The sequence below is a fragment of the Lutibacter oricola genome (genome assembly GCF_900106565.1).
GTDB classification, from domain to species: domain Bacteria; phylum Bacteroidota; class Bacteroidia; order Flavobacteriales; family Flavobacteriaceae; genus Lutibacter; species Lutibacter oricola.
Genome location: NZ_FNNJ01000002.1, coordinates 519045 through 576715, shown reverse-complemented (window position 1 = coordinate 576715; position 57671 = coordinate 519045). Strand labels below are relative to the sequence as shown.

Sequence of the window (57671 nt, the reverse complement as noted above, 5' to 3'; positions counted from 1 at the left end):
TGGCCAAATTTCTTTTTTCAAGTTTAAAACAGCATTCCAATTGGGTTCGTGCATAAAATTCCCTATTGAAATAAAATCTTTTCGCTCTTCAAAACTAGGATAGTTATTAATTTTCTCTTCCTTTATTCTATTCAATAGAAAAGGTGTATAAATAAGTATAGATTTATTAATATTGAATTTTTTAGTAAGTAGTTTTATTTCATATTTAGAAATTATTAAGGTTAAATCACATCTATAAATACTCGCAATTTCTCTTATAGCTTGTTCACTTTTTAATAAATTATCTGTAACTTTTTGCTGTTTTTTATAAGCTATGTGCCTAGCTTTTCGTAAAAAATGTAAATCTTCAGTATCTAATACTTTTACTGCTTTGGGACAAGTATTTGTAACTCGCCAGCCAAATTGTTCTTCAGTTAAAAACCTATCAAATAGAACAATATCTGGATTTATTTTTTTGAGCAATATATCAAAACTCGAGTTATTTAACTCAATATCATAAGTTTCAATGCCTTTTTCTTTAAAGGCAATTGATTTTTGTTTATTCGAAGCTGCGCTAACAAATGTAATTTGATAGTTGTTTTGTAAAAAAACATCAATTAATTGCAACATTCTTGAACCAGCGGCTGTAGCAGTAGGTTCTGGCCAAACAAAACCGATTATAAGTATTTTTTTCATTTAATTCAAAAGTACACAACATTTAAGTACTTCAGAAAAAAGCTTACTGAAAATTTATTTTAAACTAGATATTTTTGTTTTGTAGATTTTATAGAAAAGAATACTAAATAAAGAGCTATAATTAATATTACAATTGGCATTGCCATTCTAGCGCCTTCTAAATCTATATATTTTTGAATAAATAAGTTGTATACAACTTGTGCTATTACACAAATTAAGGATATAAATAGTAGTGGTGTAGCCCATTTTTTACGTAATACAAGAGCTAAACAGCCTATAGTTCCAGAAAATACAGCAATTGCAAAAGCTGCAGTTACCCAAACAGGTAAATTGTTAAAATAAGCTTGATCTCCTTCTGGTAAAAGTGCTTTAGCTTCTGGAGTCATATAAGCTTGAGCTAAATATTGCATAACACCTAAAATGTTCCAAATAAGTGCTACTATTGAAATTATCCAAAATAAAATAGTTGGTTTGTTTCGTAATGTAGTCATAAAATAAGAGTTTGGTTAATAGTTTGTTTAAATTATAGAATAATTCAGTTAAAAACAAATTGTTAATTAACTGAGAGGTAATTTTATTTTTTAAAACGATATTCTATTGTTTCATTTTAAGAATTGCCGTAATATGCAAACTAATTGATTTTTATGAACACTAAACAAAACTCTACACTAATAATTCTTGCTTTTTTTGCTATTTATGTAATTTGGGGATCTACTTATTTGTTAAATAAAATAGCAGTTTTAGAGTTGCCGCCATTTATGATTGCTTCTATACGCTTTATTGTTGCTGGAATATTAATTTTTATTATTGCTAAGTTTCTTAAGCTAGATGTTTCTATTTCAAAAAAACAATTATTGAATACAACTTTTGCAGGCTTTTTATTTTTAACTTTTGGAAATGGTGTTGTAGTTTGGGCGTTAAAATATGTAGATAGTGGTTTTGCTGCTTTAGAAATTTCTGCACAGCCTTTAGTTGTTTTGTTGTTAATGCGAATAATTCAAGGAAAAAAAATACAGCCAATGTCCATTATTGGAGTTGTTTTGGGTATGATAGGTATTTATTTGTTAGTTAGTCAAAAAGAATTTATAAGTAAAGAAGGAAGCATAACCGGAATGGTAATGATATTTTTATGTATGTTAAGCTGGGGATATGGTAGTTTGTTTGTGGCAAAAGCAGATTTACCAAAAAACTTTTTTATAAATACGGGTTATCAAATGCTTACTGGAGGTGTAATGTTGTTTATAACAAGTATGTTGCTAGGTGAAGTTTGGATTTCTCCTATAAAATGGAGTGGACAAGTACAGTTTTCTATGATTGCATTAATAATTTTTGGAAGTATAGTTGCTTTTACTTCTTTTAATTTTTTATTAAGAGTAGTTTCGCCAGAGAAAGTGGCTACAGGAACCTACATAAATCCAATAATAGCAATGTTGTTAGGCTGGTATTTTTTAAATGAACAAATTACTACGCAATCTATAATTGCAGCTGTTATTTTACTTACTGGAGTATATTTTATAAATACAAAAAGAAAACTTTCGTTTTATTCAAGGTTTAGAAAGTAAGAACACTTATTTTTACTTAAAAATTGTATATGATTGTTGCTTATACCTTTATTGCCTTATTTATTGCTTGGATTTGGGTTGATTATTTTCGACTTATAGATATTTATGAAAAAGAACGTTTAGGCGATTTTATAATAACATTTTTATTAGGTTGTGCGTCTGTATTAGTTGTATTTGGCATTGATGATTATGTATTTGATAAAATTGGTTTTGATTTAAACGGAAACTTTTTAAACGATTTATTATACAGTATTTTTGGTGTTGGTGCGGTTGAAGAATTTGCAAAACTAATACCGTTTGTTATTGTTTATTTTGTTTTTAAAAATAGAATAAATGAACCGATAGATTATTTAGCATACATTTCCATTTCTGCCTTAGGTTTTTCAGCTGTTGAAAATGTGCTGTACTTTAATTATAATGGACCTGGATTAATTAATGGTAGATCTATTTTAGCAACGGTTTCTCATATGTTTGATAGTTCGTTAATAGCCTACGGTTTTATTAGATATAAATACCAAAACAAAAAAGGAGGTATGCTATCCTTATTTTTATTTTTTCTTCTAGCTGCAGTATCTCACGGGTTTTACGATTTTTGGATGTTGTACGAAAAAACAGCATCTTTTGGCTGGATTATTTCGGTAATTTATTTTTTTATAACCTTATCTTGGTTTGCAATAATATTAAATAACGCCTTAAATAACTCTACTTTTTTTACTTATAAAAGAGTTATTAATTCTAAAAAAGTAGTGAATAGAATGTTGTTGTATTATGGGTTAATATTTATTAGTCAGTTTGTTTTAATATGGTATACCGAAAATATAAATATTGCAGTTAGTAATATTTTTAATTCAATTTTGTTTGCAGGTATAATAATTATAATAACAGTTATAAGGTTAAGTAGGTTTAAGTTAATTGAGAATAGATGGGACAACTTAAAAATAGAATTACCTTTTTCTGTAACTATTTTTGGAGGTTTTGCTGTAGGAGGTTTTAGTCCAATGTCAATAAAAGTTAAAGGAAATTCGTTTGATGAAACGCATATTAATGCTTTTTACAATGAATATTTTATTATGAATCCTTTAAACTCGAGATCTAGTTTTCTTAAATATGATAGAATTTCATTTATAGAACATAAATTATATTTAAAACACGATGAACTTTTTTACAAAGCAAAAGTATATTCATCAGCAAATGAACTTGATTTTAAATATTATTTTTTGAAGCCAAAAACAAATGGCACAATACTAATAAATAACGAGTTTCCTATAGCAGCATTATTACATGTAGAAGATTACCATGACAATTTAGAGTATAAAGATTTTAACTTTTTAGAATGGATTGTTCTTAAGCCAAAAATTTAATTTGTAACTTGTTGTAATTATTTTTCATTCAAAAAAAACTTTTTTTGTTTCTGAAGGTCTAATAAGTATTCAATTAAAATTAATTTTGACAAGCGAAACCAATTTTATAAAAGAATTAATAAGCGATAAGCATAGAGAAAAGGCTTTTAATAAGCTTTTAGATATGTATCAAGAACGTTTGTATTGGCATATACGTAAGTTGGTAATAACGCACGAAAATGCCAATGATGTGTTGCAAAATACTTTTATAAGAGTTTTTAAAAGTTTGCCTAAGTTTCAACAAAAAAGCTCTTTGCATACTTGGATGTATCGTATAGCATATAACGAGTCTATTAGGTTTATTGAAAGTAATAAAAAGAAACAACACAACTCGTTAGATACATTAAATGAAGGTTATGTAAATACGCTTATAAGCGATGAACATTTTGATGGGGATGAAGCTCAATTAAAGCTTCAAAAAACATTATCTAAACTACCTGAAAAACAACGGTATATATTTCAAATGAAATATTATGACGATTTGAAATTTAGGGAAATGGTAGATATATTAGGTATGAAAGAAGGAACCATTAAAACGGCGTATTATAATGCCGTAAAGTATATAGAAAAAGATATTTTAAATATAGAATTATTAGAAATAAGTGAGGGTTAACATTATGAAAAAAACAGCAAAAACTGAGGGGAATGTTTTTTCTATTGTGAATAAAATTGAAGAAACACACAAAAAAGATTTAGGGCTAAAAGTACCAAGTGACTATTTTTCTAAATCTAAAGCAGATATATTAAGTAAACTTCCTTCCGAAGAAAAAAAGAAAGGCATTAAAAGAATGTATTTTATAGTACCAATTGCAGCGGCAATAACAATACTTTTTACGTTAACATTTTTAAAACCGAATTTATTACCATCATTTAATAATGAAATTGTTTTGGATACTATAGAAAAAATTAAAAACAATAATTTAGTTGAAGCGGATATGTTAACTTTAACCGATGATATATCCATTGCTTCATTATTTGTAGAAGACGATAAAATAGATGCTTTTGTGGATAAACATATAGTTGAAGACATAATTTATGATGAGTTAAATTCAAATTAAATTAAGGTTGAACAACTTTTTTATAATCTAAAGGTCTAAACTATAGAGCGCTTAAAACTAAAGATAAAAATAGAATGAAAAAAATAAAGCTAATAACCGTACTTTTTGTTGGTTTAATTGTTGGTATAGCAACAGTTAAAGCACAAAAAAAGGACAATATAGAGCCTGTTGCTATAGAAAATTTATCTACAGAGCAGCAAAAATTAATGCTTAAGCAAAAGCAATTAATTAAACAAAATAGAGAAACTTTTAAAGCTAGTTTAACTAGTAAGCAATTATCTATTTTAGAAAACACAACGTTATCTAAAAAAGAAAAACAAAATGCCTTAATGGTTTCCTTAAGTAAACAGCAACAGTTAATGTTAAAAACACAACGAGAGAATATAAAAGTAGTTAAAGATAAGTTGAGAAACTCTATAACAACAGAGCAGCGACAACAAATAAGAGCTAGGCTTAGAGTAGACAATAATTTTCAGAATAATAAAGAGCTTAGAGAAAGAATGAAAGAACGTAGAAAAGAAAGAATTAAAGATATAAAAAAAGGAAATGGAACTGGATCAGGTGGAGGCAAAGGTACAGGGAGTAACTAGTTAAAAAATTAAAATAATATAAATAAGTGGTTGAAGAAAATCTACCACTTATTTTGCGTTAAAAAATATTTATGAATTTTAAGTTTTTTATTTTTTTGTTGTTTTTTAGTAGTATATCATTACTTGCGCAAGAAAAGCAAAAACCAAGTAACGATTCTGAAGATATTTTAAATGATTTATTTAATGAGAATGAGGTCTTAGATGATTTAATTGAATCTCTTTCAAATTTTAATTTTCTATACGTATCAGTTAATTTTAATAGCGATACGTATTTTTCGGGAAGAGATATTGGTATTAATCAATATAATTTAACACCACAAATATCTTACATACATTCAAATGGTTTTTTTGCAAGTTTATCGGGTATTTACTACAGTCAATTTGCACCTAATTGGGATGTAACTAGGACATCCATAGGATATTCTAAAAACATTGAAAAAAAGAAATTAGTTAAAATTACTACAGCATATTCAAAATATTTTTATGCTCTTAAGGAAGACGATATTTATAGTAATACGCTTAGTTTAGGAGTTGGAGTAAAAAGCAAATGTAAAAAGTTTGGAACGGATATTACAGGTTCATATTTATTCGGAAAAGAGAATTCAATTCAGGTAAGTTCAAATTCTTTTATTTCATTAAACTTATTAGACAAAGATAAAACGAGCCTAGTTTTAAAGCCGCAATTAAACATTGTTGCAGGTAAGCAAACTATAGAGTTAGCTCAATTAACATTTCAAAATGGAGAATTTCAAAATATTTATTCTGAAATTAATGAGTTTAACTTAATAAACACTCAACTAAATTTACCATTACAATTTAATATAAACTCTTTCGATTTTGAATTAGGTTACACCATAAATTTTCCTACTAAAATTGGAACAGAAAGAAATTTAGAAAAAACAGATTTCTTTAATGTTTCAATGGCATACTTAATAGATTTATAAAATCTATTTTTTTGCGTTTTAAACCGTACATTTGCAACTTAAAATTAGAACATGTCAGCATTTTTAGATTTAGGTTTGCGTAAAGAGTACGTTAAATCATTAAACGAATTAGGAATAAAATCACCTACAGAAATTCAACAAGCAGCAATTCCAATACTTTTAAATTCAAAAGTAGATTTTATTGGTCTAGCACAAACAGGTACAGGAAAAACAGCAGCATTTGGATTGCCTATTTTAGATAAAATTGATACAAATTCAGGCAATGTTCAAGCTTTGATTTTGGCACCAACGCGTGAGTTGGTTCAACAAATAAAAAAACAGTTGTTTAAATTTACTAAATATGCAGAATCTAAAATTTTTGCTGAATGTGTTTTTGGAGGAGAAAAAATAGATCGTCAAATTAAAGCATTAAAGCGCACAACTCATATTATTGTGGCTACACCAGGTAGATTAATAGATTTAATTGAACGTGGTGATGTAGATTTAAAACACATAAATACAGTTGTGTTAGACGAAGCAGATGAAATGCTTAGTATGGGTTTTAAACAAGACTTAAATAGAATTTTAAAATATACTGGCGGAAAAAGAAACACTTGGTTATTTTCTGCTACTATGCCTGAAGAAATTAAGAAAATTATTAAAACTTACATGTCTAAAGATGCTGTAAGAATTGAGGTAAACAAAAACTCTTTAGTAAATGCTAATATTACGCATCAGTTTGTGAAAACTACCATTAGCGATAAAGTAAATTTGATTATTAAAATTTTAGAACGTAAGCAAAACGATAGAGGTATTATTTTTTGTAGAACAAAAGCTGGAACTCAAAATTTAGCAAAAATTTTAAAAGAAGAAGGCTTTTCTGTAGATGCTTTAGAAGGAGATATGCAACAAAAAGAACGTGACAAAGTAATGCGTGCTTTTAAAAATGAAAGTATTCAGGTATTAATTTCTACAGATGTTTCTGCAAGAGGAATTGATGTAAATAACTTAGGTTTTATTCTTCACCATCAATTACCAGAACAGTTAGAGTATTATACGCATAGAAGTGGTAGAACAGCAAGAGCTGGAAAAAAAGGAGATTCAATTGCTTTAATTTTACCAAACGAATTACAAAGAATACATGAAATTCAAAAAGAATTAGGTATTTCATTTAAAGAAATTGTAATTCAATAATTTATTAAGCGTTTATTCAAAAAACATGACTAATAAGTTTGAAATTGTTAAGCCTAAAAAGGTTCCTTTTTTTTATGGTTATGTAGTGCTGTTTTTTGGAACTATAGGTATTTGGGCTAGTATTCCTGGGCAAACTGTTGGTGTTTCTGTTTTTACAGATTATGTTAAAGATGCATTGGGTTTAACTAGAAACGAGTTTAGTAATGCCTATATGATAGGTACTTTTTTAAGTTCTTTTATTGTAGCAAAGGCAGGCTTTTGGTTCGATAAATTTGGAGCTCGTTACGTAGCATTTTTTGCTACTATAGTTCTGGGATTTTCACTTTTATTGTGTTCAATTTCTGTTGAAATTAGTGAGTTTGTTAAATCTTTTTTAAATAACACTAGTTGGCTTATACCATTTTGTGTAATAACCATATTGTTTTTTTTTATTAGACTTAGTGGTCAAGGTATTTTAACTATGGCTTCTAGAAATATGGTTATGATGTGGTTTGATAAGCATAGAGGTAAAGTAAACTCATTAAGCAGTATTGCAATTTCTTTAGGTTTTTCAAGTTCTCCTATATTTATAAGTAAACTTATAGATAATAACGGTTGGGAGTTAAGTTGGCAATTAATGGCAATTTCTCTGTTTATTTTTAGTTTGTTTATTCTTATTTTTTACAAAAATAAACCTGAAGATTATAATTTAAATCCAGATGGAGAAGAAGTTAAGTCTGTTAAAGAAAATAAACCAACAGTTACAACTAATTTTACGCTAAAGGAAGCTAAAAAAACAAGAGCATTTTGGGTTTATGGATTGATATTATCATTTAATAGTTTTTTTATTACAGGTTTTACATTTCATGTAATATCCATATTTAAAAGTTTCTCTTATACTAAAACACAAGCTATTTCTATATTTTTACCAATATCAATTATAGCAGTTTCGGTTGCTACATTATGTAATGTGTTAAGCGATTATATTCAGCATAAAATATATTTATACATTATGCTATTTTGTGGTTGTATTGCCTCTTTAGGTTTATTGTTTTTAAATTATGAAATAGGAGTATACTTACTTATTATAGGCTTAGGAGTTTTAGGAGGTTTGTTTTCTGTAGTAAATGCAGTTACTTGGCCAAAATATTATGGCCGTAAATACTTAGGGTCAATAACTGGTAAAATAATGAGTTTTTTAGTGTTGGCAAGTGCTATTGCTCCAACTTTATTTAGTTATAGTTTCACCTATTTTGGTTCATATTCATATGTAAGTATATTGCTTCTTACTTTTGTGGTAGGTTTAATTATTGCCTCTTTAAAGGTTGAAAATCCTCAAAATAACGCAGTTAAATAAACTTATAAGGTTATTATTATAATAATTAAAAATCAAATCCTATATTTGCAAAAGTAAAAAAGAGCTTGAAACACTTGTTACAACTATAAATAGTTACTTGTTTTCTTGAAACATTGTTTAGAAAAAGCATTTTACACATTTTATTAACTCATAAATTTTTAAATTTTTAATGGCTAAATCACAACAAACCTTTAACAAAATCGAAAAAGAAAAAAAACGTTTAAAAAAACGTGAAGAAAAACAAAAGAAAAAATTAGCGCGTAGAGCTGAGGCTGCTGAGGCTAAAGAAAAAGGTGAAGTAAGTGAATTTGCATATGTTGATCATTTAGGTAATTTAACAGATACTCCACCTGATCCATCATTAAAAGTTGAAATTGATGCAGAAAGCATCGAAATTGGTATTCCAAAGAAAGAGGATATGGAGCCTGAAGATCCAGTTAAAAAAGGAAAAGTTTCATTTTTTGATACTTCGAAAGGTTTTGGATTTATTATTGACACGGATTCTAACGAAAAATATTTTACACACGTAAGTGGTTTAATTGATCAAATTGCTGAGAATGACAAGGTTTCTTTTGAACTTGAAAGAGGGTTAAAAGGAATGAATGCTGTAAAAGTAAAGAAAATCTAAAAAAAATATTTTTATATATGAAAGCCTATCAATTATTTTGATAGGCTTTTTTTATTTTAGTTAAAGATAAACCTGACTTATTACAAGGTAATTATATTGAATACAGCTATAAGTAATTAGCATAGTTTTGTTTTAAAGTAAGTTAAACCAAAATTATATTAATGTATAAAAAACTACTTCAACGTTATTTAATACTGTTAATTTGTTTATTATCAGTTATTAATTTAAAAGCTCAAATACAGGGTAGTAGACCTAATATTGTTGTAATTTTAGCCGATGATTTGGGCTATGGAGATGTTGGATTTAATAGAGATGCGAGTTTTCCTGCAGAATTAGGAGCAATACCTACACCTCATTTAGATAATTTAGCAACAGATGGTATAATAATAAAAAATGCACATGTTGCGCATCCTTTTTGTGGGCCAAGTAGGGTTTCTATTATGTCTGGTATTTATTCACATAGAATAGGTGCACAATATAACTTGCCTAATGATATTACTACAACATTGGGACCTGACACTAATGAAACTTATTTCCCGAAAATTCTTCAAAATTCAAATTACAACACAGCTGCATTTGGGAAATGGCATTTAGGTTTTGTTGATGGTTCATATCAGCCTTTAGATAGGGGGTTTGATTATTTCTTTGGGTTTTTAGGTGGCGGAAAAGAGTATTTTGAAAACTCATACGAAACTAATTTTTACAATACCAATACAACCCCTTGGACACCAAAAGGAACAGTTACTAATGAATATAAAGATCCTTTATGGAGAAATAGAGGTTATGTGGATTATACAGAGTTTAGTAATTTACCAAATGAAGATTATTTAACAGATTTATTAACTGACGAGGCAATTGCATATGCAACAGCAAATGCACCATCATCAGATCCATATTTTATGTATCTTTCATATAATGCGCCGCATACTCCATTGCAAGCTCCTGATGCTGAAAGAGCACAATTTCTTGTCGATAATCCAAACTTTTATAATTTGGTTAGAAATAGTGCATACATGTACAATGCTAATCAGGTAAATGATGATAAAATGGAGAAGGCAGTAAGAGATGAAATAGGTGATACTGCTTATGATGCATTAAGTCCTGAAGATCAAGCAGCAGCAATATTAGCAAAAAGAGAAGAAACTATTGAAGATTTTACACAAAAGCGAATTACTTATGCCACTATGGTTTCTAATTTAGATACAAACATAGGTAGACTTATTGATGCTTTGGATAATGATATTACGGAATTTAACAATACATTAATTATATTTTTAAGTGATAATGGTGGTTACACTTACAGTAAAGGAGCTGTAAATTACCCTTTAGATGCTTTAAAAGGAAGTGTTAAAGAAGGAGGGCACAAAGTTCCTATGTTTATACATTGGCCAAACCAAATTAGTGCTCCATCAACCTCAAACCATCAAGTAAGTGCACTAGATTTATACCCTACATTAGTTAATTTAGCAGGAGGTACAATACCAGCTACTAAAACTTTAGATGGCGTTAATTTTATGGATGCAATTTTAGCAGGAAATGATCCTAGACCCGATAAATCTTTAGCTATAATAAGACCTTATTTTGGCTTTCATAACGGAGGTATGTCAATGGGACAATGGAAAATTGTGAAAACTGGGGGAAATGGAGCTTGGAGATTGTATAATATTTTAACAGATCCAGGAGAAACAACCGATTTAAGAGCTACAGAACCTAATGCTGAAGCTATTATTCAAGAGTTTATGAATCAAGGTGTTGATTTAGTAAAGCCATTTAAAGATGTAAAACCAGCTTGGTACGACAATGATGGAGATGGATCTGGCCATCCGCATTTAGCATTATGGAACAATGGTACTTTACCTGCATATAATAAATTTTTTGAAAGTTCTTTATTGCTGTTAGATGAAGAAATTAATAAAATCTCAATTACAGCAGTTACAAATGCAATTGAGGGTGAAACAGATGGAGTTTTTAATGTTAGTTTACCTGAAGGAGTTTTAGCTGAAGAAGATATTGTTATTAATTACTCAATAACCGGAGATGCTTTAAATAATGGAGATGATTATACAATGTTAGCGGAAACTGTAACTATTTTAAATGGAACCAATAATTCAGATATAATTATTTCAGCAATACAAGATGGAATTGATGAAATTAGCGAAACAGTTACTATACAGTTAGATGCAACAACAGTAGGAAGTGTTGATACTAATTCTGCTAGTATTTCTATTTTTGATGTAATTGTACCAACTAATTTAACAGCAGGAGATGTTGCTATTGTTGGTTGGAAAGCAGAGGGAACAAATAATGGAGCTGTATCTTTTATGCTGTTAAAGGATATTACTGCAACAACAAAACTATCTATTTCAAATAGAGTTTGGACTAATGCAAGTGGTTTTATTGGCAATTATAGTGTAGATGATGTTTGGACTTGGACAGCAGGAAAAAGTTTTTATGTAGGAGATGTATTTAAATTAGATTCTGATGGTTTAATTAAACAAGTTAGTGGTGATTTGGAAACTATAGTAGGTACAACCTCACACGATGTTACAGGTAAAACAACTGAATCTAGTGATGGAGATTTTGATTTATCTACCGGTGGAGATTCAGTTCTAATTTACCAAGTTTATGATACCTTTGCAGAACCAACAGATGCTAATTCTACAGCTTGGATTGCTGGTTTAACAACCAATGGAGTTTGGGGTACTGGCGGAGGAAATACACATTGTGAATTACCTACTGCCTTAACAATAGGTTTAAATGCAGTACAAGTTGGTAACGATCAAGATAATGGTGTTTATAATGGTAAAATTGAAGGTGATGCAGCGTTGTTAAGAACTACTATTAATAATAATTCTAATTGGGAAACTAGTGAAACAACAAATTATAATTTATGGCCTTTTAATAAAACTGTAAGCTCGATTGAAGGAGATATAGGAAGTACAGGTACATTAAGTGTTTTAAATGAAGAATTAGAAAAAAATATAAATGTATATCCAAATCCAGCGCAAAATAAGGTTAAAATTAATTTATCTAGTAAGTTAATTTTAATTGAAGCTAATCTTACAAGTGTTTCTGGATTGAATGTTAAAAGTAATATTTCTGACGTGGTTTATTTAGAAGATGTTTCAACAGGTATCTATTTTTTAAACATAAAAACTAACAAAGGTTCTATTACTAAAAAAATAATTAAGCTTTAAAATTAGATTGATTGTTTTAAGTTTAAAATACCCACAGTAAGTGCTGTGGGTTTTTTATTTATACATACATTTAATTTATTTATAAACACAAATAAATTAAGAGGTAATACTACTTTTAAATTATTAAATAATCAATTATATATTTTATGAAATTTTTAAAAGGTACAATTTTAGTAGTTGCTTTATTAGCAATAAATACAGTAATAGCTCAAGATTCAAAAGAAAAAGCAGAAAAAAAATTAGGCTGGATGGATGCAGATAAAAATGGATCTGTTAGTTTAGAAGAAATGACCGCTTTTTATGAAGGTAAAAAAGATAAAAAAGGTAGACCTATAAAAGCGAAAGATATTTTTATAGGATCAGACCATAACAATGACAAAAAAATCACTGTAGATGAATTTCAAAAAAAGATTAATTGGAAAAAAGTAAACAAATCTAAAACTAAAATTAAAAAGCCCGCTAAAAAAGGTTTAAAAGTAAAAAATAAATTGCCAGAAGGTAAAGATGAAAAAAGGTTGTTTTGGATGGATAAAGATAAAAATGGATCTGTTTCAAAAGCAGAGATGATAGAGTTTTTCAAAGGGAAAAAAGATAAAAATGGAAAACCTAAAAATGGTGAAGAATTTTTTATTGGAAGTGACGCTAATGATGATGGAAAAGTAACTCTAGACGAATTAAAAAAAGGTGTTAACTGGAAAAAAGTAAATGCTAATAAGAAAAAATAATGAAAACATTGTTTTAAAGTTTATAGCCAAACTATAAAAAGAAAAGCCGAATTAGAATGTTCTAATTCGGCTTTTTATATGATTGAATTGTAAATACTAACTTTGTGTACTTAATTTAGCTTTTGAAGAAACATTTTCATTGTTTTTTAAGTTTACCCAAGGTTTTCCAACTTTTAATAATGCTTTTCCAGCAACATCATTAATAATTGTTGCTCCCATCATATACCAGGCAGCAAGAGCACATACAATTAAATCATATGCCGCTAAAGTTGTTAATTCAGGAAAACCAAAATGAGCTAAATCTAATAATATAAAACCTACTAATAAAGTTGTAAATGTAAAGGCCATTGCTGTATGTATAAATAACGACCCAACCCAGAATATAAAAGTTAATAAGGTCCAAGCAACTAAATAAAAACCAACATCTGTATGAGATGAAACGTAAACACCAGAATTGTTTAGCATCCAAATTATACCTAAACCAATCCAAAAAGCACCATAACTTACAAAAGCAGCGAAGCCAAAGTTATTACCCATTTTTTGTTCTAAAAACCCTGCTATCATTTGTGCTAAACCACCAAAAATAAATCCCATAGATACAACTGGACCAAGCCCAATAAAACCTAAATTATGAAATTGTAATAGTAGTGTTGTTAATCCGAATCCTGCCAATCCAACTACAGCTGGGTTGCCTAATTTTGTTGTACTCATAGTGTTTAATTGTTCATTTTTATAAAGCTCAAAAATACTTTATAAACACCTTACAATACCATGACTTTTATCATCAAAAACAACAAATTACTAATACGATTTCGTTAGCTTAATAACATTTAATTTATTCCTTTTTAATAAAATCTAAATCCAAAACATTAAAATTATTTGCAGCTTTTACAAGAAGAGTAGAACCAATTGTTTCAAATAAATGGTTTGTTTTTAAAACAAACTTAGCTTGCTTTTCTACACCAAAATTTGGAATACCAACTACAGTTAAATCAGTGTTTTCAGAAAAGTCTTCTATAATATCATAAAAAGGTTTTTGCTCTACCGCATTATTAATAATTATAATTTCTACACTAACTCTTAAGTCTTCAACAAGTTCATGAATTTTATTATGTATTAATACTTTGTCTACATTGTTATTATTAACAAATAGCACACGTATGCTAGTTTCGTTCCATCGTGGAGATGCAATAATAAAACGAGCAATATTTAGCATCATTTCTGCATTTTTACTATCGGTTTCTCTCCACCAAAAATCTACAGTTTTATAATTTCCAAATTTTTGATTTCTATCAAAATCTAAATACAGTAAATTATAATCTAAATGAATTAAAGTTGTTGTCATTTTAGAATACTCAGTAGAATTTTCTAATCCTTTTGGCCAACCCATCATAATTGTATTGGGCTCAACACCAGAAAAACCGTAGGTTGTAGCAATATTTGTAATTCCATCGTAAATATTACTAACTTTAATTTGACGAGCAAAAATACCTAAATCTGTAAAAGTTTCATCTCTTACAATTTGTTCTGTACGTTTAAGAGGTTTGTTATTTTCTTTATCTAAAATTAGTTTAAAATTGGTTACAATTCCTGTTCTTCCCGAAACAGTTTTTCCTAATTGCAATAAATAAGATTGATGCTCACTTTGTCCACTAAATAAAATAATATTTGGGTTCCAGTTAGATTTTTCATCAACTTCAGCATCAATTTTTTTCAACCCTTTATTTACAACATTTTCCCAAACACTTCGCCAAACATCATTAGATTGCAGTTTAACTTCTTTACGCTGTAACCAAATATACAAAGCGGCTATAACTGCAAATGCACCAAGCATTGCAAGCATATCTAACTTAAACATAACAGCAAAACAAGCCATAAAACCAAGTAAACCAATCCAACTTTTAATTTTAAATGTTGGTTGAAAATCTGGATTTGCCCAACTTTCTAAAAAGTAAGAGATATTGATAAAGCCATATGCGGTTAAATAAAACATAGAAACTACACGAGCAATAACATCTAACTCTCCAATAAGAATACCTGCTTCAGCAATAATAAAAACAAGAAAAAGCGCATTAACGGGTTCGTTATTTTTTCCTCTTCCTTTACCAAAAATTGGAGGCGTAACTTTATCTACAGACATAGCTTGTAATATTCTTGGTCCACCTAAAATTCCTCCTAAAGCAGAAGATAATGTAGCTCCCCAAATACCAGCAACAACTGCAGGAGCAAAGAGAGCTATTTTCATTAAAATATTATAGTCAGACTTTAAATTGGCTGAATCTACATTATAAGCTAAAAACACAGCTAAAGCTATATAAATAATTAATCCAACACCTATAGCGTAAAGAGTTCCTCTAGGTATAGATCTTTTTGGGTCTTCTAAATCTCCGCTCATAGCAATACCAGCTGTAAAACCAGTAACTGCAGGAAAAAACACTGCAAAAACAACTTCTAAAGGAATTGATTCTTCAGAAGAAAACATTTTTACTGTTTCAGGTTCAAAAGACGAGTTTCCAAAAAACACAGCAACTAGAGAAACTATAATAGCTGCCAAAATAAAAAACTGTGTTTTTATTGCTGCAGAAGTACTAATTAATGCCAAAGCTGTTAAACCAACTAATGCTATAGTTCCTGTTAATCGAACATCATTTATACTTGTTCCAAAACCAAAGTAATTGTTAAAACTTTCAGCAAAACCAATTAAATATAAAGCTATTGAAAATGCCGTTCCAATATAAAGTGCAATACCAATAGAGCCACCAATGGGAATACCCATACTTCGAGATAATACATAATAAACTCCACCAGCGCCAATTTTTTTATCTGTTGCAACAGAAGAAACGCTTAAACCTGTTGAAACAGCAATTACATGTGCTAAAATAATAATCATTATAGCGCCAATTAAACCTGCGTTACCAACAACCCAGCCTAAACGCATATACATAATAACCCCTAAAATTGTTAAAATAGAAGGAGTGAAAACTCCTGCAAAAGTTCCAAATTTTTTTCCAACAGCCATTTAAAATACCATATTGTGATTAAAAAAATAAAAATAGCTAATCCGTATAAATTAATCACTATTGAAGTGTTAATATTCATCCAATTAATTACTATTCTATTAAATTAATTAAGAATTAAAGACTTATATAATGTTTCTAGTAAAAGTGTGGTTATATTTGCCGAAAATTATATTATGCCATTACAATTTTCTGATTTAGGAATTTACAAAGATCAACAAAGCGTTTTATTAGAATTAGATATAGTAAAACCTACAACTGTTCAAGAAAAAACAATACCCCTTATTTTAAATGAAACTAAAGATATTGTTGCTTTAGCTAAAACGGGAACTGGTAAAACTCTTGCTTTTGGATTGCCTTTATTACAATTAGTAGATTCAGAAAATACAAATGTTCAGGCAGTAATATTAGCACCAACAAGAGAATTAGGTCAGCAAATTTATAATAATTTAGAAACTGTTAAACCTAAAACCTCAAAAATTGGAATTACTCCGCTTTTTGGAGGTATTGCTTTAAAACCACAAATTGAAAGTTTAAAAGAAACTACCCAAATTGTTGTAGCTACACCTGGGCGTTTAGTAGATTTAATGAAACGTAACGAAATTAACATTAAAAATATACAATATTTAGTGTTGGATGAGGCAGATGAAATAGTAACTGCTTTAAAAGAAGATGTAAGTGCTATTATTGCTGAAACTCCTAAAACTAGAAGAACCTTATTGTTTACAGCTACAATGCCGGGAGCAATAAAGCAGTTGGTTCAAAATTATATGTCTAAACGTGTAATTCAGGTTGAAGCTGATATGAAAACTGTTGGCCATCAGGGAATTGACCATAAATATATTGTAGTTGAACCCATTGAAAAATTAGAAGTATTATTACATTTTTTAAATTCTAAAGAAGGTGAAAGAGGTATTATTTTTTGTAAAACTAAGGCAGCAGTTAATAAATTAGCTAAGAATTTAGCCATTAATAAATTTTCATCAGGAGCTATACATGGAAGTCTAACACAAGGTATTAGAGATAGAGTTATGGGGCAATTTAGAAATGGCCACATAAATATACTGGTTGCAACTGATTTAGCTGCTAGAGGAATTGATGTAAAAGATGTTTTGTATGTTGTAAATTACCACTTGCCAGATGTTTATGATACATATGTACATAGAAGTGGGCGTACGGCTAGAGCAGGGGCAAAGGGATTGTCTTTAACTATTTTACAAAAAGAAGAAGTTGATGATATTGCGGATTTTGAATTAGAATTAGGAATCACATTTAATGAATATAAAAAAGCTAATGCACAGAGTATTGAGGAAAATAATACGTTATTGTGGGCTAAAAAAATATTTAAAACTAAACCAAATCGTGAAATTTCTGAACCACTAAAACAAAAAGTAAGATCCGTTTTTCACCATTTAACTAAAGAAGAATTGATTGAAAAGGTTTTAGCCGATTACTACAAACAGATTAATAAAAATAATTCTAAGAAAAAATAGAAAGGTTATTTAATATTTATTTAGACTCATTCTTTATTTAAAATAAAATAAGTGTATTTTTTACGTTTATTAATTCAATTTTATAAATTTGCGGCCTTAAATTTATAAATTCTATGAACACATTTACAAAAATTTCATTGCTTTTTGCAATGATAGCAAGCATTTCAATAAATGCACAAAAACATCACGAAGAACCAAAACACACTAAAACTAAAGAACATGGTAAACATAAATTAGCCTTTTTTACTGGGTTTACACATGTTTCTTCAGCATTTTATGAGCACGAAACACACGAAGAAAGTACTGGAAAATGGGTTCCAACTATTGGATTAGATTATTTTTATTCACTAAATAAAAAATGGAGTATTGGAACTATAAATGATATTGAGTTTGATAATTACATTATTAAATTAGACAATGAAGAGGAAGAGGAACGTGTAAATGTATTAATTAGTTCTGTGGTAGCTAAATACAACATTAACCATCAGCTAGGTGTGTTTATAGGACCTGGAGTTGAAGTAGAATTTAGTGAAAGTACTAAAAACTTTTTTGTTGTTAAGGCAGGAGTTGAGTACGAGATAGAAATTTCTAACGGATGGGAAATAGCACCATCATTAATGTATGACTGGAAAGAAGAATATAAAACTTTTTCCTATGGCTTTAGCATTGGTAAACGATTTTAAATAAAAACTCCTAATCTTACTTATTGATTAGGAGTTTTATTTTTAAGTAGAACATTGTGTTTTCTTCAATAAAACATAATCACCGTTCAATTTAAACTCTTTTATAGACATTCCAACGTAACGTTTAAATGTTTTAGATAAATGGCTAACATCTGTAAAGCCTAAATCATCTGCAATTTCAGTTAATGTGTAATCAGAATTTATGAGTCTGATTTCTACCAATTTAAGTTTTGCTTTTATAATATATTCTCGCAATGATATTTTTACTTGTTTTCTAAAGAATTCACTTACATATGTAGAGGACATCATAAAAACTTCAGCCAAATGATCTACTTTTAAATGACTCGGTTTATCAATATGTTCATTAATATAGGTTAGCATTTTAGTAATTCTATCATCAACATTGTTTTGATCAACTTCATAAAAATTACTTTTTTTAATATTTCTAATAAGTACCTCCAAAATACTTGTCATTAAACTTTTAATTAATGAAATAGATTCATTTCCATAGTTTCTAGATTCTTGTAAAATCATAGATACTAAACTTTCAATATGATTTCTGTCAAGATCGTTACTTATAATTTCACCAGGTAGCTGATTGTAATTTGAAAGAATATATGAAGCTTCTTTAAACCATTTATCTCTATCAATAGAATCTCTTTGTATATTTTTAAAAAATGAATCAGTAAATTTTAAAAACACAAATTTGGAAGGTGTTTTAAGAATAAATTTATGACATTTTAATGGTGGCAACAAAAATACGCTTCCTTTTTCATAAGGGTAATCATTGTAATTGATACATTGAATGCCTTCTCCATCTTTTATTAATACCAATTCGAAAAAATTGTTTTTAACAGGGCGTTGTTTCCATTCGGATAATTCTAATTCTTGTATTTCAAAAGGTTTGTAAGCTTCTAATACCTCCATAATAAGATAATTTTTAAACAAATTTATGTAAAACAGGCATATAAGACCTATAATATTTAAATAAAACCTTTAAAAATACACAAATACCCTTTTTATGTACAACGGATGAATAGGAATCAACATTAAATTTGTCATATTAAATTACATATCAATTTTTAAAAATCAATTAAGTACATTCATACTAAATTAGTTTAAACTTATTTTCTCAGAAATAAACAAACAATTAAAATTATATAAAATGAAAAGAGCAATATTTACTGTTGTAATTATGTCTACCTTAGTTTTCTTAACATCTTGTGAAACTAAAGTTAAGGTACAAAAGGAAAAGGATTCTAACACAATAGAAAACAAAATTCCAAAATCAATTAATAACCCAACAACTAAGGTTGTTTTAGCTTCAGAAGTTGATTGGAGTTATTTAAATCCTAAAAGAAAAGACAAAGCACCAATGGCTGGAACTTTATGGGGAGATAGAAAAGGAACTGAGGCAACTGGTTTTTTATTAAAACCAAAAGATGGATTTTCATCTCCTCCGCACATTCACAATGTATCATATAGAGGTATTGTAATTAGTGGTTTAATTCATAATGATGATCCTGCTGCAGCAAATATGTGGATGCCTTCTGGTTCTTTTTGGACACAACCTAAAGGTCATGTTCATATTACTTCTGCAAAAGGTGTAAATACCATTGCTTATATAGAAATTGAAAAAGGCCCTTACTTAGTTTTACCGAAAGAAGAAAAATTTGATAGTGGAGAAAGACCAGTAAACGTAGATAAATCTAATATTGTATGGTTAGATGCTTCAGAAGTAAAATGGATTGATAAAGCTGGTGCTTCAATTGCTTTTATTTGGGGAGAACCTAAAACAAATCAATTAAACGGATCACTTATTAAATTACCTGCTGGTTTCAACGGGAAAATTTATACAAAAGGAGAAACATTTGGAGCTGTAGTTGTTAAAGGAGCCCCTGAGTTTTTAGGTACAGAGAATAAAACTTTAGAAACAGGTAGTTATTTAAGCTCAAAAGGTGAAGCGCTTCATAATATTTCAACTAAAGAAGAAGTTGTTTTTTATGTTAGAACAAATGGAGAGTACAACATATTATCTAAATAAAAATAAAATTATGAGTCAATTAACAATTGTTGCTAGAATACTAGTAAAAGAAGGTGAAAGAGATTTTGTGAAAGCAGAATTATTAAAATTAATTCCAATTACAAGAGCAGAAAAAGGATGTATTAATTACGATTTACACCAAGATAACCAAAATCCAAATTTATTCTTATTCCACGAGAACTGGGAAAATCGTGAATTATGGCAAGAACATATGGAAAATGAGCATTTAGCAGAATATTTGAAAGTTACAGACGGTGCTGTTGAAGAATTTATTTTAAATGAAATGACAGTTATTGGTTAACAAATAATTTTAAAACATACTAAACATAAAAAAAATGAACATTCCAAATATTTCAAAAAAAGACATTATTAATGCATTTGAATTTAGACACGCAACTAAAGAATTTGATGATACAAAGAAAATATCTGACGAGGATATTAACTTCATTCTAAAAACAGCTAATTTATCTCCAAGTTCATTTGGTTTTGAGCCTTGGCATTTTATTGTTGTTCAAAATAAAGAAATGAGAGAATTGTTAAAAGAAGGTGCTTGGGGAGCTCCATTAAAATTAGATACTTCAAGTCATTTTGTGTTAGGTTTAAGTATGAAAGCTCCTATGGTAAAGTGGGATTCTGATTACATTATGCATATGATGAAAGATGTAAAACAATTTCCTGAAGAAGTTATTGAAATGTATTCTAAATTTTATAGAGAGTTTCAAGAACGTGATTTTAATTTGGATAACGACACTAAATTATTCGATTGGGCTTCTAAACAAAACTATATTGCATTAGGAAATATGATGACAGCTGCAGCATTAATTGGTATAGATTCTTGTCCTATGGAAGGATTTCATATGGAAAAAACAGAAGCTTTATTAAAAGAAAAATTCGGTGTAGATACTGAAAAATATGGTTTATCTTATATGGTAGCTTTCGGATATAGAAAAGCCGCTCCAGAATTTACTAAATCTAGAAGAGAATTTGAAGATATTGTTACTTGGAAATAATATTTATACTAATAATTTTATAATAACCATTTTGAACAATTTCAAAATGGTTTTTTTATGTACTTAATTTATAATATAGTTTACATTATTTAAAAAGATTTTAAATTGGTAAAACTTCTATTTATATAGGCCTATAAAATTTCCAAATTAGTAACTTTACCTTGTAATTGAAAAATAAAATTATGAAAAAGAATATTGAAGAAATTCTTAAAAATTCGAACGGTTTAAACTGTTGTCAAAAAACAGTAAATGCTTTTGCTGAAGATCTAAATATAGATATGGAAACTACCTTAAAAATGACTGCTGGGTTTGGTAGTGGACTTACGCAAGGAGAAGTTTGTGGAGCTGTTTCAGGAGCATGTATTACTATTGGGTTAAAATATGGTTCTGCAAATATACAAGATGAAGAGGCAAAAAGATTAACCAAAGAAAAGGTAAGTAAGTTTATGCAAAACTTCAAAAAAGAACATAAAGTTATAAGATGTAAAGAATTGCTTGGTTATGACTGTACAACTCCTGAAGGTTTAAAAGAAATAGGAGAGCAAGGGCTTCATCAAAAATTATGTCCAAAATTTATTGGGGACGCTATACGTTTAACAGAAGAAATTATTTAATTCTATTACGAGAGGTAAAGGTTTTAAATTAATGGCATTATAGTTGCTATTATAAAACTATAATAAATAAAATTACAATATAATGAGTAAAGGAACAGTAAAGTTTTTCAATGAAACTAAAGGATTTGGATTTATAACTGAAGAAGGTGTAAGTAAAGATCATTTTGTACACATTTCAGGATTAATAGATGAAATTCGTGAAGGTGACGAAGTTGAATTTGAATTACAAGAAGGAAAAAAAGGATTAAATGCAGTTAACGTAAAAGTTATCTAAAAATATATTCAAGTTTTCAAAAAGCCCATCAATATTTGATGGGCTTTTTTTATGATAATTATCTATTCGAAAGTATAACGCTGTTCTTTTGTTGAAGAAGCGTTTAACAATTCATTAAACAATCGGATAGAATTAAAATCTTTTGTAATAGCTCTCGACACTGCAACTCCAGAAATTCCAGTTTCTAATATTTCAGAAACATTATTAGTTGTTATACCTTTAATTCCAATAATAGGAGTTTTAGTTTTTAGCTCATCAATAATAGCTGTATAACCATTTAAACCTAAGTTGATTGGAGTGTTTTTTTCTGTTGTTTCAGAGTTATACGGGCCTAAACAAATGTAATCAACTTCTTTATTAATTAAATCCTTACAATTTTGTAATGTATTAGCATATACTCCAATTAATTGCCAAGAATAAAGAAATTTTCGAACTATTGTTGGGCATGTATCCATTTGCTCTAAATAAACACCATCTGCCTTAATAGTTTTGGCTATTTCATAATTACCGTTTATTATTAACCTTGTTTGAAAATGTACTGTAATTTTTTGAGCTTCTTTAGCCCATTTTAAATATTTTTTGTTAGAAATGTTTTTCAAATTTAATTGTACCAATTCTACACCAGAAGTACAAGCTTTTTGAATGTTCTCTATATGTTCTTTAGGTGAATTTCCTTGAGATATATAATGTAATTTAGGTATAATCATTACTAAGTTTCTTGAAGTTTTCTGTAATTATTATACAGCGTTTTAAGATTTAATGAATTGCAAAAATACGAATGTTTAATTACTCAAACGCTCATTTACCAAAAGAAATAAACTGATTAATAAATACCTACTATTTGTAATAAATAAATTAAATTTGGAATTCATAAAATTGTAATGCAAAAAAAGAGATTTTATTTATTATTTTTTGGGTTACTAATTCTTTGTACTAGTTGTTTTGAAATAGTAGAAGAAGTTAGTTTTAATAAAGATGGTTCGGGGCATATTACACTTACCGTAAATTTAAGTAAAAGTAGAACCAAGATAAACTCTATCATGTTATTAGATAGCGTTAATAATTATAAAGTACCTTCCAAAATAACAATTAATAATAAAATAGCTTCCATAGTTCAAGAAATAAAGAAAACTAAAGGCATCTCTAACGTTAAAAATTCTTCAAATTTTAATGAATACATTTTTACAATTTCTTGTGATTTTACAAATGTTGAAGCATTAAATACTGTAATTTCAAATTTTAGCTCAAAAAAAGATGCTGCTCTTATAAAGCAACAACAACATTTTAGCTTTAATAAATCAGATAATATATTTGCCAGAAACTATCATTATAATCTTTCTAAAGAGTTTGGAAAAACAAAAATGGAAGATCGAAAAGTTTTTGAAACTGCTTCATTAACTACTATTTATCGTTTTGAAACTCCAATTATTTCATCAAAAAATATAGAAGCTAAAATTTCGGGTAACAAAAAAGCAATTATGTTAAGAGTAAATGCTCAAGACATTATAAAAAATAAGAAATCAATCAAAAATCAAATTCAACTACAGAAATAATTATTATGAAAAAAATCCTATTAATTGCTGCTATTTTTACATCATTTGTAAGTTTAGCGCAAAATATTGAAAGTAAAATTCCAAACAGTGCAGAAGCCGTGGTTTCAATAAATGCAGATCGTTTAGTAGAGTTAGTTTCAATTTCTGAATTCAATAACTATAATTTCTCTAAGCAAATATTTAAAGAGGTAAATAGAAAATCGGATGATGGTTTAACAATAACTAGTATTAAAGACTTTGGATTTAATGTAAACTCAAAAGCATTTTACTTTTACAAAAAAACAGACAGTATTAGTTATCATAGTGTTTTGGTTAAGTTAACAGATAAAAATAAGTTTGAAAACTTAATTCCTAAACGTTCAAAAGAAAAAATTGTTTCAGAAGTTACAATGAACATATTGGCTGAAAACGGTTCTATTTTAATTTGGAATGATAATTTATTGTTCTTTTCGGGTTACCAAAAAGATGCTAATTACTTTAGCGAAAATGAAGATCGTTTTATGGCTGTTACTGAAAATGAAAACAAATCATACTACAGTGTAAAGAAAAAAATTACAGCAAAATGGGCAAAAAAATATGCTTTTGATATTTTTAAAGGAAATGGAAAAAAATCTATTTTAAGCAATAAAAATTATACTGCCAGCAAAAGTAAAAATGCAGCAGCATCTGTTTGGGTTCGCAACTATGGTCAGTTAATTAATAGTGCTATGTCTAATATGGCTGGTATGTCTTCACTTGTTGGTTTACAAGCTAAATCAAATTTATATGGTTTTGAGAGCGTTACTGCTAATTTATACTTTGAAGAAAAAGCAGCTAGATTAACTACTAAAATGGAAGTAAGTACTGAATGGCAAAAGGTGTTTAAACAGTTCTACAAGTCTAAAATGGATAAAAACTTTTATACATATTTTAATCAGAATGATGTTTTAGCATATTTCAGTTTATCAATGGATATGCAAGCTATGTTAGAAGAATATCCAGCTTTAGTAAGTAGTATGTATGGAGCAATGATGCCTAACTTTAAAGAAGAAATGGAACTAGGTACAGATTTTTTATCTTTAATTATAGACGAAGAAGCAATTGGAGAATTAATAACTGGTGACATGTTATTTGTATTAAACGATTTTACAGAAAAAGAAATGACCTATAAATCATACAAATACGATGATAATTATAAAAAGAAAGAGGTTACAAAAACAAAAAAAGAAGTAGCTCCTGATTTTACAATTATGATTGGTTCTAAGAAAGGAAAACTATTAAATAAGGCAGCAAACTTAGGAATAAAACATAAATTAATTGAAAATGAAGAAGGGTATTACAAGGTTAATATTCCGCAAAGTAAAATGCCTTTTGATCTTTATGCTGTAGTTAAAAATAACATCTTATTCTTTACAACTTCAAAAGAAAAAATTTCAAATATTGTAAATAATCGTTTTGTGAATGATTTAGGTAAACATCAAAAAATGATAAAAAATAATAGTTCTATATTTTATGTAAATGCGGAAAAAATGATTTCTAAAGTTCCAGCTTCTGAGTTAAGCCGCAAGGAGCAAGGTTATGTAAATTATGCTAAAGACAATTTAAAAGATGCTTATTTTAAAGCTTCTAAAATGAAAGGTAACAACATATACTCTGAAATTAAGATTAATACTTCAGGCGCGCAGGAAAATTCATTAAAAACAATTTTTGACTTTCTTGAATTTGTTTCTAATTAAAGAAATATGAAAAAAAAGCTTGCTTATATACTTGTTATTATTAGTGTTACTGTTTTAGCACTCTATTTATTTAGATATAAGCAAGCTTTAATATATGAAAAAAAAATACCAATTTCAGCCACTGAAATAGTGCAAATTAATCTTCGAGAGATTGAACACCACTTGTTAATTGATGTTATTAAAAATCCTTTAAAATACATTAGTTTTAAATCTAAAAAGAAAGGAAGTATATCATTTAATAAAACAATAGAAATTCCAAAAAACTTATTTTTTTTCACAAATAACTCTAATTATAAAAACGCTTGGTTTAGTAGCCTTTTAAAGCTAAAAGACAGCCATAAACTTAAGCGTTATCTGTTGCAAGAAGGTTTTAAAAATTCAACTTCTAATAAATTAGAAACATTTTGTAAAGGCAGAATAATTATTGCGTTTTCTAGTTCAAATGCAATTATTGCATTAAAAAAACAAGAAAACACGTCTATAATTTCTGAAATAAAAACTGTTTTTAACCAAACTACATTTTATAAAAAAGAGAGTGAATTGCTTAAATCAATCTCTAATTCAAAAAGTGATATTACGTATACAAATTTAAAGGACGATTTTTTAGAGGCTAATTTTAAAAATGGTCTTTTTGAAATAAAAGGAAGTTTAAATTCAAATTTATTTATTGCAGACAAATATGTTGAAGATACTAATAATTCAATTGGGTTTATTTCAACAAAAATAAATAAAAACAACACTGTTTTTAAATCCTTAAGTTCACTTAAAAATAAGAAGAAATTTAAAAATTTCACAAAACTATCTTTAGATTCTATTGTGAATAAATGGAATGGAAGCTTAGTAGCTAACCTTAGAGCTATAGACACTAAAATAGACACTATTGTTACTTATAAATATGATGATGATTTTAATAAAATAGAAAAAAAATCAATTCAAAAGTTTAATACACCTAATATAAGTATTTCATTAGGAAGTAATAAAAATCTATACGAGTATTTTTATAACTCTAAAGCTATTCAAATTATTGAAAACGATACACTTTTAACAAGTATTCCAATATATAAAATGTATGCTAAACAGGTAGAAAATACTCTAAATATTTATTCTCAAAAAAATGAGAATACTAGTGAATTTAAGAAAGAAGAATACAAGTTTAATATGTTTATTGCTGTTAGTAGGTATTTAAAACAACCTCTTGAGTTTTCTTCAGAAAAAAGTATAAATAAGTATCTACAGTTAATTAAAAATGTTTCAGCTAAGCAAACATTAAACAATAAAGTGGTTATTCAAGTACGTTTAAAAGAAGAAAAACGTAATTGTCTAGGTCAATTTTTAAAACCTTGATATATACATAGTTTAAAATACTAATAAAAAGGGGAGAAATGAACCTATTTAACTAAAATTAGTTTTTGTCCAATTCTTAGTGTGCTTGTTTTTCTAATGGCATTAGACTTGCAAATTGATGTTATAGATACATGATGTTTACTAGATATTCTTGATAATGTATCTCCTCGTTTAACAATATATAATTCTTTTTGTTTTACTTCACTTTGTATAGCTTCATCTAGAGTATTACAAATTTTAATATTGCTTTGGCGTTTTGTATTATGGTTGTATGCAGTAGTCCATTTTTTAGTAACCCAAATATTTTGTGCTCTTACTATATTATTTTCTTCAAAATCAAACAAATATTCAGGGTTTATATGATTTCCTTTATAGTTTACTTCTAGGTGTAAATGACTTCCTGTTGAATTTCCAGAATTACCACCTTTACCAATAATTTCACCTTTTAAAACAATGTCGTTGGCTTTTACCAATCGTTTAGATAAGTGAGCGTAAACTGTTTCTAATCCGTTAAAATGTCGTATCACAATCACTTTTCCGTGCCCTCTATTATAACCAACGTAACGTACTTTACCATCAAACATAGCAAAAACATTATCTCCAGTTATTAAATCTATATCAATTCCATAATGAGGATGTCTATTTCTCCAACCGTAATGAGAAGTAATAACTTTCTTGCGTTCTATAGGAGAATGGTAGGTGCTATCTAAAAATTTAATGTTAAATGGTTGTATAATAGTTTCTTGCTTATACGAATTTAAAACTGAAGTATTCCAGTTTTCCGTTAACCACGTATTAATAATGCTGTCTTTAGGTGAAGTAATAATAGAATCCTGTATAGCTAGTTGACCAAGTGTATCTTTCTTAATTTTTTGTATGTCTTCAGCTAAAATTATTTGAATAATTGAATCTACATTAATTTTAATATCCTTTTTATTTTGTCCGTAATTATTAAAGCCTAAACAAAATAAAAAGAAAAATAGGTAAACTGGTTTCATAATAAAATTAACTATCGTTTTTTAAAATTAAAAATGCAAAAATAATAGAAAAGAATGAGTAATTTTCTTAAAATCTGTGTAAAAATGATAGGTGTGAAAGTTAAATATACTATTTGAATTTTATATATTTGAGTTGCTTTAAAAATAGAAAAGGAGTAACCTCTAAAATTCCACTACAATGAAAACATATTACACACTAGCGCTATTACTATTATTACTTATTCAGAACTTTTCTGTTAATGCTCAAGATTTAAATAAAACAGCTCAAAAAAAAATAGTTCAGCTCGAAAAATTAATGAAAAAAGCTCAAAAAAAAGGATTTGATGTAACTAGAGAAGAAACAGTTGTATGGTTTTCAAAAGAGTTTTTAAAAATTGCAAAATGGGATGAAAATAACATTCCTTTTATTCAAAATTCATTAGAAAAATTTAAACCTATAAAAGGTGATAAGGTAGCAATGGCTAAGAACCTTCCTAGTTTTGAGCGACAAAAAGTTATTGAAATTTTAGATAAAGGAATAAATGATTTGACTTTAGTTATGAATGGTACCATAGTAAGGAGACCTGTTTCTAAAGTAGATTGGGAAAATATAGTAGTTGAAAATGATCAGTTTACAAGTAATGGAAAACCTGTTTTTTTATATGATTACTTTTCAAAATCAATGGGAAACCCAACTTCAGATAGTAGAATTTATAACGATCATTTAGGAAATATTGATCATATTGGTGGATTTACACCTCAATTATTAAAAGAAGATCGCACATTTGTACCGTGGACATTAGATAAAATTAAGAATCACCCAGATAAAAAGGTTGGTTATACCTTACTTTGGAATACAAATGTTCCTAAGTGGATTAAAAAACAAGACCCAGAGGTTACCAAAGGAATATGTTCTTTTATTGGTTTTGATATTGATAATCCCTTAATGCGTGATGTTTGGAGCGACATTTTACAGAAAACAGGATCTATAACAAAAGGAAGAAAATCTGTACAATTAGGTTACATTTTAGCAAATGAACCACATTGGTTTTCCGAAAAAGGTAATTGGGCATTTAAACGTGGAGAAATGAATGATCTCTCGTCTTATACCTTAAACAAGTTTAACAATTGGCTAAGTAAAAAGTATAAAAATAACATTACTGAGCTAAATAAAAATTGGAAAACAAACTTTAGCACTTTTAACGATGTTACTTTCACTTTTCCTCTTGAAAAACATACAAAAGGAACACCTTTAAGATACGATTGGGACCGATTTAATATGGATAGAGTAGTAGAGTGGTTTGCCTTTTTACAAACAGAATTACATAAAACAAATCCTGAAGGTGACACGCATATTAAATTGCAACCACACTTTTTTTCTGATGATGAACGCTCTCACGGAATTGATATTGAAGCATTGACTGAACTAACAACTATGATAGGTGATGATGCTAAAACAAGAGAAAGAGACATTCGTTATGATAAGTTTGAATTTTGGGAAAAGTATTACTCATATCACTGGCAAGAACTTTGTGTTTCATATGATTTTATGGAATCAATAGCACCTGAAAAAATACATGTTAATTCCGAAACTCATTTCCTTTCAAGTGTTGCTTGGCGAAAACTAGATACTTCTCCAGAATATGTTAGAAACAACTTTTGGTTAGCAACATTACACGGTATGGATGCTGGTTTATCTTGGTTTTGGGCAAGAGATCCTGATGGTTCTCCTGAAGCCAGATTTGAAAATAGTGTTTATTCAAAAGATGTAGCGCTTGCAAAATCATTTGCTGCATCGGTTAATATGCAGCCTCAAGTTGCCAACGAGTTAACTCAGGTAATGATGGATTTAAATAGTTTTTCTGAAGAAATTATGGCGTTACGCCGTCAAAGAAAACCGTTAAGGTTATTTCATTCTGAAACTTCTGCTATTAACAAAGAACATCATATGACACAACAATATGATTTGTATGAATCCTTATTTTTTGAAGGCTTTCCGGTTGGTTACGCTACAGAAAAAATTATTAAAAAGCAAGATGCTAAAAATTGGGATGCCGTACTTGTTTATAAAACTGAATACGTAACTGATTCGGAATTTGAAACATTACAAAACTATTTAAATAACGGAGGAACTGTAATAATTGACAACAATAGCAGTCTTTCAATGAACGAATATGGGCAAAAACGTTCTAAAAAACTTGTAAATGTTAAAGGGCATTTACATACTTTAAACACTACAAATTACAACGATTTAAAAGTATTTGCTTTAGATTTAATTAAAGATAATTTACCAAAAGTTGTTTTATCAGAATCAAATGGTTTAACAAATAAAGGGTGTAATTGGAGAATTGCTTCAAACAACAAAGGTGGTTATATTATGACAATTATTAATTTAGGTAAAAATAAAGCGCAGCTAAAGGTTGCTATGAGAAACGGTGATACAGTTAAATGCACAAATATGCTTACTGAACAGCCATTAAATTCAGAATTTGAACTTGATGTTCACGGAGTTTTATTACTTGAAATAGAAGAATAGTATTAATTAAAGTTGGAATAAAAAACACCTTCGTGATTCATAAAAGAACCATTTTGTTTATTTAAGTCTAACTTTTTCTGATTAAAATTTGTAGCAGAAAGTTTCAACTCATTAAATATACAAGCGGTTGCGGCAAAGTCCCAAATACTTCCGCCACCGTTTTCTTTTTTAGGAAATTTAAACATACAAGAAGGTCCATTTTCCAGTACGTGAATGGCATTTAAAACAGATCCAGAACCAGAAATTTCTTTTACGCCAGTCAAACTTAATTTCTCAGCTTTTTTATCTAATATCTCTTTAATTTCTGTTGAACGTGGAGTATCACTTAACTTTTTATCAGTTACATACGTTAAATGCTTATTTGTATTGTTAATAATCAATGGCTTGTTGTTTTTAAAAACACCATTTCCTTTAATTGCATTGTACAAATTATTTGTACTCGGATCAAATACAACGCCAATTTGCGGTGTTGCATCTTTAGCAACTAAAGCTATTGATACAGAGAAACCTGGGTGTTTATTAATAAAAGGAAGTGTTCCATCTAATGGATCAATGCACCAAAAATAATCTTTTTCAAATCTGCTGTTATCATCTTCTGTCTCTTCAGATAAAAGCGCTAAATTAAACTGCTTACAGGTAGGAAGAATAAGTGTAAGAATTGCTTTTTCACAGGCTAAATCAACTTCGGTTACAACTTGTGAAGCAATACTTGTTCCTGCATTCTTTTTGCTAACTAAAATATCATCATTCATATATTTTTGAATGATTTTCCCTGCAGAAAGCGCCGCCTTTATTGCAATTTTATTAAGGTGTTGTAAATCCATTTTTAAAGGCTATTTATAACTTCTAAAGTTACACGTTCGCTATAACTATTAATTTTCCAATGATCTGGACTCCATCCTTTTAAAAAGCGATGAAAGTCTGCCCAAGCAACTCGATATAAAGAACGCCATTCTTTTTCAAGCGCGTCATTTCGCACTGGTAATTCATTTTGTAAATACTCAAAATAAGTATCTAAAATTAGAGTTTCCAATCGTTCACAGTCGTTTTCATATAAACAACTTCCTATAAAATAAGCTACATCTTTCATTCCGCAACCGCCACCAACATATTGAAAATCTACACCAGCAACTTCACCTTTAGAAGAAAAACAGAAGTTTGCTAATTTGGCATCTCCGTGAACAAACGTTTTATGCTTACAATTATTGAGTTTTTTATCAATTTCAGAGGCAGCTTCTCTTAACTTTTTATCTTTTAAAACTGCTAATTCTTGAGGTCTAGTTTCTAAATGCCAATAGGTGCCATATTCCCAAAGTCCAGTTGGAACTTTTCCAAGATAACTTGCGTGAAATTGAGCCAGCCATTTTAAACATTCAGCAATTTCATCCCAAGCAACAGTACTTTTACGTATGGGATAGCCAGCTTCATCCAAATCTTCTAAAACAATTAAAACTTCATCATTTTTAGTTTCAATAGCTAAACATTTTGGTAAACGTGCTTTGCTATTTTCGCTATACGTTTTATACCAAAAAGTTTCTACTTGATATGATTTAACTTTTCTTTGATGCCCTATATCTGTGTTCCAACCACGAGGATGATTTTTAGTAATAGGTAACTGAACGTGTTTTACTATTACACTATTTAAATTAGCATTTTCTAATCCAATTCGTATAATTTTTCCGTATCCGCTCCACAGCTCTTGAATTACTTCTTTTTCGAATAGGGAAGAAGCTCCAGTTGCTTTTAATATGATGGATTTAAAATGGTTGTTCATAAGGTTTCAAATATACTTTAATTAACAAGCTTCTACAACTAAAGCAGGGCTTTCAACAGAATATGTTTCTTGTTTAAAACTACCATAGAAATTACAATTGTTAAAACCTACTTTATTCATTAAAAATGCTAGTTCTTCTTTTAAAATAGGTAATAATTCAATACTATTTTTTATAAGTTGCTGTGTTGATTTTACAGTTAATTTAGTGTTGAAATCAATTTTGTTTTCAGCTTTTTTATAATTGTAATTTCGTTCAAATAGTATTTCATCATTATTAATTAAAGGTAACTGCTTCACGTTTTTTGAAAGAATTCTATTATAATTAACAATTTGAAGTAATAATTTTCCATTTGGTTTTAGAACACTTTTTGCCTGCATTAGAAATTTTTCTATTTCATTTAATGAATTTAAATGAACCAGTGTATTTCCAAAACATATAATTCCGTCTATAGAATTTTCAGTAATGGAAGAAGTTAGTTCTAGCATACTTAATTTTTCAAAATGGAGGAAATTAGTAGTTTCTACGTTGTTTTTTAAAGCAGATTGTATCATTTCAGCATCTAAATCAACTCCAAGAATGTTGTTATAATAATTAATCAATTCAAAAGAAAGCGTTCCAATACCGCACCCAATATCAACTAACTTAACATTGTTTTGAGGTATTTTAGACTTTACAAAATCAACTTGAACAGCGTTTATTTTAAATATGTGATGATAATAGGGAGCAATTTGTTGATAGAAACTCATATAAGTAAATTTAATTTCAAAGATAGTAGTTACATTTTGTTTTAAGTAACCTTTAAACAGCAAACAGAATGCATTAATTGATAAAATATAAGATGTTTAAATAAGTAATACGTCAAATTTAGAGTTTTAAGTTCTAGTAATATCAAAAATTCTCATCGATAAAACCAGCCTTAATGTATAGTCAATTACCTCAAACGTCTATTCCTTTTTATTAATAAGGTATATAGTTTCACTTTTGAAGTGTTAATTAAAAAACACTAAAAAATGAAACTAAAAATAATTATTGCAAGTTTACTATTTATGCAATTTACTTTTGCACAAGAAACTTCAATAAATACTACTCAAAAAATATGGTCTTTAGAAGATTGTATTAATTATGCTTTAGAAAACAATATTTCAATTAAAGATGCTACACTAAGTAAAGATATTGCACAAGTTGATTATAGCAAGGCGAAATCATCTAGATTACCCGATTTATTTGGAAGTGCATCTCAAAGTTTTTCAAGTGGAAATACAATAGACCCTATTACAAGCGATTATGTTACAGATCAAGTAAACAGTACAAATGTTGGCATTAATAGTTCCATAACATTGTTTCAGGGTAAGCAAATAAGCAACCAAATTAAACAAAACAAATTACTGCTTGAGCAAAGTATTTTTGAAGAAGAAGTAGAAAAAAATAATATTGTTCTTAATATTTTAGAAACCTATTTACAGACTTTATATAGTAAAGAAAACATTTCTATTGCTAAAAACAATTTAGAAGCTTCAGAAAAAGAAGTACTTAGAGCTAAAGCTCGTTTAGATGCTGGAACCATAACTTTAAGTGATTATACTGAAGCGCAAAGCCAAGCTGCTACTAACAAATACAATGTTATTTCTTCAAAAAATGAGTATCAGCAATATATAATAGATCTAAAACAGTTATTGGAGTTACCTTTTATGGAAGATATGCAAATTGAAACCATAAATGAAAATTTGGATTTGGTAAATCTAAATCTTAACAAAACAGAAGTGTATAAAAATGCATTGGAATACTTGCCAGAAATTAAAGCTAGTAATTTAAATATTGAAGCAAATGAAAAGGAATTAGATATAGCAAAAGGTGGTTTTTTACCAACTTTATCATTATCTGGTAGCTTAGGTTCTGGTTATACAAGTATTACAGATAGCTCGTTTTCAGATCAGTTCGATTTAAATTTCAATCAAAAATTAGGTTTATCATTAAGTATTCCAATTTTCAACAAAAATAAAACAAAAGCAGCCGTACAAACCGCTACTATCAATATTAAAAAAGCTGAAATTCAAAAGCAAACTACAGAGAAAACGGTTTATAAAAAAGTAGAAACGGCCTATCAAAATGCACTATCTGCTCAAGAACAAGTTATTGCTTCAGAAGCTTCAAAAGTAGCCGCAGCACAAAGCTATAAACTTGCACAAAAAAAATACGAATTGGGAGATTTAAGTACAACTGATTTAGTGATTAGTCAAAACACATATACCAATGCACAACAAAACTATTTGCAAGCTAAATACTTAAATATTTTGTACCACCAATTACTACAATTTTACCAAGGAAACGATATTAAACTTTAATTAATTAAAAATGAAAACAAAAACAAAAATAATTATAGGAAGTGTTGTAATTGCTCTAATTGCAATTGCATCATACAGTTTTATAAATAGCGATGAAGCCGTTATAATTGAACCTAAAACAATAACAGCAAAAAAATCAGATGTAACAACACTGGTTACAGCAACAGGAACCATAGAGCCTATTAATCAGGTTGATGTTGGTACACAGGTTTCAGGAGTTGTGGAAAAAATATATGTAGATTATAATAGCGAAGTTAAAGAAGGGCAGTTAATTGCCGAGTTAGATAAAACAAATCTAATTGCTACAAGAAATAATGCACAAGCATTTTACGATAATGCTATTGTTCAAAAAAACTACCTTCAAAATATTTATGATAGACAAAAGAAATTGTTTGAAAATCAGGTAATTAGTAAATCTGATTTTGATGACGCTCTTTATGAACTTCAAACTGCAAAAGGTTCAGTAACTCAACGTTTATCAGATCTTCAAAAAGCAAGAACTAATTTAAGTTACGCTAATATATATGCTCCAATAGATGGTGTTGTACTTTCTAGAGATATTGATGAAGGGCAAACAGTTGCTGCAAGTTATAGTACACCAACACTTTTTACTATTGCTCAAGATTTAAAAGAAATGCAAGTAGAAGCTGATGTTGATGAAGCCGATATAGGAAATGTAAAAGATGGTCAACGCGTTACATTTACTGTAGACGCATATTTAGGTGAAACCTTTGAAGGTGTAGTTACACAAGTACGTTTAGACCCAACAATATCATCTAACGTAGTTACATATACGGTGGTTATTAAAGCTGATAATCCAGATTTAAAATTAAAACCAGGTTTAACAGCAACAATTTCAATTTATACACTAGAATTAAAAAATGTTTTAACTACCGAAGCTAAAGCTATAAACTTTAAGCCAGAAACAGAAACTTTAGCATTGTATAATACACATCATAATTTACCAGCAGTTTCTAATACTACTTCAAAAAATAAAACAACACTTTGGGTTTTAGGTAACGATAAAAGTATAACTTCAAAAAAAGTAACAATAGGAGCGAGCGATGGTGTTAATGTGCAAATTTTAAGTGGAGTAGATGAAGGTGAAAAATTAGTTTATAGTTTAAAAGGGCTTTCTAGAGCCGAAGCTGGACCAAAAGGAGCAGGCGAAAGTCCATTTATGCCAAAACCACCAGGAAAAAAATAGGATATTATGAAGAAAGAAATTATAAAAATTAATGACTTAAAGCGTGATTTTACTATGGGAACTGAAACGGTTCATGCACTTAGAGGAATTTCGTTTGGCATTGAAGAAGGCGAATTTGTAACCATTATGGGTTCAAGTGGTTCAGGAAAAAGTACCATGTTAAATATCTTAGGATGTTTAGATCAGCCAACTTCTGGAACTTACGAAATAGACAATGTAAGCGTAAAAGATTTGAGCAGAAATGAGTTGGCTACTATTAGAAATGAAAAAATTGGATTTATTTTTCAATCATACAACTTACTGGCCAGAACTTCGGCTATTGAAAACGTAGAATTACCTTTATTATACAACAGTAAAGTTTCTACTGAAGAACGAAGAGAACGCGCAATTAAAGCTTTAAAAATGGTTGGTTTAGAGGAAAGAATGGATCATACACCGGCCCAACTTTCTGGTGGACAACAACAACGTGTAGCAATTGCAAGATCTCTTGTAAACAATCCTGTAATGATATTAGCAGATGAGGCTACAGGTAATTTAGATACGCGTACATCTTACGAAATTATGTCTTTATTTCAAGATTTAAATAAAAAAGGAATTACCATAACTTTTGTAACTCACGAGCCTGATATTGCAGAATTTAGTAGTAGAACCATTGTGTTAAAAGATGGAAATATAATTCAAGATTATAAAAATGACAATATTCAATCTGCAGCAGTAGAATTAGCCAAATTACCTAAACAAGACAATTAATTATGAGACTATTAAATTTATTTAAAATTGCATATAAAGCAATAATTCTTAATAAAACAAGAACATTGCTTACTATGTTGGGTATTATTATTGGAGTAGCTTCAGTAATTGCAATGTTAGCTATTGGTGAAGGTTCAAAAGAAAGTATTCGTACAACAATTTCAAGTATGGGTTCTAATATGATAACCATTAGACCAGGAGCAGATGATAGAGGTCCGGCTAGAGGTAGTGGTGGTAACGTACAAACACTAACTTTTAAAGATTATGAAAAAATAAAAGAACAAACCACTAATTTAATAAGCTATATAACACCAATGGTTAATGGTGGTGGGCAAGTTATTAACGGTTCTAACAACTGGCCAAGTACTATTTACGGTGTAAATCCAGAATACCTTAATATAAAAGTAGTGGATTTACAAAGCGGAAGTATGTTTACAGATACTGAAGTTAATTCGGCCGCTAAAGTAGCTTTAATTGGGCAAACGGTTGTAGATAATGTATTTCCTGATGGTGAGGAACCAGTAGGACAAATGATTCGTTTTAATAATATTCCTTTTAAAGTTATTGGTGTTTTAGAAGAAAAAGGTGAAAATACCTTTGGCCAAGATCAAGATGATGTGGTAATTGCACCTTATACAACAGTACAAAAACGTATTTTAGCAATAGATTATTTAAATCAAATTGTAGCTTCAGCAATTAGTGAAGATGATGCACCCGAAGCAGTAATACAGGTTACTGAAATTTTACGTTCTCAACATAAATTATTGGATACTGAAGATGATGATTTTACAGTACGTTCTATGGAAGAATTAATTTCAACATTTAGTTCTACAAGTGAAATGTTAACTGTATTATTGGTAGCTGTAGCAGGTATTTCATTACTAATTGGAGGTATTGGTATTATGAATATTATGTATGTTTCTGTAAAAGAAAGAACTAAAGAAATTGGATTGCGAATGGCTGTAGGAGGTAAGGGTTCTGATATTTTAATGCAATTTTTAATTGAAGCAATTTTAATAAGTATTACCGGAGGTTTATTAGGTGTATTTTTAGGTCTTGGAGCTACTTTATTTATAGAAAATTTCTTACATTGGCCTACAAGTGTTGCCTTATATTCTATAGTGATTTCTTTTGCAGTTTGCGCCATAACCGGCATATTTTTCGGATGGTATCCAGCTAGAAAAGCAGCAGCTTTAGACCCAATTACAGCATTGAGATACGAATAATAAAATTTTAAGATGTTTACAAATAGAAAAAGTCTAAATATTGGAGTTCACCTATTAGTTTGGTTAGTATTGTTTGGCTTGCCTTATATTTTATCTTATGGACTAGAAGTTGAAAGAACAATAGCTCATTTTTGGATTCCAATGATATTTTGTGCAATTCTGTTTTATTTCAATTATTTAATATTAATTGACAAGTTGTTTTTCACAAAAAAAACAATTAGTTTTTTTACAATTAATATTTTGTTAATTGCACTTTTTCTATTTTTAAAAGAATACATAGAGACCACTTTTTTTGAAAATTTGTTTGATAAAGGGAATAATATTGAAGGAAAAAAACCGCCTTTTAAACTATTTATTTATATACAAATGCTAACATATTTAGCTCCTTTACTTTTTTCAATAGCTTTAAAAACAACCCAAAAATGGAGAAAAACTGAAGCTAAAAGTAAAGAAGCTGCAAATATTCAGTTACAATCAGAATTACAACATTTGCATTACCAGTTACAACCACATTTCTTTTTTAATTCATTAAATAATATTTATTCGTTAGTAGATATTTCGCCAGATCAAGCAAAAACATCCATACATAGTTTAAGTAAATTAATGCGTTATATGCTTTATGAAACAAATATGGAGTTAGTTTCTCTTACTAAAGAAATTGATTTTATGACAAAATATATTGCTTTAATGAAATTGCGTGTAACTGATAAAACAGAAGTGAGTTATAATTTTCCTTCAGAAAACACAACAATTCAAATTGCACCTTTATTATTTATTTCTTTAATAGAAAACGCTTTTAAACACGGTGTTTCGGCAAGTAAAGAAAGTAAAATTGAAATAAATATGACTTGCAAAGACAAAACGATATTTATTAGCATAGAAAACAATAATTTCCCTAAAAAAACAGACGATAAAAGTGGTTCGGGAATTGGTTTGCAAAACTTAGAAAAACGTTTGCAATTACTATATCCTAATAAATACAGCTTTAAAACAGGAGTAAAGGACGATCGTTTTTTAGTAACTTTAGAAATAGAAACAGCTTAAATTATGAGCAAAGTAAAAATTACCTGTGTTATTGTAGATGATGAGCCAATGGCTTTAAATTTAGTAGAAAGTTATGTAGAAAAAACACCCTTTTTAGACCTTAAACAAAAATGTAGTAGTGCTATTGAAGCTATGGATTTTATTAAAGAAACTCCTGTTGATTTATTGTTTTTAGACATACAAATGCCAGATTTAACAGGTATTGAATTTTCTAAAATGCTACCTAAAGAAACTCGTGTAATTTTTACCACAGCATTTGATCAATATGCATTAGAAGGTATAAAAGTTGAGGCTTTAGATTATTTGTTAAAACCTTTTGATTATGCTGAGTTTTTAGTTGCAGCCAATAAGGCTAGTAAGTGGTTTGAATTAGTTAAAGGAAATCAAAAATCTGTTGTATCTGAAGAAAAAGAGTTTCTTTTTGTAAAATCGGAATACAAACAATTGCGTATTAAATTGGCAGATGTTTTATATTTTGAAGGACTTAAAGATTATATTAAAATATGGCTAAAAGGTAATCCAAAGCCAATTTTAACACTAATGAGTTTAAAATCTTTAGAAAATGAACTTGCCGAAGATCAGTTTATGAGAGTTCATAGATCTTTTATTGTTTCATTAAAAAATATTGTAGAAATTGAACGTAGTCAAATTATTATAAATAACCAACGCATTACAGTTTCTGAACAATACAAACCAAAGTTTTTAGAGTTTGTAAATAACAATTCTTTTAACAGGTAAATATCGAATTATAACTATCAAATAAAATTAGAACTTCATAAGCCGTAATTACTTTTAACATAATATCTATCGATATAGACCTAAAGGCACTATATCTGCAATTATGTGTAAATAGCCTGAAATACGGCTATACAGCAATTACTGTATATTTGTATTATAATTTATATTATGTTAAATAGAGTTTTTTAGAATGTAAATGTGAAGTATGTGAATACTCCTTTTATTACATTTCAGAATCGTAAATTAATACACGCTCCCATAATTTAGAAGCTTCAGCAATAAAAAGTTTGTGTGCTGGCTCTATTTGATACTTATCGTGTTCTTCAATATTATTAAAAGTAACTTTTAAACAATATGTATAACTGCTATCTACAACTGGTCTGTTTGTTGCTGCTGGTGTTCCAATATGATTGTTTTTGGCATATTTAGAAGTTTCAACCAATTTATTTATTGCATCTTCAAATTTTGTTCTGTCTGTTTTATTTTCAGGATTCTTTAACCAAAAGAAAACCAAGTGTATAAATTTTTCTTCCATATTTAATTCTTTTCTATAACTAATGTCGTCATACATCTTTTATGTTCAACTATTGTTGTTTTTACAGTTTCTAAAAACGTAATTTCTTTAGATTGTTTTAAATGCTGTAACAATTCTTTCGTTAATAAAAATCGTGTTGAACCATCAGGTAATTTATAAATTCCATTTTCTATATGTTCAACATTGTTTTCCATACCAAAATTAGACGCCATTCTTATAAATAAACTTCCGCCAGGTTTTAATATTCGCAATAATTCTTTTAACATTTTTAAATACTGGCTTAAATCTTCGGCAAAATGCAATACGGCATTGCATATAACGTGATCAAAACTATTTTCTGTAAATGGAATAGCATCTACATTTGCTTGTTTAAATTTTTCTTTATCATATATTTTTTTACAATAATTTACATCGTCTAAGCTAATATCAATACCATAAACCTGATGGCCAGCATTGTAAAACCATTTTAAATTTCGTCCACTTCCACAGCCAGCATCCAATATTTTACCTGCTTTTTGATATCTAAGCTTTAAAATTTGATCTAATATGTAAATATCTGTTCCATCTATTGCTTCTCGTAATTGCTGTAATTTCATACATAGAATTTATAGAGTGCAAATTAATAAATTATTAACAGAATTTAACTATAACCTCTCTTATATCAGCTACAATTGCACTACTTTTGCAGCATGCAAAAAAAGAAAATCCCTCAGCTAGAATTTATTGCACTTATGGCTTCTTTAATGTCTATAGCAGCACTTGCAATTGATGCATTGCTTCCGGCATTAGATATTATTGGGCAATCTGTTGGTACTGAAAGTAATAGTGAAAATCAGTTATTGATAACAATGATTTTTTTAGGTTTAGGTATTGGTCCGTTAGTATTTGGCCCAATATCAGATTCATTAGGTAGAAAACCTGTTGTTTATATTGGTTTTATAATATTTATTGTAGCTAGTTTTGTATGCGTTAACGCACAATCTATTGTAGTTATGATAACTGGTAGAATTATTCAAGGAATTGGACTTTCTGCTCCAAGAACTGTAAGTATTGCAATTGTTAGAGATACTTTTAATGGAGATTATATGGCTAGAATAATGTCGTTTATAACGGTTGTATTCTTGTTGGTACCTACCTTTGCTCCTGTTTTGGGTAAAATTGCATTAGACAGTTTTAATTGGGAAGCTATTTTTTATTTTCAACTGTTAATAGTTTTATTAATATCCGTTTGGTTTTGGTTTAGACAACCAGAAACACTTCATCCTGAATATAGAATAAAATTTACAAAACTGGCTTTTTTAAATGGTTGTAAAGAATTATTTAAATACAAGCAATCTATTGGTTATACTGTTATTTCTGGTTTTATATTTGGCTCTTTTATGGTGTATTTAAGTACTGCTCAACAAATATTTCAGCAACAATATAAATTTATAGATGAGTTTCCATATATTTTCGCAGGACTAACAATTGCAATGGTTATTTCAAGCCTTTCTAACGGAACAATAGTTGTAAAATTTGGTATGAAACGAATAGCTAGATTAGCTTTGTATTTGTTTTTTATAACATCACTTATTTATGTATTTCTTTTTTATAGCTCTAGTAATCCAAGTATAGAAATTATATTAGCCTTTTTTATGCTTCAATTTTTATCAATTGGGTTTCTTTTTGGAAATTTAAGAGCCTTAGCAATGCAACCAATTGCTCATATTGCTGGTATTGGAGCTGCTATTACAGGTTTTATTTCAACAATATTGGCTGTTATAATAAGTGCTATTATTGGTAAATATGTTGGTAATACAGCTTTACCTCTATTTATTGGCTTTTCAATTTGTAGTGGTTTATCTATTTTAGTTTTTAACGTAATAAATATAAAAAGCAAGAACGTGGCAATTAACAATGCTTAACTTTAATTATTTTTAAAAAATTGACTTTAAGTGAAATAAACATACTTACTTAAACCTATTTGTATGGTTTAAACTTTACTTACTAGCTTATTTTTATAACTGTATTTCTTTTGAAAAACGACTTAATTATTTTCATTATAAATAAAATTACTATAATTGCATAAATTAAAAATTAAGTAATGAGAAAGGTAATATTAGTTTTAGTAACTATTTTTTCAATTATTTCTTGTCAAAAGGAAACAAAAAAAAGCGGTAAAGAAAAAGGCTACACAATTAATGGTTATACAAATAGTTTAAATTCATCTAAAGCTTATTTATTCGACTCCAACAATACTTTAGCAGATTCAGCAATTATTTCTAATAATAAATTTCAATTTAAAGGTATTTCAAATGGAGTAAATTTTAATACTATTTTATTTATAAAAGACTCACTTAGTGTAGATGTTTTATTGGAAAACAATGATTTTCAATTATATGCTTCAATAAATAATCAATTGGTTTTTGGTGGCAATGCACAACAGAATTACAACACCTACTTAGAAGGTTTAAATAAATTAGAAAAATCTAAACTAGCCATTTTTAATACTTCAACAATAAAAACTAGTATTGCTACTCAAATAGATAACTTAAATTCAAAAATTTATAATTACAAGTTAAATAGTTTAAAATCAATAAGCTCTACTCCTATTAAATCTAAAATATTGAATAGTATTTTAAATAATGACGCCTTAAGTATTAATCAGTTAATTGAAATTAAAACTATTACAGATAAGTTAGATAATGCTAAAATTGTTGAAAACGTTAATACTGCTTTAGAAAATTTAAAAGCAATAGAACTAGAAAAAGAGCAGCAAGCTATAAAAATAGCCAAAGAAAATACACCTAAAAGACAACTAGCGCCTATGTTTGCTGGTGAGGGCTTAAATGGTGCAGACCTTTCTTTAGCAACTGTTTTAAATGGAAAAAAAGCTGTTTTAATAGATTTTTGGGCGAGTTGGTGTGGACCTTGTAGAGAGGTTACACCTCAAGTAAAATCTATTTACGATAGATATAAAAGTAAAGGTTTTGATATTGTAACTGTTTCTGAAGATAGAAATAGAGCAGCCTGGAAAAGTGGTATTGCTGAAGATCAAATGCTAAGTTGGAATCATATTTACGATGATAATATGAGAATTGCCTATATGTTTAACGTATCTTCTATACCTCATATGGTATTGGTTGATGGTAATGGTGGTATTATAGACAGAAAAATTTCGGCTTATAGATTGGAAAATGAATTAAAGAAAATTCTGAAGTAATATTTATTGCTCTATATTTTCTATAGTTAAAGAGGCTAATTTATTGTTGTTAAAAACAGGCTTTATTTGAATAGGATTACAGCAAATTTCGCAATCTTCTATATATGTTTGAGAATGCACAGAACTATCTAACAGCATAGATATTTCTTCCCAACAATACGGACATTGAAAAAAGTGTTCTTCCATTAACTAAATAATATTAATAAGGCTCCAAAAGCTGTTGCTGCAATTATAAATTTTCTATAAGCTTCATTATTTATAAGTTTTACTAACCATACACCAGCAAAAAAGCCAATTATTATTCCAGGTATTAATAAAGTGTTTAATAAAAAACTATCTACAGTAATGGTTTTCCATACTATTATATGAAATGGTAATTTAAAAACATTTATTATAAAAAACAACCAGGCCATTGTACCTATAAATTCGTTTTTAGGCAATCGCATTGCTAAAAAATAAATATTAGCAAAAGATCCAGCTAAATTTCCAATCATAGATGTAATACCGGCTAATAAACCAATTCCGTTAGAAAAAAACCAATTAGTAGGTACTTCTTTCCTTTTTTTGCGATCCATAAACACCATAATTAATACAGTTGCCAAAATAAATACAGCCATAAATTGTTTAAACACAACTTCAGAAATATAAGAACCAAGTAATACTCCTATTAAAACCCCAATTACCATGGTTGGTAAAAGTTTCCATAAAAATTTCCATTGTGTATGTCGGTGGTAATAAATTACAGCTAATATATCAGCCATAATCATTAAAGGCATTAATACTCCGGTAGAAGCTTTACCTCCAAAAACCAAAGCCATTAAAATTACAATAATTACACCTAAGCCTTTAATACCAGCTTTTCCTACTCCTAAAATAAATGCAGCTAAAAAAGCTAAAAATAAATCTAGATATGTTAATTGGTATAATTCTATTAAATTAAAAATTTGCGGCATAGTTTTATTTAAAAGTTCGAAGGTACTACAATTTATAAATGTTTTAGTAATTTTATTTTAAGCCATTTTACTCTCTTATATTTGCAAAATGAAGATTGAAATTCTATTTGAAGACGATTATATAATTATTGTAAACAAACCTAATAATGTGCTTATACACAACTCGTATTATGCACGTAACATAAAAGATGATACGTTGTTAGATTTATTGGAAAAACAATTAAATCATAGCTTTTACCCTATTCATAGGTTAGATAGAAAAACTTCGGGTGTGTTAGCACTAGCAAAAAAGAAGGAAGATGTAGCTGTTTTTCAACAATTATTTAATTCAAATACCATTCAAAAAACATATTTGGGTATTGTACGAGGTTTTGCAAAAGAAAGTCAATTAATAGATTCTCCTGTTAAAAACCCTGATACAAAGGTGTATAAAGATGCTGAAACCATATGTAATTGTTTATTTTCTGTTGAATTGCCAATTGCTGTTCATCCTTATAAAAATTCGAGGTATAGTTTGGTAGAATTAAAACCAACTACTGGGCGTATGCATCAATTAAGAATTCATATGAATAAAATTAGCCATCCTTTGGTTGGAGATTATAAATATGGAGATCGATTTCATAATAGAATGTTCGAAACCGAATTTAATTGTCATAATTTATTTTTACACGCGCAATCACTAAGTTTTACGCACCCAAAATCTTATAAAACAATAACTATAACAGCTAAACTACCTAAAGATTGGAAAACTATTTTTGAAAAGTTTAAATGGAATTTTAAGGTGTAAAAAAACCGTTTTCAAATTCTAACTCTTGATACTTTACTTCTAAACTTTAATAAAATATTCTATCTGAGCTAACCCCAATAATCAGATGGAAAAATCAAATTATTAAATTATTAAAATGTTACACTTATGCGCAACTACCACGTTCGCAGCTACGCTAGTGTATTTATTTAATTTACTTGTTTAAAATATTAAAGAACCAAAACTTGAAAACGGTAAAGTGTATTGATTGAGAATTACTTATTGCTTGCTAACAAATTTTGCTGTTTTTCTTTTTTCATTACTTCTAATATCAACTCAAACACTTCTTTTTTTATGTATTTAAAATTTTGTGTATAATTATTAATTTCTAAATCTAATTGCTTGTGAATTGTTCTAAATGAATCTTCTTTTTTTAAGAAGATATTTTCCATTAATAAAGCTAAATTTACTTTATGATTATTTACTTGCTCTTTTAGATCAATAGCTACATTTTTTTCGTATTCTAGACCCTTTAAGTATAATTTTGCCTTTTTAAAGTTATTAGTACTACAAAGACCTATAATATGCTCAGTTATTAATTCTTTTAAAAATTCTTGCTCTATATCTATAAATTCAATTTCTGAAACCCAAAGTTGAGCTTTTTTATTAAGCTGTTCAATGGTTAAGTTTTCGCAAGGTTCTTTTTTGCTGTTTATATTTTTTTTCATAATATAATAGTTTTAAAGAATCCGAGAGAATTCCCTCTTTCTTCTCTCGGATTCTAAAAGAAGATTTTCATTGTATGTGTACCACAATAATTACATTCTATAATTATTAAATATTACCTGTTCAATTTATTGTATAAGAATTTCAAATTAATTTTCTCCTCTTACAAATCTATTTTCTATGGTAATTTAATAAACTCCTAACTCAATTGAATAGTAATTTAATCACGTAAAATCTTCTTTTTATTGATATTAAAATTACGTAAAATTAAAGCCTAAGGCAATGATACACATCAGTGTCTTAATTGATTGTAGTCAGTTATAGAACTTTTAATAAATTAGCTTTATTTATAACTGTAACTGATTTCTGATTTAATTTAATTAAACCTTCCTCATTAAAATCGTGTAAAGTTCTAATTAAAGTTTCCTTTGCAATTCCTATAGAATTAGCTAAATCTTGTCTAGATATAAATATTTCATTGTTTAAAGAAAGAATGTTATAATTTATAAACTTAATTAACACTCTCGCAGTTTTTTGTCTTACAGATCCATATGCTAACGATATAACTTGCTCTTTCATATTAATAATATTATTTGCCAGTAGCAAAATAAAATTTTGCAATACAGGCTGATTTTTATTAATTAGATTTGAAATTTCTAGCTTACTAATTTTATATAGTTGCGTATTAGTTACTGCTTGTGCATTTTGAAAATGAGGCAATTGTTTTACAAAAGAAACATATCCAAAAAAGTTGCCTTCTGTATAAAAATCAGTGATATAACTTTTTCCGTACTCACTTGTTTTATATGTTTTAACAATTCCTTTTTTGATTAAAAATATATGGTTACTTAGGTTTCCTTCGCAATAAATGGCTTCGCCTTTAATGTATTTATAAACTTTTTTATCTTTTAAAAAGGAGTTAAAAAAAACGGTAGAATCATATGAAGATTCAAATATTTCTTTACCAATATTACTTTTTAAAAATTGTGGTGATGTGCTGTTTTTTTCTAATAGGTTTTCAACAGATTTTAATAATTTAGTTTCAATATTTAAAGAATTTGATAATTGCTTTAAAATTTTTTCCAGCTCTTTGTTTTGATCTTTAATTCTTTCTTCAAGCTTTAAATTTTCGGTTACTATTTGAGCTTCCTTAGCTTTTCTTTCAGAAATATTTGTAACTACAACTTTGTAATAAATAAACTTTTCAAATTCAATTTTCCCGAAATTAGCTTCTATTGAAATAAATTCTTTATTCTGTTTAATTCCTTGTAACTCAATTAAACCATCAAAAAATGTTCTGTTTTTATTTGAAATAAAACTATGTATTAAAGAAGCATTATCAAAAAGTGAAGTAATATTCATTTGCTGAAAACTATCAAGCTCATAGTTAAACAACTCTGCTAAAGAGCTGTTAGCCATTATTATATCTCCTTTTTTATTGAAAATTGCAATTCCAAAATTTAACGAATTAAAGCATGCTTCGAAAAAAGCAGATGATTCCATAAGCTCTATTTTCTTTTTCATGCAATTAAATTAGACCTTATATATCTATAAATGTATGATTTAAATCATCTAATACTTTAATAAAATATTTACCTCTTTAATTATCATATCATTTTGCAGATACAAATTCTCTAAGTTTTTGGCAAAAGGTATAGGAGTTTCTATACTTCCAATTCTTTTTATTGGAGCATCTAAGTATTCAAAACAATTTTCAGAAATTAAAGCTGAAATATCTGATGCAATTCCACCAAACAATGTGTCTTCTTGTACAATTAGAACTTTTCCTGTTTTTTTTACCGATTTATAAATAGTTGCCACATCTAAAGGTTGAAGCGTTCTCAAATCTATAATATCAGCCGAGAATTGATGTTTTTTAAACTCGTCCAGCACCCAATGCACTGCTAAGCCATATGCAATTATGGTTAAATCCATTCCTTCATTTAATAGCTTTGCTTTACCTAATGGAATTGTATAATAATCTTCAGGTATTTCTTGATAAATAGATCTATACAATGCTTTATGTTCAAAAAATAAAACTGGGTTTTCGTCTTCTATTGAAGTTGCCAATAATCCTTTAGCATCATATGGAAATGCTGGATACACTACTTTTAATCCAGGTGTTTTAGTAAACCAAGCTTCATTAGTTTGACTGTGAAATGGGCCCGCTCCAACTCCAGCTCCACAAGGCATTCTTAAAACAATATCTGCTGGCTGATTCCAACGGTAAAAAGATTTTGCTAATAAGTTAATTACAGGATTAAATCCAGAGGTAATAAAATCTGAAAATTGTAACTCAACAACACTTTTAAAGCCATTAATTGAAAGTCCATAAGCAGCTTCAATTATACTAGATTCGCATATTGGAGTATTTCTAATTCTATCTTTTCCGTATTTTTTTAAAAAGCCTTCGGTTACTTTAAAAACACCACCATACTCTGCTATATCTTGCCCCATAACAATTAGATTGTCAAATACTTCTAGTGACTTATCTAAACCATTAGATATAGCATCTACCAATCTTGCTTCTGTAGTGTTTTGGTTAGGTTTTTTCTCTATAAAATGAATATGTTTGTAAACACCTGCAATTTCGTTTTCAGTGGTAGAACTAATTTCTTCTTCAGCAAAAGCAATTCTTAAATGTTCATTTATTTCATGAACTATTTCTTCTTTTATTAATACTTCTAACTCTTCAGATAAAATGTTTTCCTTTCTTAAAAAATTCTGATAATTTTCAATAGGATCTTTTAAAGCCCATAATTCTAAAATATTATGCGGTACATACTTATTACCACTCGCCTCTTCATGACCACGCATTCTAAAAGTTTTAAACTCAATTAAAACAGGTCGTGGATTAACTCTTACACTTTGGGCTATTTCTAAAACTTTGGAGTGTACTTCTAAAATATTATTGCCGTCAATAATATATGATTCCATTCCATACCCAACTCCTTTATCTGCAATGTTTTTGCACTTAAACTGCTCACTAGAAGGAGTTGAAAGTCCATAACCATTGTTCTCTACACAAAATAAAACAGGTAAATTCCATACTGCAGCAACATTAAGCGCTTCATGAAAATCTCCTTCACTTGTTGCTCCATCTCCACTAAATACAGTTGTAACTTGGTTGTTGTTTTTTAATAAATTTCCAAGTGCAATTCCATTTGCAACCCCTAATTGAGGACCTAAATGGGAAATCATTCCTATAATTTTAAATTCTTGAGAACCAAAATGAAAAGAACGATCTCTTCCGTTAGTAAAGCCACTTTTTTTACCTTGCCATTGTGCAAATAGTTTATGTAATGGAATATTTCTTGAAGTAAAAATACCAAGATTTCGATGCATTGGTAATATATATTCGTCAGTACTTAACGCATTACAAACTCCAACAGCAATAGCTTCCTGACCTATACCAGAAAACCATTTAGAAATTTTACCTTGCCTTAGTAAAATAAGCATTTTTTCTTCTATAAGTCTTGGTTTTACAAGTTTCTTATATAGGCTAATTAGCTCTTTATCAGAATAATTATTCCTGTCGTAAATTATTTTATTACTAGCAATCATAAAGTAGATTATACTTAAATGTAACAAAATTTTACCCAAAAAAAATACCTTATCATAAAACATGATAAGGTATTTTTAAATATTGTTAATCTAATATTAGATTTCTCTAAAAATAGAATGCATTAATCTTGTTTTGTCATTAATACTTTCCTCTAAAGAAATCATAGTTTCAGTTCTAGAAACTCCATCAATATCATCTATTTCAAAAATGATTTCTTTTGCGTGTGTTGTATGTTTTGCTCTAATTTTACAGAAAATATTGTATTTACCTGCAGTAATGTAAGCAATTGTTACGTTAGATATCTTTTTTAAAGCTTCAATTACTTTTTTAGTTTTTGAAGTTTTATCTAGGTAAATACCAACATGAGATATAAACGAATATCCCATTTTTTCATAATCAAGAGTTAAAGTAGATCCTTTTATAATACCTTCATCCTCCATTTTTTTTACTCTAACGTGTATAGTACCCGCAGAAACAACTAACTTTTTAGCTATATCAGTAAAAGGCGTTCTAGCATTTTCTATTAATATATCTAAAATTTGATGATCAATCTCATCCAACATAAATTTTTTCATGGTCTGATTATTATTGTATATAGAAATTTATTATGCAAAAATATAAAAAATAATGATAATAACACATAAAATTTATGAATTTGACAATTCTAAATCTAAATAATTTAAATTTTCTGCATTAATAATATTATTTGAAGCAAATTTTGATAAATCTCCTATTTGTTCAATGCATTTATATTTTACTAATTTATTATTTAATACCTTGAATTTGAATTGAATACCTACGTCAGTAATTTTACGAACTCCATCTAACTCAATAGTTAAGTTTTTATAAATTATATCTAAAAATAATTTATCGTTATTCGGAATATTAAAATATTCTTCATAATTAGAATAATTAGTTGTGTTAGTTATAAAATTTAATCCCTCAACAAGTGCGTAAAAATTAAATTCACGTGTGGTTTCACGTTCATAATCGTTTTTATAATGCCCTGCCTCTATTAATATAGTGTTATGTCCTAGTTTTTGAAAGTTATCTCCAGTAGCAGTTGGGTAAAATTCATCGGTATACCTACCGATATGATTAGGTATTAGCTGCTGTAGAAAAGAATTCATCGCTACAATTACGCTCATTGTTTCTTTTCTTTCTTCTGTTAATGTTCTTTCTTCATCTATTGAAGGTGCTAAAAATGATATTGTAGCTGTGTTTTGTGTCCCTTCAACATTAAATATGGAGCGTTGATCGTGTAAATTAAAGCAGAATTTTGGGTTAAACTCATCTAAAATACTGCGTAGTAGTTTACTTTCTGTTGCTTTAATAGCTACAGCATCTCTATTTAAATCTATATCGTTTAAATTTTCTCTTGTAAATTTAATAGCTCCATCAGGATTTAATAATGGTATAAATTGAAGTGTACATTCTTTTAAAATAGCACTTGAAAAAGATTCGTTATTTAAGTAATTAAACAAATCGAACATGGCTTTTGTGCCGGTACTTTCATTTCCATGCATTTGAGACCAAAGTAATATTTTCTTCTTTCCAGTACCTATTGAAACTTTATAAATAGGTATTCCACTTTCTGAAGTTCCAATAATTTCTTTGGTAAATTTAGATGGTAAATTGATTAATAAAGGTTCTATATCGGTAAATAAAATTCGTCGTCCAACTAAGCTAGATTCAAAATTGTTTTTATACCAGTGTTGTAAGTCTTCAACTTTTCCTGTTTTCATATTGCAAATATAAGTCTATATAAATGTATTAAAATTGAATTTAAATATTTAACAAGTTTTAGGTATTTGTTACAATTGTGAACCGTGTTAATTTACAAATGTAAACACTCGAATTTTTAACTCATATTACAAATGTAAACATATGCTATGTTCTAACAAACGCCTATTGAAACTCCCGACATCAACAATAAATAATTTTTATTGATGCGCATTAATTAACTTTATAATAGTTGTTTACAATTCTAAACCTAAATAATTACTTCAATAGAGTTTTACTATTGTAAATATATTTTTGTAATAGCTTTTATATTACAATTGTGTTGTTTAACTTTGTAAACATTAAAAAATGTTACAATGGTAAACATAGATGAGTTTTCAAAAAGGTTAAAATTAATTATGGAAACCTATAGCTATTCCGCTTCTTCTTTTGCTCAAAAACTAGAAGTACAACGCTCTAGTATTTCACATTTATTATCTGGAAGAAATAAACCTAGCCTAGATTTTGTTTTAAAAGTTTTAAAAGTTTTTCCTGAAGTTGAACTCTATTGGTTATTAAATGGTGTTGGTTCTTTTCCTAAAAAAGAAAGTGAACCTGTAACTACTCTATTTTCAAATACAGAAAAAAAGGAAGAGTTTGTTCCTGAAAAAATAATTGAGAAAACGGAAAAAGAAATTCCTGTTGAAGTTAAAATTTCAGAAAAAAAAGAAATTGAGAGAATTGTTGTTTTTTTTAAAGATGGCAGTTTTAAAAACTATACACCATAAAAAAAGGCTTCTTATTATAGAAGCCTTTTTAATATTATAAAAAATTTAAACTATTCAATTAAATTTGCCATTCCTGTTTTTAGAATAACAATTAATTCTTTTTTATTGGTGTTTGTAGAGTTTTGTTGGAAACTAACCATTTGATTAAGCATATTTACCGCCATTTTATCAAAATTGTATTTTTTATACTGTGTACCCAATTTAACAAAACTATTAGTAACATTTTCAATAGCTTCTTTATTGTCGCTTTGTGCTATCCATTTAAAAGCTTCGCCATACATACTTTGTGTACGTTTATCTTGCGTTAAAAACATACCTTTTAAAACGTGGTTTGCAATAAACGGTAAATTACTTTTATCTTTTTCGCTTATGTAAATATTTACCACTGCATCAGATAAATTCTCTTTTACTTTGTTGTTTAACGAGTTTACTTTTGCCAGCGCACCTTGTTTATCTATTTGATATAACGATACTAATGAAGCTCCTATAATGGCGTAAGATTCATTATCTACACCTCTTTCAAAAATTGGTTTATAAATTGGGTCTATTAGCTTACCTAAAACTTTAATAGCTGCAGCTCTAACCAATGTTTTAGGGTCGTTAGATGCGATTTTAGCTATTTTACTTATAGCGTCTTTCTTATTGTATTTTTGAAATAAATCAATGTTTTCTAACGCTAAGATTCTTAATTCATAATAAGGGTCATTTAATGCTTTTAAAATTGTATTGTAAGCATCTTTATTTGTTTGCTGTTTGTCTGCTATATTTTCTATAGCAATTTTTCTATCTAAGTACTTTGGAGCATTGTTGTATTGATAAATATAGTTTTGAGTTGTTTTTTTATCATTAATCTCAGCCAATAAAACTCTTTTAGCATCTATATTAATTAACTTTGGAAGCTTGTTAAAGTTAAATGTAAATGAGCTTTCTTTTCCATCTACCCAAACATTCTCTCTTCTTACAACTCCATTTCCTTCATAAATATCTATACTTAAAGGAAATTTAAACGTTTTTCCAATTTGATTAATATTTACAGTAACATTTCTACTTATTGTATTAAAGTCATAAGTTACATTCATATCAATATGACCACTTCCAAAATACCACTGATTAAAAAACCAGTTTAAGTCTTTTCCGCTTATTTTTTCAAAAGCTAAACGTAAATCGTGTGCTTCTGCAGTACCAAATTTATGTTTGGTTAAATACGATTTCATTCCTTCAAAAAAAGCTTCGTCACCTAAGTAATCACGCAACATATGTAAAATAGCATTTCCTTTGTGGTAGCTAACAGGGTCAAACATATGCTCTTTATCTTCGTAATAAAAACGAACTAAATCTTTGTCTTCGCTTCCACTTTGTAAATACACTTGCACGTCCTCGTCCATATGCGCATCTGCTTTATCTTTTCCGTACTTGTACTCGTACCACAAATAAACACTATATGTTGCAAAAGACTCGTTTACAGTTAAGTTAGCCCAGCTTTCGGTTGTAACTAAATCTCCAAACCAATGATGAAACATTTCGTGCGCAATAGTACCTTCCCACTCATTATTGTCAATTAACTGTCCTTTGTGTTGTTGAGCGGTTTCTCCATGAACTACGGCAGTAGTGTTTTCCATAGCTCCACTAACATAATCTCTTACTACTATTTGAGAGTATTTATCCCAAGGATATTCTACGCCTGTTAAATTTGAGAAAAAAGTTAACATTTCTGGTGTTAAACCAAAAATATCTTTCGCTGCATATTCATATTCAGGCTCTACGTAATAATCTACTTTTAAGTTTTTCCAACTATCGTTTACCACACTAAACTCACCTGCTCCCATAAAAAACAAATAAGGTGCGTGCTTTTCATCCATTTTCCAATAATCTGTTCTTGTTCCGTTAGTGTTTTTATTTTGACTAATTAAATTACCATTTGAAAGCGTTACAAACTTATCTGGCACAGTCATATAAATTTCTTGTGAAGTTTTCTGATTTGGACTATCTATAGTTGGAAACCAGCAGCTACTAGATTCCGTTTCTCCTTGGGTCCAAATTTGAGTAGGTTTTTCTGGGTCTGTTTCTAACGGATCTATAAAATACAAACCTTTAGCATCTTGTATGGCTACACTACCTTTTTGAACAACTTCTTCAGGTTTTGCAGTGTATTTAATGTAAACTGTATATTCTTCATTTCTTTTGAAGGTTTTGCCTAATTCAATAGTAATTTCATTGTCGCTATAGTTATAAGGAACGTCAGAACCTTCAAGTTTAACTTGATGTATGTCAAATGATTTTGCATCTAACGTTACTTTATTTATAGGATAAAAATGAGGAGTTAATGTAATCCAAGCTTCACCATTTAATTGACTCTTTTGAAAATTGAAATCAACTTTTAATTTGGTATGAATTAAATCGTTTATTTTTTCTCTTTCTGCTTGGTATTTTTTGCCTTGAGCTTGTGATAATACAGTCACAAATAAGGCAACAATCATAAAATACTTTTTCATTTGTAAAACTTAAATTATAAGAATTCAAAAATAGCATTTTATTATGTTTTACTAGTTAAAGTGCCGTTAAAAAGAAAAACCACACAATTAGGTGTGGTTTTCTATATTTTTAGTGAAGATTTTTTATTTTGAAATACTTTTAAAAATACCTTCTAATTGGCTCATTTGTTGCGAACCTCCATTTAATTTTAAATGCTGTGCCATTTCCATAATTTGAGATGGATTCATATTATTTCCTAAAACTCTAACCAACGCAAATCCTTTTTTATTGTCAGATCCAAAAACTACTACTTCATCAACAGCATCTTCAGTTCCTAAATAACTAACATTAACGGCACTTTTACCCATATTAAAACGCGCTAACTGTTTGTATTTTGGGTTTTTTAGTATTTCTTTTACTTTTAGTTTTTCTGTTTTATACAATTCTTCATTAGTATCATTCAATTGCAGTGCTAATACATTTACTTTTTTAATAGTTTCTAATGTTTTTTTAGCATCTTCAGAAATACCAGTTTCTTTTAACTGTAAAATATTTGAAGGTAAATCAATAGCTATAAAATCTGAATTCTCTTTACCGTCAACAATATATTTTTGTAATGAAGGTGTGCTTTCGCAAGCTGTTAATAAAAGGACTGATATAAAAATCAGTCCTATATTTTTTAGAATATTTTTCATTGGTTATTATTTTTTAAGTTTCAATCCACTGTTTGGAATATGAGCTTCTGTAATTTCAGCAATATTATTTAAATCAATATTACCTGTTAACGAAAGTATTACAGCTTCTTTATTAGCTTTATCTTTAAGGTCGCTTACAAACATTAATAATTCACTTACGTGGTCATCATCTTTACCAGGTCTAACATACACTTTTACATTAGCATCTTTATCTTTAACCCTCATTAACTCATTTAGTTTAGACGATTTTAAATACTTAGTTACTGCTACATTCATTTCACCTGCGATAGTTGCATTTTCAGTAGTAAAGACTTTTAACGACTCTAGGCTTTGCACCATTTCTTGGTACTTTTTACCTTCTTCTCCTCCGCCTTTAAATTTACTTGCCATTTTAAATAACTCTTTAGTTACAACTATAGTTGTAACATCATCCATATCTTCAAACTTATCAAATAATGATGTTTGCGCAATACTTGTAAATGGTAATATGGCTACGATTAATATTAAGATTACTTTTTTCATTTGTTTACTTTTTAGATTGTTTAAGTGCTTTATTTTTTGCTATTTCGAACTCTTGCAATTGTGTAATTGCTACAGTTCCTTTGTTTAAATTTGCTGAAAGCATTCCAAACGCTAATTGCGATTCGTTATAAGCTTTTTCAGCCCTGTTTTGCTGAACTTTATAATGTCCACCATAAATACTTACTAGTAATATTACCGAGGCTGCTACTGATAACAGTTTCCAATTCCACTTTTGACTTTTTAATTGAATTGTTTTAGTATAACGCTCTTGTTTACTAGTTGAAAAATAACCAAACAATGCTTGGTATTCTTGTAAATGCTCTGGAACATTATTGCTTAAAAAATAATTTTTTAATTCATTTTCTTCAGCAATGCTTGTTTCTGCATTTTCGTATTTTTCCAACAACTTTTCTATGTTAGCTAACTCCATAATTATGTTGTTTTAATAATTGTTCTTTAATTGTTTTTCTCGCCCTAGATAATGTTACTCTTACTGCCGTTGGTTTTATATTTAGCATTTTTGCTATTTCATCAAACTCATACTGCTCCACATCTCTTAGTTGTATTATTAATTTTTGCTGCTCTGGTAAGTTTTCAATCAACTCGTGAACTTTACTTACGCTGTCATTAAGTTCCACACGCCTATCTAAAGACGTTCCTTTTTCTTGATAATTACTATGAACCAAACTTAAATTACTTGCTTGTTTAGATTTTAATCTGTCAAAACAATAATTTTTTGTCATTGTCATTGCAAAAGCTTCTACACTTTTATAATTAGATAATTTCCCTTTGTTTTTCCATAACTTAAAAAACAACTCTTGAGTTGCGTCTTCTGCCTCTTCTGTAGATACCAATAGTCTTTTCGCTAAGCGAAACACTTTATCTTTAAACGGCATTACAGTTTTTAAAAACTCTGTTTGTTTCATTATTAAGTTTGGTTTTTACAACTTTTTATAGTTGCTTACATAATTATGACGAGCATATTACGTTTTTGTAACAAAAAAAAGTGTTGAAAATTTTTTCAACACTTTTTTGCTTTTTTACTTTCCGCTTAAGATGCTATCTTCAATGGGATCTCCATAAGGGTCTCCGTCATCATTACAATCCATAAGGATCCAATCTACTTCAGTATTAAATATCCAACTAATTGCTCGCAAATCATCATAATAAAACTTTCTGTCAAATCCACTTGCTCCAGTTGAAAATAATGATTTACTTGAGCTTGAAATATTAGCAAAATTTGAATCATGTTCATCAGTATGTCTAAAACCTAATGAATGACCTAGCTCATGTAATATAGTGCCCTTAGCCTTAGAATACATACTGTTTTTATTGTTTATTCTTATAAACTTACCTATTTTATGACGTCTAGACCCATCATTATAACCTTGATAATAGCCTACCTGAGCTTCAGCTATTGCTCCTTGACTATCCATATCTTCTCTTGGAACCATTGTTATTTCAATATTTCCATAATCTCCTTCATCAATAACATTTCTTATTCTAAAATAAATACCTGGTGAAGAAGCATCAAAATAGTTATCTGAATCAAATAGGTTATTGTTAATTGCTTTATTCCATTCATCAACCGCAGCAACAATACCTTGTCTCCAATTTGAATTTACAGATGGATCTATTATTATATTGATATAGCTATCAGTAGAGAAATTGCCACCTAGACAATATACATCACCAAGGAGAACAATTTTATAAATTGCATCAGGATCATTGCCTGAAGATAGGAATCCATCCCCAATATTATTTATAATAAAATTTCTTTGAGAGAACTCTAATTCATGCCTTGGGTCTATAGGGTTATCAGAGTCATCAGAGTCATCAGATTCATCAGAATTATTATTGCTTTTATTTACTGGGTAACAATGGGCTGTTTGAGGAGGAGCTTCCCCATCAATGACCCTATCTTGAATGTTGTTTTTAAAATCTTGAAAACCTAGAAACTCTTTGTTTATCAAGCCTTGTCTTAAATTGTTTACTACATCTTTTGAACCCCATAAAATTAATTTATCATCACTTTTAGTTTTTTTCACATTTAAATTAAGTTGAGTCTCAATTTTGACTCCGCTTAAATTAGAGGTTTCTAAATTTTCAATTTCAC

The 57671-nt window shown here is 28.4% G+C and carries 57 protein-coding genes (2 of these 57 cut by a window edge); 32 read left to right on the top strand and 25 right to left on the bottom strand.

The features are described from left to right. Window positions 1-675, bottom strand: partial view of a glycosyltransferase gene (locus tag BLU40_RS07150; protein WP_090121640.1) — the 5' portion only. The gene continues 561 nt to the left of window position 1, outside the view; only the first 675 of its 1236 coding nucleotides appear in the window; the start codon lies at window positions 673-675; the stop codon falls past the left edge of the window. 59 nt (window positions 676-734) lie between these two features. Next, window positions 735-1166, bottom strand: coding sequence for a hypothetical protein (locus tag BLU40_RS07145; RefSeq protein WP_090121636.1), 432 nt, complete (start codon window positions 1164-1166; stop codon window positions 735-737). A gap of 153 nt (window positions 1167-1319) precedes the next feature. Between BLU40_RS07145 and BLU40_RS07140 the strand changes: the two genes are divergently transcribed. The 11 genes from BLU40_RS07140 to BLU40_RS07090 all read left to right on the top strand — a co-directional run bounded on the left by BLU40_RS07140 (window position 1320) and on the right by BLU40_RS07090 (window position 13288). Then, a complete protein-coding gene (locus tag BLU40_RS07140; protein WP_090121634.1) occupies window positions 1320-2237 on the top strand; it encodes an EamA family transporter in 918 nt (305 codons plus the stop codon). A 29-nt stretch (window positions 2238-2266) separates the two neighbouring features. Then, window positions 2267-3598 (top strand): PrsW family intramembrane metalloprotease, encoded by a 1332-nt coding sequence (locus BLU40_RS07135; protein WP_090121630.1) that lies wholly within the window; start codon window positions 2267-2269, stop codon window positions 3596-3598. A gap of 85 nt (window positions 3599-3683) precedes the next feature. Further along, window positions 3684-4250: an RNA polymerase sigma factor gene (locus BLU40_RS07130; protein WP_090121627.1), complete on the top strand. Its 567-nt coding sequence runs from the start codon at window positions 3684-3686 to the stop codon at window positions 4248-4250. A gap of 4 nt (window positions 4251-4254) precedes the next feature. After that, the gene (locus tag BLU40_RS07125; protein ID WP_090121624.1) at window positions 4255-4695 is read left to right on the top strand and encodes a hypothetical protein; all 441 of its coding nucleotides are present in this window, start codon (window positions 4255-4257) and stop codon (window positions 4693-4695) included. 74 nt (window positions 4696-4769) lie between these two features. Then, a complete protein-coding gene (locus tag BLU40_RS07120) occupies window positions 4770-5285 on the top strand; it encodes a hypothetical protein (RefSeq protein ID WP_090121622.1) in 516 nt (171 codons plus the stop codon). Between the two features lie 71 nt (window positions 5286-5356). After that, entirely contained in the window at window positions 5357-6229 is an 873-nt protein-coding gene (locus tag BLU40_RS07115) for a hypothetical protein (protein ID WP_090121620.1), read from the top strand. Window positions 6230-6280: 51 nt separating this feature from the next. Beyond that, window positions 6281-7402, top strand: a complete 1122-nt coding sequence (locus BLU40_RS07110) for a DEAD/DEAH box helicase (protein WP_090121617.1) — start codon at window positions 6281-6283, stop codon at window positions 7400-7402. A gap of 25 nt (window positions 7403-7427) precedes the next feature. Next, window positions 7428-8738: an MFS transporter gene (locus tag BLU40_RS07105; RefSeq protein WP_090121615.1), complete on the top strand. Its 1311-nt coding sequence runs from the start codon at window positions 7428-7430 to the stop codon at window positions 8736-8738. Window positions 8739-8907: 169 nt separating this feature from the next. Then, window positions 8908-9366, top strand: a complete 459-nt coding sequence (locus BLU40_RS07100) for a cold-shock protein (RefSeq protein WP_090121613.1) — start codon at window positions 8908-8910, stop codon at window positions 9364-9366. A gap of 161 nt (window positions 9367-9527) precedes the next feature. Beyond that, window positions 9528-12563, top strand: coding sequence for a sulfatase-like hydrolase/transferase (locus tag BLU40_RS07095; RefSeq protein ID WP_090121611.1), 3036 nt, complete (start codon window positions 9528-9530; stop codon window positions 12561-12563). A 146-nt stretch (window positions 12564-12709) separates the two neighbouring features. Next, the gene (locus tag BLU40_RS07090) at window positions 12710-13288 is read left to right on the top strand and encodes an EF-hand domain-containing protein (RefSeq protein WP_090121609.1); all 579 of its coding nucleotides are present in this window, start codon (window positions 12710-12712) and stop codon (window positions 13286-13288) included. A gap of 96 nt (window positions 13289-13384) precedes the next feature. Here the strand turns inward: BLU40_RS07090 and BLU40_RS07085 are convergent, their stop codons facing one another. Beyond that, the gene (locus BLU40_RS07085) at window positions 13385-14035 is read right to left on the bottom strand and encodes an acetate uptake transporter (protein ID WP_394331706.1); all 651 of its coding nucleotides are present in this window, start codon (window positions 14033-14035) and stop codon (window positions 13385-13387) included. Window positions 14036-14123: 88 nt separating this feature from the next. After that, window positions 14124-16307, bottom strand: a complete 2184-nt coding sequence (locus tag BLU40_RS07080) for an amino acid permease (RefSeq protein ID WP_090121605.1) — start codon at window positions 16305-16307, stop codon at window positions 14124-14126. Between the two features lie 174 nt (window positions 16308-16481). Here BLU40_RS07080 and BLU40_RS07075 point away from each other — a divergent pair, with 174 nt between their 5' ends. Together BLU40_RS07075 and BLU40_RS07070 are read left to right on the top strand one after the other, a co-directional pair. Continuing rightward, entirely contained in the window at window positions 16482-17798 is a 1317-nt protein-coding gene (locus BLU40_RS07075; protein WP_090121602.1) for a DEAD/DEAH box helicase, read from the top strand. A 113-nt stretch (window positions 17799-17911) separates the two neighbouring features. Next, a complete protein-coding gene (locus BLU40_RS07070; protein WP_090121599.1) occupies window positions 17912-18481 on the top strand; it encodes a hypothetical protein in 570 nt (189 codons plus the stop codon). Between the two features lie 42 nt (window positions 18482-18523). On the opposite strand, the gene BLU40_RS07065 is transcribed toward BLU40_RS07070, so the two are convergent. Further along, window positions 18524-19408 (bottom strand): AraC family transcriptional regulator, encoded by an 885-nt coding sequence (locus BLU40_RS07065; RefSeq protein ID WP_090121595.1) that lies wholly within the window; start codon window positions 19406-19408, stop codon window positions 18524-18526. Window positions 19409-19646: 238 nt separating this feature from the next. Between BLU40_RS07065 and BLU40_RS07060 the strand changes: the two genes are divergently transcribed. From BLU40_RS07060 to BLU40_RS07040, 5 genes are all read left to right on the top strand, one after another. Further along, window positions 19647-20525 carry a DUF4437 domain-containing protein gene (locus BLU40_RS07060; RefSeq protein ID WP_245729909.1) on the top strand — a complete coding sequence of 293 codons (879 nt, stop codon included), beginning with the start codon at window positions 19647-19649 and terminating at the stop codon, window positions 20523-20525. A gap of 10 nt (window positions 20526-20535) precedes the next feature. Beyond that, entirely contained in the window at window positions 20536-20826 is a 291-nt protein-coding gene (locus BLU40_RS07055) for a putative quinol monooxygenase (RefSeq protein WP_090121943.1), read from the top strand. A 34-nt stretch (window positions 20827-20860) separates the two neighbouring features. Beyond that, a complete protein-coding gene (locus BLU40_RS07050) occupies window positions 20861-21535 on the top strand; it encodes an NAD(P)H-dependent oxidoreductase (RefSeq protein ID WP_090121591.1) in 675 nt (224 codons plus the stop codon). A 182-nt stretch (window positions 21536-21717) separates the two neighbouring features. After that, window positions 21718-22149 (top strand): C-GCAxxG-C-C family protein, encoded by a 432-nt coding sequence (locus BLU40_RS07045; protein WP_090121587.1) that lies wholly within the window; start codon window positions 21718-21720, stop codon window positions 22147-22149. 82 nt (window positions 22150-22231) lie between these two features. Next, window positions 22232-22423 carry a cold-shock protein gene (locus BLU40_RS07040; RefSeq protein WP_090121583.1) on the top strand — a complete coding sequence of 64 codons (192 nt, stop codon included), beginning with the start codon at window positions 22232-22234 and terminating at the stop codon, window positions 22421-22423. A gap of 62 nt (window positions 22424-22485) precedes the next feature. On the opposite strand, the gene BLU40_RS07035 is transcribed toward BLU40_RS07040, so the two are convergent. Continuing rightward, window positions 22486-23130 (bottom strand): thiamine phosphate synthase, encoded by a 645-nt coding sequence (locus tag BLU40_RS07035; RefSeq protein ID WP_090121578.1) that lies wholly within the window; start codon window positions 23128-23130, stop codon window positions 22486-22488. Window positions 23131-23304: 174 nt separating this feature from the next. On the opposite strand from BLU40_RS07035, the gene BLU40_RS07030 reads away from it, so the two are divergent. From BLU40_RS07030 to BLU40_RS07020, 3 genes are read left to right on the top strand one after another with little or no spacing between them, the layout of a single operon-like run. Further along, a complete protein-coding gene (locus BLU40_RS07030; protein WP_090121575.1) occupies window positions 23305-23976 on the top strand; it encodes a hypothetical protein in 672 nt (223 codons plus the stop codon). A 5-nt stretch (window positions 23977-23981) separates the two neighbouring features. Further along, window positions 23982-25691 carry a hypothetical protein gene (locus BLU40_RS07025; RefSeq protein WP_090121571.1) on the top strand — a complete coding sequence of 570 codons (1710 nt, stop codon included), beginning with the start codon at window positions 23982-23984 and terminating at the stop codon, window positions 25689-25691. A 6-nt stretch (window positions 25692-25697) separates the two neighbouring features. Next, window positions 25698-27035, top strand: coding sequence for a hypothetical protein (locus BLU40_RS07020; protein ID WP_090121570.1), 1338 nt, complete (start codon window positions 25698-25700; stop codon window positions 27033-27035). A 44-nt stretch (window positions 27036-27079) separates the two neighbouring features. Here BLU40_RS07020 and BLU40_RS07015 read toward each other — a convergent pair whose 3' ends face one another. Then, window positions 27080-28033 carry a M23 family metallopeptidase gene (locus BLU40_RS07015; protein WP_090121569.1) on the bottom strand — a complete coding sequence of 318 codons (954 nt, stop codon included), beginning with the start codon at window positions 28031-28033 and terminating at the stop codon, window positions 27080-27082. 178 nt (window positions 28034-28211) lie between these two features. On the opposite strand from BLU40_RS07015, the gene BLU40_RS07010 reads away from it, so the two are divergent. Beyond that, window positions 28212-30548, top strand: coding sequence for an alpha-amylase family protein (locus BLU40_RS07010; protein WP_090121566.1), 2337 nt, complete (start codon window positions 28212-28214; stop codon window positions 30546-30548). 2 nt (window positions 30549-30550) lie between these two features. Here the strand turns inward: BLU40_RS07010 and BLU40_RS07005 are convergent, their stop codons facing one another. From BLU40_RS07005 to BLU40_RS06995, 3 genes are read right to left on the bottom strand one after another with little or no spacing between them, the layout of a single operon-like run. Then, a complete protein-coding gene (locus BLU40_RS07005; protein ID WP_090121562.1) occupies window positions 30551-31372 on the bottom strand; it encodes a 3'(2'),5'-bisphosphate nucleotidase CysQ family protein in 822 nt (273 codons plus the stop codon). Between the two features lie 2 nt (window positions 31373-31374). Further along, entirely contained in the window at window positions 31375-32322 is a 948-nt protein-coding gene (locus BLU40_RS07000; protein WP_090121561.1) for a phosphotransferase, read from the bottom strand. A gap of 21 nt (window positions 32323-32343) precedes the next feature. Next, window positions 32344-33069, bottom strand: a complete 726-nt coding sequence (locus BLU40_RS06995; RefSeq protein ID WP_090121560.1) for a class I SAM-dependent methyltransferase — start codon at window positions 33067-33069, stop codon at window positions 32344-32346. Window positions 33070-33333: 264 nt separating this feature from the next. Between BLU40_RS06995 and BLU40_RS06990 the strand changes: the two genes are divergently transcribed. The 6 genes from BLU40_RS06990 to BLU40_RS06965 are packed head-to-tail and all read left to right on the top strand — an operon-like array spanning window position 33334 to window position 39630. After that, window positions 33334-34665 (top strand): TolC family protein, encoded by a 1332-nt coding sequence (locus BLU40_RS06990; protein ID WP_090121558.1) that lies wholly within the window; start codon window positions 33334-33336, stop codon window positions 34663-34665. A 10-nt stretch (window positions 34666-34675) separates the two neighbouring features. Continuing rightward, complete coding sequence (locus BLU40_RS06985) at window positions 34676-35872, top strand: efflux RND transporter periplasmic adaptor subunit (RefSeq protein ID WP_090121556.1); 1197 nt, start codon at window positions 34676-34678, stop codon at window positions 35870-35872. A 6-nt stretch (window positions 35873-35878) separates the two neighbouring features. After that, entirely contained in the window at window positions 35879-36622 is a 744-nt protein-coding gene (locus BLU40_RS06980) for an ABC transporter ATP-binding protein (protein WP_090121554.1), read from the top strand. 2 nt (window positions 36623-36624) lie between these two features. Then, window positions 36625-37848, top strand: coding sequence for an ABC transporter permease (locus BLU40_RS06975; protein WP_090121553.1), 1224 nt, complete (start codon window positions 36625-36627; stop codon window positions 37846-37848). Window positions 37849-37860: 12 nt separating this feature from the next. Beyond that, window positions 37861-38892: a sensor histidine kinase gene (locus tag BLU40_RS06970; protein WP_090121551.1), complete on the top strand. Its 1032-nt coding sequence runs from the start codon at window positions 37861-37863 to the stop codon at window positions 38890-38892. Between the two features lie 3 nt (window positions 38893-38895). Beyond that, window positions 38896-39630, top strand: coding sequence for a LytR/AlgR family response regulator transcription factor (locus BLU40_RS06965; protein ID WP_090121550.1), 735 nt, complete (start codon window positions 38896-38898; stop codon window positions 39628-39630). Window positions 39631-39853: 223 nt separating this feature from the next. On the opposite strand, the gene BLU40_RS06960 is transcribed toward BLU40_RS06965, so the two are convergent. Next, window positions 39854-40165 carry a Dabb family protein gene (locus BLU40_RS06960; protein WP_090121940.1) on the bottom strand — a complete coding sequence of 104 codons (312 nt, stop codon included), beginning with the start codon at window positions 40163-40165 and terminating at the stop codon, window positions 39854-39856. 2 nt (window positions 40166-40167) lie between these two features. Next, the gene (locus tag BLU40_RS06955) at window positions 40168-40761 is read right to left on the bottom strand and encodes a class I SAM-dependent methyltransferase (protein WP_090121548.1); all 594 of its coding nucleotides are present in this window, start codon (window positions 40759-40761) and stop codon (window positions 40168-40170) included. Window positions 40762-40854: 93 nt separating this feature from the next. On the opposite strand from BLU40_RS06955, the gene BLU40_RS06950 reads away from it, so the two are divergent. Together BLU40_RS06950 and BLU40_RS06945 are read left to right on the top strand one after the other, a co-directional pair. Further along, window positions 40855-42069 (top strand): multidrug effflux MFS transporter, encoded by a 1215-nt coding sequence (locus BLU40_RS06950; protein ID WP_090121545.1) that lies wholly within the window; start codon window positions 40855-40857, stop codon window positions 42067-42069. Window positions 42070-42248: 179 nt separating this feature from the next. Further along, the gene (locus BLU40_RS06945) at window positions 42249-43367 is read left to right on the top strand and encodes a TlpA disulfide reductase family protein (RefSeq protein ID WP_090121542.1); all 1119 of its coding nucleotides are present in this window, start codon (window positions 42249-42251) and stop codon (window positions 43365-43367) included. Window positions 43368-43370: 3 nt separating this feature from the next. Here BLU40_RS06945 and BLU40_RS06940 read toward each other — a convergent pair whose 3' ends face one another. Together BLU40_RS06940 and BLU40_RS06935 are read right to left on the bottom strand one after the other, a co-directional pair. Further along, window positions 43371-43553, bottom strand: a complete 183-nt coding sequence (locus BLU40_RS06940; protein WP_090121540.1) for a CPXCG motif-containing cysteine-rich protein — start codon at window positions 43551-43553, stop codon at window positions 43371-43373. Continuing rightward, on the bottom strand, window positions 43553-44320 hold the full coding sequence (locus BLU40_RS06935) for a sulfite exporter TauE/SafE family protein (RefSeq protein ID WP_090121536.1): 768 nt from the start codon (window positions 44318-44320) through the stop codon (window positions 43553-43555). Before BLU40_RS06935 ends, BLU40_RS06940 begins: the two co-directional genes overlap by 1 nt. 88 nt (window positions 44321-44408) lie before the next feature. Between BLU40_RS06935 and BLU40_RS06930 the strand changes: the two genes are divergently transcribed. Next, entirely contained in the window at window positions 44409-45107 is a 699-nt protein-coding gene (locus BLU40_RS06930) for a pseudouridine synthase (RefSeq protein WP_090121533.1), read from the top strand. Between the two features lie 233 nt (window positions 45108-45340). On the opposite strand, the gene BLU40_RS06925 is transcribed toward BLU40_RS06930, so the two are convergent. From BLU40_RS06925 to BLU40_RS06905, 5 genes are all read right to left on the bottom strand, one after another. Beyond that, on the bottom strand, window positions 45341-45793 hold the full coding sequence (locus tag BLU40_RS06925; RefSeq protein WP_090121531.1) for a hypothetical protein: 453 nt from the start codon (window positions 45791-45793) through the stop codon (window positions 45341-45343). Between the two features lie 316 nt (window positions 45794-46109). Then, window positions 46110-47315 (bottom strand): cyclic nucleotide-binding domain-containing protein, encoded by a 1206-nt coding sequence (locus BLU40_RS06920; RefSeq protein WP_090121529.1) that lies wholly within the window; start codon window positions 47313-47315, stop codon window positions 46110-46112. 48 nt (window positions 47316-47363) lie between these two features. Beyond that, the gene (locus BLU40_RS06915) at window positions 47364-49355 is read right to left on the bottom strand and encodes an alpha-ketoacid dehydrogenase subunit alpha/beta (protein WP_090121526.1); all 1992 of its coding nucleotides are present in this window, start codon (window positions 49353-49355) and stop codon (window positions 47364-47366) included. Window positions 49356-49451: 96 nt separating this feature from the next. Continuing rightward, complete coding sequence (locus BLU40_RS06910) at window positions 49452-49931, bottom strand: Lrp/AsnC family transcriptional regulator (protein WP_090121523.1); 480 nt, start codon at window positions 49929-49931, stop codon at window positions 49452-49454. 72 nt (window positions 49932-50003) lie between these two features. After that, the gene (locus BLU40_RS06905; protein ID WP_090121520.1) at window positions 50004-51101 is read right to left on the bottom strand and encodes a M14 family zinc carboxypeptidase; all 1098 of its coding nucleotides are present in this window, start codon (window positions 51099-51101) and stop codon (window positions 50004-50006) included. A gap of 354 nt (window positions 51102-51455) precedes the next feature. On the opposite strand from BLU40_RS06905, the gene BLU40_RS06900 reads away from it, so the two are divergent. Next, on the top strand, window positions 51456-51866 hold the full coding sequence (locus tag BLU40_RS06900; protein WP_090121519.1) for a helix-turn-helix domain-containing protein: 411 nt from the start codon (window positions 51456-51458) through the stop codon (window positions 51864-51866). 50 nt (window positions 51867-51916) lie between these two features. Here BLU40_RS06900 and BLU40_RS06895 read toward each other — a convergent pair whose 3' ends face one another. The 6 genes from BLU40_RS06895 to BLU40_RS06870 all read right to left on the bottom strand — a co-directional run. After that, the gene (locus BLU40_RS06895; protein ID WP_449405320.1) at window positions 51917-54343 is read right to left on the bottom strand and encodes a M1 family metallopeptidase; all 2427 of its coding nucleotides are present in this window, start codon (window positions 54341-54343) and stop codon (window positions 51917-51919) included. A 138-nt stretch (window positions 54344-54481) separates the two neighbouring features. Next, window positions 54482-55033, bottom strand: coding sequence for a DUF4252 domain-containing protein (locus BLU40_RS06890; RefSeq protein ID WP_090121516.1), 552 nt, complete (start codon window positions 55031-55033; stop codon window positions 54482-54484). A 6-nt stretch (window positions 55034-55039) separates the two neighbouring features. After that, window positions 55040-55555 (bottom strand): DUF4252 domain-containing protein, encoded by a 516-nt coding sequence (locus tag BLU40_RS06885; protein ID WP_090121514.1) that lies wholly within the window; start codon window positions 55553-55555, stop codon window positions 55040-55042. A gap of 4 nt (window positions 55556-55559) precedes the next feature. Next, the gene (locus BLU40_RS06880; protein ID WP_090121513.1) at window positions 55560-55985 is read right to left on the bottom strand and encodes a hypothetical protein; all 426 of its coding nucleotides are present in this window, start codon (window positions 55983-55985) and stop codon (window positions 55560-55562) included. After that, window positions 55972-56481, bottom strand: a complete 510-nt coding sequence (locus tag BLU40_RS06875) for an RNA polymerase sigma factor (protein ID WP_090121509.1) — start codon at window positions 56479-56481, stop codon at window positions 55972-55974. The genes BLU40_RS06880 and BLU40_RS06875 overlap by 14 nt, the downstream gene beginning before the upstream one ends. 114 nt (window positions 56482-56595) lie before the next feature. Continuing rightward, window positions 56596-57671 carry the 3' portion of a zinc metalloprotease gene (locus BLU40_RS06870; RefSeq protein ID WP_090121506.1) on the bottom strand. Its footprint extends 70 nt past the window's final position, so only the last 1076 of its 1146 coding nucleotides appear in the window; the start codon falls outside the window, past its right edge; its stop codon occupies window positions 56596-56598.

Excerpts from the sequence above, each read along its gene's own strand:
- BLU40_RS07015 (WP_090121569.1), bottom strand. The coding sequence starts at position 28,033 with ATGAAACCAGTTTACCTATTTTTCTTTTTATTTTGTTTAGGCTTTAAT.
- BLU40_RS06920 (WP_090121529.1), bottom strand. The coding sequence starts at position 47,315 with ATGAAAAAGAAAATAGAGCTTATGGAATCATCTGCTTTTTTCGAAGCA.
- BLU40_RS06945 (WP_090121542.1), top strand. The coding sequence starts at position 42,249 with ATGAGAAAGGTAATATTAGTTTTAGTAACTATTTTTTCAATTATTTCT.
- BLU40_RS07095 (WP_090121611.1), top strand. The coding sequence starts at position 9,528 with ATGTATAAAAAACTACTTCAACGTTATTTAATACTGTTAATTTGTTTA.
- BLU40_RS06955 (WP_090121548.1), bottom strand. The coding sequence starts at position 40,761 with ATGAAATTACAGCAATTACGAGAAGCAATAGATGGAACAGATATTTAC.
- BLU40_RS07065 (WP_090121595.1), bottom strand. The coding sequence starts at position 19,408 with ATGGAGGTATTAGAAGCTTACAAACCTTTTGAAATACAAGAATTAGAA.
- BLU40_RS07100 (WP_090121613.1), top strand. The coding sequence starts at position 8,908 with ATGGCTAAATCACAACAAACCTTTAACAAAATCGAAAAAGAAAAAAAA.
- BLU40_RS06880 (WP_090121513.1), bottom strand. The coding sequence starts at position 55,985 with ATGGAGTTAGCTAACATAGAAAAGTTGTTGGAAAAATACGAAAATGCA.
- BLU40_RS06940 (WP_090121540.1), bottom strand. The coding sequence starts at position 43,553 with ATGGAAGAACACTTTTTTCAATGTCCGTATTGTTGGGAAGAAATATCT.
- BLU40_RS07045 (WP_090121587.1), top strand. The coding sequence starts at position 21,718 with ATGAAAAAGAATATTGAAGAAATTCTTAAAAATTCGAACGGTTTAAAC.
- BLU40_RS07010 (WP_090121566.1), top strand. The coding sequence starts at position 28,212 with ATGAAAACATATTACACACTAGCGCTATTACTATTATTACTTATTCAG.
- BLU40_RS07135 (WP_090121630.1), top strand. The coding sequence starts at position 2,267 with ATGATTGTTGCTTATACCTTTATTGCCTTATTTATTGCTTGGATTTGG.
- BLU40_RS07115 (WP_090121620.1), top strand. The coding sequence starts at position 5,357 with ATGAATTTTAAGTTTTTTATTTTTTTGTTGTTTTTTAGTAGTATATCA.
- BLU40_RS07075 (WP_090121602.1), top strand. The coding sequence starts at position 16,482 with ATGCCATTACAATTTTCTGATTTAGGAATTTACAAAGATCAACAAAGC.
- BLU40_RS06935 (WP_090121536.1), bottom strand. The coding sequence starts at position 44,320 with ATGCCGCAAATTTTTAATTTAATAGAATTATACCAATTAACATATCTA.
- BLU40_RS07125 (WP_090121624.1), top strand. The coding sequence starts at position 4,255 with ATGAAAAAAACAGCAAAAACTGAGGGGAATGTTTTTTCTATTGTGAAT.
- BLU40_RS06950 (WP_090121545.1), top strand. The coding sequence starts at position 40,855 with ATGCAAAAAAAGAAAATCCCTCAGCTAGAATTTATTGCACTTATGGCT.
- BLU40_RS07050 (WP_090121591.1), top strand. The coding sequence starts at position 20,861 with ATGAACATTCCAAATATTTCAAAAAAAGACATTATTAATGCATTTGAA.
- BLU40_RS06905 (WP_090121520.1), bottom strand. The coding sequence starts at position 51,101 with ATGAAAACAGGAAAAGTTGAAGACTTACAACACTGGTATAAAAACAAT.
- BLU40_RS06875 (WP_090121509.1), bottom strand. The coding sequence starts at position 56,481 with ATGAAACAAACAGAGTTTTTAAAAACTGTAATGCCGTTTAAAGATAAA.
- BLU40_RS07030 (WP_090121575.1), top strand. The coding sequence starts at position 23,305 with ATGCAAAAAAAGAGATTTTATTTATTATTTTTTGGGTTACTAATTCTT.
- BLU40_RS07020 (WP_090121570.1), top strand. The coding sequence starts at position 25,698 with ATGAAAAAAAAGCTTGCTTATATACTTGTTATTATTAGTGTTACTGTT.
- BLU40_RS06915 (WP_090121526.1), bottom strand. The coding sequence starts at position 49,355 with ATGATTGCTAGTAATAAAATAATTTACGACAGGAATAATTATTCTGAT.
- BLU40_RS06985 (WP_090121556.1), top strand. The coding sequence starts at position 34,676 with ATGAAAACAAAAACAAAAATAATTATAGGAAGTGTTGTAATTGCTCTA.
- BLU40_RS07070 (WP_090121599.1), top strand. The coding sequence starts at position 17,912 with ATGAACACATTTACAAAAATTTCATTGCTTTTTGCAATGATAGCAAGC.
- BLU40_RS06980 (WP_090121554.1), top strand. The coding sequence starts at position 35,879 with ATGAAGAAAGAAATTATAAAAATTAATGACTTAAAGCGTGATTTTACT.
- BLU40_RS07035 (WP_090121578.1), bottom strand. The coding sequence starts at position 23,130 with ATGATTATACCTAAATTACATTATATATCTCAAGGAAATTCACCTAAA.
- BLU40_RS07080 (WP_090121605.1), bottom strand. The coding sequence starts at position 16,307 with ATGGCTGTTGGAAAAAAATTTGGAACTTTTGCAGGAGTTTTCACTCCT.
- BLU40_RS07025 (WP_090121571.1), top strand. The coding sequence starts at position 23,982 with ATGAAAAAAATCCTATTAATTGCTGCTATTTTTACATCATTTGTAAGT.
- BLU40_RS07120 (WP_090121622.1), top strand. The coding sequence starts at position 4,770 with ATGAAAAAAATAAAGCTAATAACCGTACTTTTTGTTGGTTTAATTGTT.
- BLU40_RS06995 (WP_090121560.1), bottom strand. The coding sequence starts at position 33,069 with ATGAGTTTCTATCAACAAATTGCTCCCTATTATCATCACATATTTAAA.
- BLU40_RS06895 (WP_449405320.1), bottom strand. The coding sequence starts at position 54,343 with ATGATTGTTGCCTTATTTGTGACTGTATTATCACAAGCTCAAGGCAAA.
- BLU40_RS07090 (WP_090121609.1), top strand. The coding sequence starts at position 12,710 with ATGAAATTTTTAAAAGGTACAATTTTAGTAGTTGCTTTATTAGCAATA.
- BLU40_RS06885 (WP_090121514.1), bottom strand. The coding sequence starts at position 55,555 with ATGAAAAAAGTAATCTTAATATTAATCGTAGCCATATTACCATTTACA.
- BLU40_RS07000 (WP_090121561.1), bottom strand. The coding sequence starts at position 32,322 with ATGAACAACCATTTTAAATCCATCATATTAAAAGCAACTGGAGCTTCT.
- BLU40_RS06925 (WP_090121531.1), bottom strand. The coding sequence starts at position 45,793 with ATGAAAAAAAATATAAACAGCAAAAAAGAACCTTGCGAAAACTTAACC.
- BLU40_RS06990 (WP_090121558.1), top strand. The coding sequence starts at position 33,334 with ATGAAACTAAAAATAATTATTGCAAGTTTACTATTTATGCAATTTACT.
- BLU40_RS07140 (WP_090121634.1), top strand. The coding sequence starts at position 1,320 with ATGAACACTAAACAAAACTCTACACTAATAATTCTTGCTTTTTTTGCT.
- BLU40_RS07040 (WP_090121583.1), top strand. The coding sequence starts at position 22,232 with ATGAGTAAAGGAACAGTAAAGTTTTTCAATGAAACTAAAGGATTTGGA.
- BLU40_RS06975 (WP_090121553.1), top strand. The coding sequence starts at position 36,625 with ATGAGACTATTAAATTTATTTAAAATTGCATATAAAGCAATAATTCTT.
- BLU40_RS06910 (WP_090121523.1), bottom strand. The coding sequence starts at position 49,931 with ATGAAAAAATTTATGTTGGATGAGATTGATCATCAAATTTTAGATATA.
- BLU40_RS06965 (WP_090121550.1), top strand. The coding sequence starts at position 38,896 with ATGAGCAAAGTAAAAATTACCTGTGTTATTGTAGATGATGAGCCAATG.
- BLU40_RS07110 (WP_090121617.1), top strand. The coding sequence starts at position 6,281 with ATGTCAGCATTTTTAGATTTAGGTTTGCGTAAAGAGTACGTTAAATCA.
- BLU40_RS07105 (WP_090121615.1), top strand. The coding sequence starts at position 7,428 with ATGACTAATAAGTTTGAAATTGTTAAGCCTAAAAAGGTTCCTTTTTTT.
- BLU40_RS06960 (WP_090121940.1), bottom strand. The coding sequence starts at position 40,165 with ATGGAAGAAAAATTTATACACTTGGTTTTCTTTTGGTTAAAGAATCCT.
- BLU40_RS07055 (WP_090121943.1), top strand. The coding sequence starts at position 20,536 with ATGAGTCAATTAACAATTGTTGCTAGAATACTAGTAAAAGAAGGTGAA.
- BLU40_RS07145 (WP_090121636.1), bottom strand. The coding sequence starts at position 1,166 with ATGACTACATTACGAAACAAACCAACTATTTTATTTTGGATAATTTCA.
- BLU40_RS06890 (WP_090121516.1), bottom strand. The coding sequence starts at position 55,033 with ATGAAAAATATTCTAAAAAATATAGGACTGATTTTTATATCAGTCCTT.
- BLU40_RS06970 (WP_090121551.1), top strand. The coding sequence starts at position 37,861 with ATGTTTACAAATAGAAAAAGTCTAAATATTGGAGTTCACCTATTAGTT.
- BLU40_RS06900 (WP_090121519.1), top strand. The coding sequence starts at position 51,456 with ATGGTAAACATAGATGAGTTTTCAAAAAGGTTAAAATTAATTATGGAA.
- BLU40_RS07060 (WP_245729909.1), top strand. The coding sequence starts at position 19,647 with ATGAAAAGAGCAATATTTACTGTTGTAATTATGTCTACCTTAGTTTTC.
- BLU40_RS06930 (WP_090121533.1), top strand. The coding sequence starts at position 44,409 with ATGAAGATTGAAATTCTATTTGAAGACGATTATATAATTATTGTAAAC.
- BLU40_RS07005 (WP_090121562.1), bottom strand. The coding sequence starts at position 31,372 with ATGGATTTACAACACCTTAATAAAATTGCAATAAAGGCGGCGCTTTCT.